The 54,289-nt window shown below is 54.6% G+C and carries 58 protein-coding genes and 3 pseudogenes; 33 read left to right on the top strand and 28 right to left on the bottom strand.

All coding sequences use genetic code 11. The annotated features are described in order from the left end of the window. Positions 1-323: 323 nt before the first annotated feature. Positions 324-788 (bottom strand): arsenic resistance N-acetyltransferase ArsN2, encoded by a 465-nt coding sequence (arsN2, locus tag F8N62_RS29220; protein ID WP_150713895.1) that lies wholly within the window; start codon positions 786-788, stop codon positions 324-326. A gap of 129 nt (positions 789-917) precedes the next feature. On the opposite strand from arsN2, the gene F8N62_RS29215 reads away from it, so the two are divergent. From F8N62_RS29215 to F8N62_RS29180, 8 genes are read left to right on the top strand one after another with little or no spacing between them, the layout of a single operon-like run. Then, positions 918-1,340 carry an arsenate reductase ArsC gene (locus tag F8N62_RS29215; RefSeq protein WP_150713894.1) on the top strand — a complete coding sequence of 141 codons (423 nt, stop codon included), beginning with the start codon at positions 918-920 and terminating at the stop codon, positions 1,338-1,340. Beyond that, positions 1,337-1,693, top strand: a complete 357-nt coding sequence (locus tag F8N62_RS29210; RefSeq protein WP_032894886.1) for a metalloregulator ArsR/SmtB family transcription factor — start codon at positions 1,337-1,339, stop codon at positions 1,691-1,693. The genes F8N62_RS29215 and F8N62_RS29210 overlap by 4 nt, the downstream gene beginning before the upstream one ends. A gap of 24 nt (positions 1,694-1,717) precedes the next feature. Beyond that, entirely contained in the window at positions 1,718-3,001 is a 1,284-nt protein-coding gene (locus F8N62_RS29205; protein ID WP_150713893.1) for an arsenic transporter, read from the top strand. A 16-nt stretch (positions 3,002-3,017) separates the two neighbouring features. Then, positions 3,018-3,488: an arsenate reductase ArsC gene (locus F8N62_RS29200; RefSeq protein ID WP_099455476.1), complete on the top strand. Its 471-nt coding sequence runs from the start codon at positions 3,018-3,020 to the stop codon at positions 3,486-3,488. A gap of 47 nt (positions 3,489-3,535) precedes the next feature. After that, a complete protein-coding gene (arsH, locus tag F8N62_RS29195; protein WP_150713892.1) occupies positions 3,536-4,249 on the top strand; it encodes an arsenical resistance protein ArsH in 714 nt (237 codons plus the stop codon). Positions 4,250-4,269: 20 nt separating this feature from the next. Then, positions 4,270-4,692 (top strand): arsenate reductase (glutaredoxin), encoded by a 423-nt coding sequence (arsC, locus tag F8N62_RS29190; protein WP_150580697.1) that lies wholly within the window; start codon positions 4,270-4,272, stop codon positions 4,690-4,692. A gap of 37 nt (positions 4,693-4,729) precedes the next feature. Next, on the top strand, positions 4,730-5,803 hold the full coding sequence (locus tag F8N62_RS29185; RefSeq protein WP_150713891.1) for an ArsO family NAD(P)H-dependent flavin-containing monooxygenase: 1,074 nt from the start codon (positions 4,730-4,732) through the stop codon (positions 5,801-5,803). Beyond that, positions 5,803-6,990, top strand: a complete 1,188-nt coding sequence (locus F8N62_RS29180) for an MFS transporter (protein WP_007247289.1) — start codon at positions 5,803-5,805, stop codon at positions 6,988-6,990. Before F8N62_RS29185 ends, F8N62_RS29180 begins: the two co-directional genes overlap by 1 nt. Here F8N62_RS29180 and F8N62_RS29175 read toward each other — a convergent pair. After that, positions 6,971-7,528, bottom strand: coding sequence for an arsinothricin resistance N-acetyltransferase ArsN1 family B (locus F8N62_RS29175; protein WP_150713890.1), 558 nt, complete (start codon positions 7,526-7,528; stop codon positions 6,971-6,973). The two genes, F8N62_RS29180 and F8N62_RS29175, sit on opposite strands and share 20 nt — an antisense overlap. 426 nt (positions 7,529-7,954) lie before the next feature. Between F8N62_RS29175 and F8N62_RS29170 the strand changes: the two genes are divergently transcribed. From F8N62_RS29170 to F8N62_RS29150, 5 genes are all read left to right on the top strand, one after another. After that, positions 7,955-8,296, top strand: coding sequence for a hypothetical protein (locus tag F8N62_RS29170; protein ID WP_008046395.1), 342 nt, complete (start codon positions 7,955-7,957; stop codon positions 8,294-8,296). Between the two features lie 98 nt (positions 8,297-8,394). Further along, a complete protein-coding gene (locus F8N62_RS29165; RefSeq protein ID WP_150580694.1) occupies positions 8,395-9,651 on the top strand; it encodes a TolC family protein in 1,257 nt (418 codons plus the stop codon). Further along, positions 9,648-11,132, top strand: a complete 1,485-nt coding sequence (locus F8N62_RS29160) for an efflux RND transporter periplasmic adaptor subunit (protein WP_099455470.1) — start codon at positions 9,648-9,650, stop codon at positions 11,130-11,132. Before F8N62_RS29165 ends, F8N62_RS29160 begins: the two co-directional genes overlap by 4 nt. Next, a complete protein-coding gene (locus tag F8N62_RS29155) occupies positions 11,129-14,287 on the top strand; it encodes an efflux RND transporter permease subunit (protein WP_099455469.1) in 3,159 nt (1,052 codons plus the stop codon). The genes F8N62_RS29160 and F8N62_RS29155 overlap by 4 nt, the downstream gene beginning before the upstream one ends. After that, positions 14,284-14,625, top strand: a complete 342-nt coding sequence (locus F8N62_RS29150; RefSeq protein WP_099455468.1) for a copper-binding protein — start codon at positions 14,284-14,286, stop codon at positions 14,623-14,625. The genes F8N62_RS29155 and F8N62_RS29150 overlap by 4 nt, the downstream gene beginning before the upstream one ends. A gap of 151 nt (positions 14,626-14,776) precedes the next feature. Here F8N62_RS29150 and F8N62_RS29145 read toward each other — a convergent pair whose 3' ends face one another. Next, the gene (locus F8N62_RS29145; protein WP_099455467.1) at positions 14,777-15,211 is read right to left on the bottom strand and encodes a MerR family transcriptional regulator; all 435 of its coding nucleotides are present in this window, start codon (positions 15,209-15,211) and stop codon (positions 14,777-14,779) included. 93 nt (positions 15,212-15,304) lie between these two features. Between F8N62_RS29145 and F8N62_RS29140 the strand changes: the two genes are divergently transcribed. Continuing rightward, on the top strand, positions 15,305-16,267 hold the full coding sequence (locus F8N62_RS29140; RefSeq protein ID WP_099455466.1) for an arsenic resistance protein: 963 nt from the start codon (positions 15,305-15,307) through the stop codon (positions 16,265-16,267). Between the two features lie 256 nt (positions 16,268-16,523). On the opposite strand, the gene F8N62_RS29135 is transcribed toward F8N62_RS29140, so the two are convergent. Continuing rightward, positions 16,524-16,859 carry a hypothetical protein gene (locus tag F8N62_RS29135; protein ID WP_099455465.1) on the bottom strand — a complete coding sequence of 112 codons (336 nt, stop codon included), beginning with the start codon at positions 16,857-16,859 and terminating at the stop codon, positions 16,524-16,526. A gap of 466 nt (positions 16,860-17,325) precedes the next feature. Between F8N62_RS29135 and F8N62_RS29125 the strand changes: the two genes are divergently transcribed. Then, positions 17,326-17,793, top strand: coding sequence for a 3'-5' exoribonuclease (locus tag F8N62_RS29125; protein WP_122257738.1), 468 nt, complete (start codon positions 17,326-17,328; stop codon positions 17,791-17,793). Positions 17,794-18,196: 403 nt separating this feature from the next. On the opposite strand, the gene F8N62_RS31610 is transcribed toward F8N62_RS29125, so the two are convergent. Next, a complete protein-coding gene (locus F8N62_RS31610; RefSeq protein WP_157767052.1) occupies positions 18,197-18,688 on the bottom strand; it encodes a helix-turn-helix domain-containing protein in 492 nt (163 codons plus the stop codon). 226 nt (positions 18,689-18,914) lie between these two features. Between F8N62_RS31610 and F8N62_RS29115 the strand changes: the two genes are divergently transcribed. From F8N62_RS29115 to F8N62_RS29100, 4 genes are all read left to right on the top strand, one after another. Beyond that, positions 18,915-19,307 (top strand): DUF6957 family protein, encoded by a 393-nt coding sequence (locus F8N62_RS29115; protein WP_224787153.1) that lies wholly within the window; start codon positions 18,915-18,917, stop codon positions 19,305-19,307. Between the two features lie 41 nt (positions 19,308-19,348). Continuing rightward, on the top strand, positions 19,349-19,795 hold the full coding sequence (locus F8N62_RS29110; RefSeq protein ID WP_099455462.1) for a hypothetical protein: 447 nt from the start codon (positions 19,349-19,351) through the stop codon (positions 19,793-19,795). Positions 19,796-19,885: 90 nt separating this feature from the next. Beyond that, on the top strand, positions 19,886-20,269 hold the full coding sequence (locus tag F8N62_RS29105) for a hypothetical protein (protein WP_099455461.1): 384 nt from the start codon (positions 19,886-19,888) through the stop codon (positions 20,267-20,269). A 55-nt stretch (positions 20,270-20,324) separates the two neighbouring features. Further along, positions 20,325-20,603, top strand: coding sequence for a hypothetical protein (locus F8N62_RS29100; RefSeq protein WP_099455460.1), 279 nt, complete (start codon positions 20,325-20,327; stop codon positions 20,601-20,603). A gap of 49 nt (positions 20,604-20,652) precedes the next feature. On the opposite strand, the pseudogene F8N62_RS29095 reads toward F8N62_RS29100, so the two are convergent. The 6 genes and pseudogenes from F8N62_RS29095 to F8N62_RS29070 all read right to left on the bottom strand — a co-directional run. After that, positions 20,653-20,736 (bottom strand): annotated as a pseudogene (locus F8N62_RS29095) (DUF411 domain-containing protein); the annotation flags it as partial. A 69-nt stretch (positions 20,737-20,805) separates the two neighbouring features. Beyond that, a complete protein-coding gene (locus tag F8N62_RS29090) occupies positions 20,806-21,078 on the bottom strand; it encodes a heavy-metal-associated domain-containing protein (RefSeq protein ID WP_099455459.1) in 273 nt (90 codons plus the stop codon). A gap of 114 nt (positions 21,079-21,192) precedes the next feature. After that, complete coding sequence (locus F8N62_RS29085) at positions 21,193-23,463, bottom strand: heavy metal translocating P-type ATPase (RefSeq protein ID WP_150580741.1); 2,271 nt, start codon at positions 23,461-23,463, stop codon at positions 21,193-21,195. A 90-nt stretch (positions 23,464-23,553) separates the two neighbouring features. Continuing rightward, entirely contained in the window at positions 23,554-23,805 is a 252-nt protein-coding gene (locus F8N62_RS29080; RefSeq protein ID WP_150580690.1) for a DUF2933 domain-containing protein, read from the bottom strand. A gap of 126 nt (positions 23,806-23,931) precedes the next feature. Further along, positions 23,932-24,330: a hypothetical protein gene (locus F8N62_RS29075; RefSeq protein WP_150580689.1), complete on the bottom strand. Its 399-nt coding sequence runs from the start codon at positions 24,328-24,330 to the stop codon at positions 23,932-23,934. A 99-nt stretch (positions 24,331-24,429) separates the two neighbouring features. Then, positions 24,430-24,825, bottom strand: a complete 396-nt coding sequence (locus F8N62_RS29070; RefSeq protein WP_150580688.1) for a hypothetical protein — start codon at positions 24,823-24,825, stop codon at positions 24,430-24,432. Between the two features lie 285 nt (positions 24,826-25,110). Here F8N62_RS29070 and F8N62_RS29065 point away from each other — a divergent pair, with 285 nt between their 5' ends. From F8N62_RS29065 to copD, 5 genes are all read left to right on the top strand, one after another. Further along, complete coding sequence (locus F8N62_RS29065) at positions 25,111-25,320, top strand: co-regulatory protein PtrA N-terminal domain-containing protein (RefSeq protein WP_150580687.1); 210 nt, start codon at positions 25,111-25,113, stop codon at positions 25,318-25,320. 148 nt (positions 25,321-25,468) lie between these two features. Next, on the top strand, positions 25,469-27,331 hold the full coding sequence (locus F8N62_RS29060; protein ID WP_150580686.1) for a copper resistance system multicopper oxidase: 1,863 nt from the start codon (positions 25,469-25,471) through the stop codon (positions 27,329-27,331). 10 nt (positions 27,332-27,341) lie between these two features. Then, on the top strand, positions 27,342-28,289 hold the full coding sequence (locus F8N62_RS29055; RefSeq protein ID WP_181004894.1) for a copper resistance protein B: 948 nt from the start codon (positions 27,342-27,344) through the stop codon (positions 28,287-28,289). Positions 28,290-28,358: 69 nt separating this feature from the next. Then, positions 28,359-28,742, top strand: a complete 384-nt coding sequence (copC, locus tag F8N62_RS29050; RefSeq protein ID WP_103451575.1) for a copper homeostasis periplasmic binding protein CopC — start codon at positions 28,359-28,361, stop codon at positions 28,740-28,742. A gap of 2 nt (positions 28,743-28,744) precedes the next feature. Continuing rightward, complete coding sequence (gene copD / locus F8N62_RS29045; protein ID WP_103451574.1) at positions 28,745-29,680, top strand: copper homeostasis membrane protein CopD; 936 nt, start codon at positions 28,745-28,747, stop codon at positions 29,678-29,680. Positions 29,681-29,730: 50 nt separating this feature from the next. Here the strand turns inward: copD and F8N62_RS29040 are convergent, their stop codons facing one another. Continuing rightward, positions 29,731-30,177, bottom strand: a complete 447-nt coding sequence (locus F8N62_RS29040; protein ID WP_103451573.1) for a DUF411 domain-containing protein — start codon at positions 30,175-30,177, stop codon at positions 29,731-29,733. Between the two features lie 257 nt (positions 30,178-30,434). On the opposite strand from F8N62_RS29040, the gene F8N62_RS29035 reads away from it, so the two are divergent. Then, positions 30,435-31,118 (top strand): heavy metal response regulator transcription factor, encoded by a 684-nt coding sequence (locus F8N62_RS29035; protein ID WP_096143229.1) that lies wholly within the window; start codon positions 30,435-30,437, stop codon positions 31,116-31,118. Continuing rightward, positions 31,115-32,497: a heavy metal sensor histidine kinase gene (locus tag F8N62_RS29030; protein WP_150580685.1), complete on the top strand. Its 1,383-nt coding sequence runs from the start codon at positions 31,115-31,117 to the stop codon at positions 32,495-32,497. The genes F8N62_RS29035 and F8N62_RS29030 overlap by 4 nt, the downstream gene beginning before the upstream one ends. A gap of 177 nt (positions 32,498-32,674) precedes the next feature. Here the strand turns inward: F8N62_RS29030 and F8N62_RS29025 are convergent, their stop codons facing one another. The 3 genes from F8N62_RS29025 to F8N62_RS32200 all read right to left on the bottom strand — a co-directional run bounded on the left by F8N62_RS29025 (position 32,675) and on the right by F8N62_RS32200 (position 34,084). Then, entirely contained in the window at positions 32,675-33,151 is a 477-nt protein-coding gene (locus tag F8N62_RS29025; RefSeq protein ID WP_150580684.1) for a hypothetical protein, read from the bottom strand. Beyond that, the gene (locus F8N62_RS32020) at positions 33,148-33,357 is read right to left on the bottom strand and encodes a hypothetical protein (RefSeq protein ID WP_150580683.1); all 210 of its coding nucleotides are present in this window, start codon (positions 33,355-33,357) and stop codon (positions 33,148-33,150) included. The genes F8N62_RS29025 and F8N62_RS32020 overlap by 4 nt, the downstream gene beginning before the upstream one ends. 211 nt (positions 33,358-33,568) lie before the next feature. Continuing rightward, positions 33,569-34,084: a hypothetical protein gene (locus tag F8N62_RS32200; protein ID WP_318181643.1), complete on the bottom strand. Its 516-nt coding sequence runs from the start codon at positions 34,082-34,084 to the stop codon at positions 33,569-33,571. 272 nt (positions 34,085-34,356) lie between these two features. Between F8N62_RS32200 and F8N62_RS29010 the strand changes: the two genes are divergently transcribed. Together F8N62_RS29010 and F8N62_RS32015 are read left to right on the top strand one after the other, a co-directional pair. Beyond that, on the top strand, positions 34,357-34,764 hold the full coding sequence (locus tag F8N62_RS29010) for a hypothetical protein (RefSeq protein WP_099455446.1): 408 nt from the start codon (positions 34,357-34,359) through the stop codon (positions 34,762-34,764). 18 nt (positions 34,765-34,782) lie between these two features. Then, complete coding sequence (locus tag F8N62_RS32015; RefSeq protein ID WP_150580682.1) at positions 34,783-34,980, top strand: hypothetical protein; 198 nt, start codon at positions 34,783-34,785, stop codon at positions 34,978-34,980. A gap of 229 nt (positions 34,981-35,209) precedes the next feature. On the opposite strand, the gene F8N62_RS29000 is transcribed toward F8N62_RS32015, so the two are convergent. After that, entirely contained in the window at positions 35,210-35,659 is a 450-nt protein-coding gene (locus tag F8N62_RS29000; RefSeq protein WP_177049235.1) for a hypothetical protein, read from the bottom strand. A gap of 477 nt (positions 35,660-36,136) precedes the next feature. Here F8N62_RS29000 and F8N62_RS28995 point away from each other — a divergent pair, with 477 nt between their 5' ends. Further along, on the top strand, positions 36,137-36,601 hold the full coding sequence (locus F8N62_RS28995) for a hypothetical protein (protein WP_050499462.1): 465 nt from the start codon (positions 36,137-36,139) through the stop codon (positions 36,599-36,601). A 249-nt stretch (positions 36,602-36,850) separates the two neighbouring features. Here the strand turns inward: F8N62_RS28995 and F8N62_RS28990 are convergent, their stop codons facing one another. From F8N62_RS28990 to F8N62_RS28970, 5 genes are all read right to left on the bottom strand, one after another. Further along, positions 36,851-37,402, bottom strand: a complete 552-nt coding sequence (locus tag F8N62_RS28990; RefSeq protein ID WP_150580680.1) for a hypothetical protein — start codon at positions 37,400-37,402, stop codon at positions 36,851-36,853. A gap of 150 nt (positions 37,403-37,552) precedes the next feature. Next, a complete protein-coding gene (locus F8N62_RS28985) occupies positions 37,553-38,779 on the bottom strand; it encodes a hypothetical protein (protein ID WP_150580679.1) in 1,227 nt (408 codons plus the stop codon). A gap of 269 nt (positions 38,780-39,048) precedes the next feature. Further along, on the bottom strand, positions 39,049-39,606 hold the full coding sequence (locus F8N62_RS28980; RefSeq protein WP_150580678.1) for a hypothetical protein: 558 nt from the start codon (positions 39,604-39,606) through the stop codon (positions 39,049-39,051). Beyond that, positions 39,587-41,722, bottom strand: a complete 2,136-nt coding sequence (locus F8N62_RS28975; RefSeq protein WP_150580677.1) for a hypothetical protein — start codon at positions 41,720-41,722, stop codon at positions 39,587-39,589. The genes F8N62_RS28980 and F8N62_RS28975 overlap by 20 nt, the downstream gene beginning before the upstream one ends. A 25-nt stretch (positions 41,723-41,747) precedes the next feature. Beyond that, positions 41,748-43,937 carry a hypothetical protein gene (locus F8N62_RS28970; RefSeq protein ID WP_150580676.1) on the bottom strand — a complete coding sequence of 730 codons (2,190 nt, stop codon included), beginning with the start codon at positions 43,935-43,937 and terminating at the stop codon, positions 41,748-41,750. A gap of 129 nt (positions 43,938-44,066) precedes the next feature. Here F8N62_RS28970 and F8N62_RS28965 point away from each other — a divergent pair. After that, positions 44,067-44,837 (top strand): annotated as a pseudogene (locus F8N62_RS28965) (calcium:proton antiporter); the annotation flags it as partial. Positions 44,838-44,852: 15 nt separating this feature from the next. Here F8N62_RS28965 and F8N62_RS32010 read toward each other — a convergent pair. The 4 genes and pseudogenes from F8N62_RS32010 to F8N62_RS28950 all read right to left on the bottom strand — a co-directional run. Further along, positions 44,853-44,972 (bottom strand): annotated as a pseudogene (locus tag F8N62_RS32010) (metal ABC transporter ATP-binding protein); the annotation flags it as partial. Further along, entirely contained in the window at positions 44,959-46,317 is a 1,359-nt protein-coding gene (locus F8N62_RS28960) for an 8-oxoguanine deaminase (RefSeq protein WP_150713889.1), read from the bottom strand. The gene F8N62_RS28960 and the pseudogene F8N62_RS32010, both read right to left, overlap by 14 nt. A 229-nt stretch (positions 46,318-46,546) precedes the next feature. Then, complete coding sequence (locus tag F8N62_RS28955; RefSeq protein WP_150713888.1) at positions 46,547-47,233, bottom strand: SDR family oxidoreductase; 687 nt, start codon at positions 47,231-47,233, stop codon at positions 46,547-46,549. A gap of 25 nt (positions 47,234-47,258) precedes the next feature. Continuing rightward, positions 47,259-47,609: a MerR family transcriptional regulator gene (locus F8N62_RS28950; RefSeq protein ID WP_150713887.1), complete on the bottom strand. Its 351-nt coding sequence runs from the start codon at positions 47,607-47,609 to the stop codon at positions 47,259-47,261. Between the two features lie 82 nt (positions 47,610-47,691). Between F8N62_RS28950 and F8N62_RS28945 the strand changes: the two genes are divergently transcribed. Next, a complete protein-coding gene (locus F8N62_RS28945) occupies positions 47,692-48,126 on the top strand; it encodes a hypothetical protein (protein ID WP_150713886.1) in 435 nt (144 codons plus the stop codon). A 532-nt stretch (positions 48,127-48,658) separates the two neighbouring features. Here F8N62_RS28945 and F8N62_RS28940 read toward each other — a convergent pair. From F8N62_RS28940 to F8N62_RS28930, 3 genes are all read right to left on the bottom strand, one after another. Beyond that, positions 48,659-49,240: an IMPACT family protein gene (locus F8N62_RS28940; protein WP_150713885.1), complete on the bottom strand. Its 582-nt coding sequence runs from the start codon at positions 49,238-49,240 to the stop codon at positions 48,659-48,661. A gap of 7 nt (positions 49,241-49,247) precedes the next feature. Then, a complete protein-coding gene (locus F8N62_RS28935; protein WP_150713884.1) occupies positions 49,248-49,898 on the bottom strand; it encodes a TetR/AcrR family transcriptional regulator in 651 nt (216 codons plus the stop codon). Positions 49,899-50,000: 102 nt separating this feature from the next. Further along, a complete protein-coding gene (locus F8N62_RS28930) occupies positions 50,001-50,921 on the bottom strand; it encodes a LysR family transcriptional regulator (RefSeq protein WP_150713883.1) in 921 nt (306 codons plus the stop codon). A gap of 124 nt (positions 50,922-51,045) precedes the next feature. Here F8N62_RS28930 and F8N62_RS28925 point away from each other — a divergent pair, with 124 nt between their 5' ends. Both F8N62_RS28925 and F8N62_RS28920 read left to right on the top strand, forming a co-directional pair. After that, the gene (locus F8N62_RS28925; protein WP_150713882.1) at positions 51,046-52,395 is read left to right on the top strand and encodes an aspartate aminotransferase family protein; all 1,350 of its coding nucleotides are present in this window, start codon (positions 51,046-51,048) and stop codon (positions 52,393-52,395) included. 64 nt (positions 52,396-52,459) lie between these two features. After that, entirely contained in the window at positions 52,460-53,953 is a 1,494-nt protein-coding gene (locus tag F8N62_RS28920; protein ID WP_010463762.1) for a CoA-acylating methylmalonate-semialdehyde dehydrogenase, read from the top strand. The last annotated feature ends 336 nt before the right edge of the window (positions 53,954-54,289 follow it).

Here is a 54,289-nt window from a genome sequence, read left to right as displayed (position 1 = left end):
GTGCCGTATTAGGGACATTAGCCTGGCTCGTCACATGGGGCATATCCACAGCACTCGGCGTCCAGACGGCGGTTAATACTCTTAGTCGTTAGGCTCATGACGAGCCCAGCGCAACGTAGCTATCGACATGAATTTGCCTTTGGTGATGCTCGCTACAATGACCGACGGAAGTCTCGTACTGCGGTGTAGTGGGACGTAGCCCAACCGCCAACTGCGACGCAGATCCCCATTACTGCGATGAGCGTTTTCATATCCTTCCTTGATCGTAGAAAGCTCCAAATCAAACTGGCATCGAGGCTAAAAGCCATCACCCAGGAGATCAGCTACTTTCGTGCATTCGCAGATAAGGCCTTGCACATGTAGCAAGCCGAGCTAGGACAAAGCCCCCTGAACTGCTCCGTCTGAGAAATCAGAGGCGGCGCAGAATCTCGTTGATTGACTGCATAGCCCTGCTGTTCAAAAAAGCCTGATGCAGTTGTTGTCAGCAAATGAAATCGAGCGATTCCCTGCTCGGCAGCTATTGCTTCGATGACTCGAAGCACTTCAGCCCCAACCCCTTTCGATCTGTATGCCGGCTCTACGACCATGGAGCGCAGCAATCCATCTGTCCCATGCGTTTCAAACCCTCCCCATCCAAAAATCTCACCATCCCGTGTGAACTCAAAAAAGGTTCGGCCTGGAAGATCAATGTCGTCTGATGGAAGATCAGCAGATTTCAGCGCATCGCGAAAGCGCTGCCACTGTCCTCCGGCTATTTCCTTTGCCTGGATCATCATCTCCTTGCCCATCCCCTTATCTCCTTTGTGCCGCTTTGTAGGAACTGTCGCGGCTCAAGCCGAAGCAGCAGCCATCATATTCGCTTTACCGAATATTCGCCAAAGCGTATATTCGAATTTCCATATGCGTCGAGTTTAACCATGAGCCCTGCTATCAAAGTGCTTTTCGTGTGCGTTGCCAACTCAGCCCGATCCCTGCTTGCAGAGGCTTTGCTGCGTCACACCGATCAGCGCTTCGAGGCCTTCAGCGCAGGGTCTGAACCATCTGAGGTTGATCCTCGCACGACTCAAGCATTGGAGGCGGTTGGAGTCGATGCAACGGGCCTGCGCAGCAAATCCATCAGCGAGTTTCAAGCTGGTCGATTCGATTACGTAATCACTCTTTGTGATAAATCCGCAAGCGAGCGCCTACCAATGCCCGGCGCAGGTGAAGTCATTGCTTGGGATTTTCCTGACCCAGTAACCAGCGATGATCCTGGCGCATTTCGCCACACGCTCCACGACATCCACGAGCGCATCAAGCTCTTCGTTTTGGTCAAGACCAAACACCTGGAGGATCTATGACAGAACCCTTGAACCCCACCACCTTATTCAAGTGCCTGGCGGATGACACCCGAGCAAAAATTTCGCTGCTTGTCGTGAGTGAAGGTGAGCTGTGTGTATGCGAGCTAACGGCAGCACTCGACCTGAGTCAGCCTAAGATTTCTCGTCATCTGGCCCTGCTGCGCTCTGCCGGTTTGCTTTTGGATCGTCGCCAAGGCCAGTGGGTGTATTACCGCCTGAATCCTGATTTACCCGCGTGGGTGACTGCTGTTTTGAAGGAAGTAGTAGACGCCAATCAGCAATGGCTGGAAACCGAGGCTAAGCGCCTCTGCGGCATGAACGACCGTCCGATCAACCAAGCCGTGTGTAGCTGATTCACGCCCAACCGGATTAATGAAATGCTGATTGCCGTATTGATCTTTATCGCCACCATCGTCCTTGTCATCTGGCAGCCCAAGGGGCTTGGGGTTGGCTGGAGTGCGATGTTCGGTGCCATCGTGGCGTTGCTGGCAGGTGTCGTTACCCTTGCCGACATACCAGAGGTTTGGCGCATTGTCTGGAATGCCACTGGGACTTTCATCGCGGTCATCATCATTAGTCTGCTGCTTGATGAGGCAGGTTTTTTCAAGTGGGCTGCGCTGCATGTGGCCCGATGGGGAGGCGGGAGCACCCGCAAGCTGTTCGCATTTATCGTCCTGCTGGGCGCAGCTGTGTCGGCCCTGTTCGCCAATGACGGAGCAGCATTGATCCTCACACCCATTGTGATCGCGATGTTGCTGGCGTTGCGTTTTTCTCCTGCTGCTACGTTGGCATTCGTCATGGCAGCCGGTTTTATCGCGGATACGGCGAGCTTACCGCTGGTGGTTTCCAACCTGGTCAACATCGTCTCTGCCGACTACTTCGATATCGGCTTCAACGAATATGCCTCGATCATGGTGCCGGTAAACATCGTCAGCGTGGCGGCGACGTTAGCCATGCTGCTGTGGTTTTTCCGCAAAGATTTACCAAAGATCTATGACCTCAACCAACTGGACAATCCGGACGAAGCAATCCACGACCGGGCCACTTTTGTAGCCGGCTGGTGGGTGTTGGCACTACTCCTGATCGGCTTCTTTGTCATTGAGCCATTGGGGGTGCCAATCAGCGCCATTGCAGCGGTCTGTGCATTCATTCTTTACGTCATCGCGGCTCGTGGTCACGCCATCAATACAAGCAAGGTGCTCAAAGAGGCGCCATGGCAGGTGGTGATTTTTTCTTTGGGTATGTACCTGGTTGTTTATGGCCTGAAGAACGCCGGTCTGACCGACCACATCGCGCAGATCCTGAACGTGTTCGCCGGTTATGGCGTTTGGGGCGCGTCCCTTGGTACAGGACTGCTTACAGCGTTGCTGTCTTCGATCATGAACAACATGCCCACCGTTTTGGTAGGCGCCTTATCCATTCATGCCGCCGAAGTCGATGGTGTTGTCCAGCAAGCGATGGTTTACGCCAACATCATCGGCTGCGACCTGGGCCCGAAGATCACCCCAATTGGGAGCTTGGCAACTCTGTTGTGGCTGCACGTGCTCGCCCGGAAAAATATAACGATCAGCTGGGGTTACTACTTCAAGACCGGGATCGTGCTGACCGTGCCCATCCTCGTCGCCACATTGTCCGCCCTGGCACTGCGCCTCAGTTTTTGAATCAAGGAATCGTCTGATGAAAGTCTTGTTCATGTGCACCCACAACAGCTGCCGCAGCATTCTGTCCGAAGCGCTTTTCAACCACTTGGCGCCCGAGGGTGTAGAAGCCGTCAGCTCAGGAAGCTTTCCCAGTGGCAGGGTGAATCAACGGGCATTGCAAACGCTGGAGGCGGCGGGTATCTCCACGGCGGGCTTGAGCAGCAAGGCTTCGGATGCTTTTGAAGCCTCACCTCCAGACATCGTGATCACTGTCTGTGACCGGGCAGCGGGTGAGGCATGCCCAATCTTCTTTGGGCCAGCTTTGAAGGCGCATTGGGGTCTGGCCGACCCGTCTGACGCTAGCGGTTCGGAAGCCGAGATCACCGCAGCTTTTGAAACCACACTCGCCAAAATTCACGAGCGCGTGAGCGCATTTCTTGCGCTGCCACTGAAGACCATCAGCGCTGAACAGTTGAAAGCTGAACTGAACCGCATCGGTTCGCTTTAAAGATCAACCGAGGCGGCACCCAACCAGGCGCCGCCGTAGGAGTTTATATGCAAGACACATTGCCGAACGTACACGCCGACCTGATCGACATTCCGTCGCTGGAGCAACTGTCGCCTCGCACGCCTTCGCTCCATAAACCTCGCATTCTTCTGCTGTATGGATCAACGCGAGAGTGCTCATTCAGCCGGTTAGTCACGCAAGAGGCGGCACGCCTGCTGAATGAGTTTGGCGCTGAAACCAAGATCTTTGACCCATCGGGTCTGCCGCTTCCGGATGACGCTGCCGATACACATCCCAAGGTCGCTGAGCTGCGCGAGCTGATGCAATGGTCTGAGGGGCAGGTGTGGTGCTCCCCTGAGCGTCACGGTTCTATGAGTGCAGTATTCAAAGCCCAAATTGACTGGGTTCCGCTGGCGATAGGTGCTGTACGACCTACGCAAGGAAAGACCCTTGCAGTGATGCAGGTCTGCGGTGGCTCGCAATCTTTCAACGTGGTCAATCAGCTGCGCGTACTGGGTCGATGGATGCGTATGTTCACCATCCCAAACCAATCTTCGGTGGCAAAGGCGTTCACCGAGTTCGACGAGGCAGGTCGTATGAAACCCTCCTCGTACTACGACCGTCTCGTGGACGTGATGGAAGAGCTGATGAAGTTCACCCTGCTGTTGCGGGATCGCCAGGATTATTTGGTTGATCGGTACTCCGAGCGTAAAGAGTCCGCCGAAGAGCTTTCCAAGCGCGTCAACCAGCGCTCCATCTAACGTCAGCACGAGGAAGCGATATGAGCCAGATCACGATTTACCACAACCCCGAATGCGGCACCTCTCGCAACACCTTGGAGTTGATCCGTAACAGCGGGGAAGAACCGACGGTTATCGAGTACCTGAAGAACCCGCCTGATCGCACCACACTTGTCAGACTCATTGAGGATATGGGTATCGGGGTGCGGGCTCTTTTGCGTATCAAAGGCACACCGTACGAAGAGCTGGGATTGGGCGATGCATCGCTGGCGAACGAACAGCTCATCGATGCCATGATGGCTCACCCTATCCTGATCAATCGCCCCATCGTCGTGACGCCTTTGGGGACGCGTTTGTGTCGTCCGTCAGAAGCTGTGCTCGATTTGTTACCGCAAGAGCAGCGTGGGAGTTTCGTCAAAGAGGACGGCCAAGTGGTCATTGATGAGCACGGTCGCAGAGTCTGATACGACGACAGTGAGGTGCCGCGATTGAGCCTGGAGGATGCTGGTGAGTCAGAATTCGAAAATTGATGTTGTGGTCATTGGCGGTGGTCAATCCGCGCTGACAGTCGCCTATTTTTTGAAGCGGTCAGGCTTGTCTTATGTGCTGCTCGATGCGGAGTCGGCACCAGGAGGAGCCTGGCGGCATGGCTGGGACTCGCTGCGACTCTTCTCTCCATCGGCATGGAGCTCGATTGCAGGCTGGCCGATGCCTGCCGTATCAGAAGAAACACCTCACCGTGATGATGTTATCGACTATCTGACTCTGTACGAGCGTCGATATGACTTCCCCATCATCCGATCCACCAGGGTGACCCGTGTCGAGAAAATCGAAGAAGGATTACGGGTTGTCTCCGGGGATAGAAACTGGGATGCCAAAGCGGTTATCAGTGCAACAGGCACCTGGAGCCGCCCATTTACTCCGAGCTATCCCGGACAGGAGTTGTTCGTAGGGCAGCATCTTCATTCCGCTCATTACGTTGGGCCGGATGAGTTTCAGGGGAAAATCGTCCTTGTCGTGGGTGGTGGCAACTCGGGAGCCCAGATTTACGCCGAGGTTTCTAAAGTGGCTCAGGCAACCTGGGTGACTCAAGAGGCTCCAAAGTTTCTACCTGATGAGGTTGATGGGCGCGCCCTGTTCGAACGAGCTACTGCTCGATTGAAGGCGCAACAGGAAGGTGTGGAGCCTGAACAACCCGCTGGGGGGCTGGGCGACATCGTAATGGTGCCATCGGTGAAGGACGCTCGTGAACGCGGTGTATTGAGCGCAGTACGGCCATTCACGCACTTCACTTCAACAGGCGTTGTTTGGTCATCAGGAGACGAAACAGCGGTGGATGTCGTCATCTGGTGCACTGGGTTTTCTCCAGCGCTCGACCACCTAAACAGCCTGGGCATTGTAGGCCAGGATGGCAAAGTGGCTGTGGACGAAAACCGGAGTGTTGCTTCACCCAATCTGTGGCTGGTGGGTTACGGCGATTGGACGGGGCTCGCTTCCGCGACATTGATCGGAGTAACCCGCACCGCTCGAGATGTAGTCAAGCAAGTGCAAAGCTATCTCGCTGAGTTTGACTGATGTCTACCGCAGCCCCTACGACAAGGCAGCATGCGACCCTGATTGGCTCAATGGGTTGTAACCAAATTCTTGCGTGGGGCTCCACGTTTTATCTGCCGGCAGTTCTAGCTGAACCCGTTTCGCACTCACTAAATACATCCGTTCCCGCTGTAGTGGGCGCCTTATCGTGGTCTCTGCTTGTCGCTGGAATATGCGCGCCTGTAGTCGGCAGGACTATTGATAAGCATGGCGGAAAATGGGTGCTCGCCAGCAGTTCGCTTTTGCTGGCCCTTGGTTTAATCACCATGTCTTTCGCATCAGGGCTGTTCGTCTACTACATCGCATGGACAGTTTTGGGTTTGGGCATGGCCGCAGGCCTGTATGACGCTGGATTCGCGACACTGGGCCGACTGATGGGGGCAAGGGCGAGAGGCTCGATGACCGGACTGACACTCATAGCGGGCTTCGCAAGCACGGTCGCTTGGCCTTTCCTGGCGTCGATGGATGCGAGCCATGGATGGCAAACCACCTGCAGGGTGCTCGCCTTAATCCATCTTGCTGTAGGTTTGCCCCTTCACCTGCTAACGGTTCCATTGCCTACGCCGCGAGCAACTGAGTCCGCCAAGATCGCCAAAGCATCGTACGCGCCTGCTGATCCACGCTTAGCGTGGATCGCCTTGCTGTTCACATTACATGCGTTCGTAATGTCAGCTTTGGCGGTCAATCTAATAGCGCTCCTGCGTAGCCATGAAATTTCCGCCGCCATGGCAGTAACGCTCGGAGCGCTGATGGGGCCGTCTCAAGTTGTCGCTCGACTTTTGGAATATGCGTTTGGCCGCAGCGCTCATCCGGTATGGATAGCAAGGCTAGGGATTCTGGCTTGCATCGTCGGACTGTTGGCCTTGGGGCCGGGGATGGTGATGCTGTCCCTTATCGCAGTGATTACCTTCGGCGGTGGAAATGGGATCATGACCATCGCCAGAGGAACAGTCCCACTTACACTGTTGGGCAGCACCAACCTAGGCATGCACCTTGGCCTGATCGCTCGCCCAGTGTTGGTTGCACAAGCGGTAGCGCCCATGGCATGCGCATACATCCTGGTGCAGCTTGGCCCAAACTGGCTAATTTGGATCATGGCCGGGATATTGGGCATCGGCGCTTTGGTCGCATTCACCAAACTACCAGCCTTCACCCCATCACTGGCTTGATTTCAACCTGGGGGAAGAGAATAGGTTCCAGTGGAGGGGTTGCCTGGCACAGCCCGAGCCGCCAATAGCCGACGTCGTGCCATTTCCCAAGCTTGAAGCCTACCTCTGGATACGTCCCTATATGGGTGAATCCTAGCGACTCGTGCAGGCCCACGCTGCCTTCATTGGGCTGCGCAATTCCAGCGTAAGCGGCGCGAAAACGCTGTTTCTCAAGAATCGGAAGCAACGTCTCATAGAGTTCACGGCCAACACCCTGGCGGCGAGCTGATTCAGCTATGTACACCGTCACGTCAACAGCCCATCGGTAGGCTGCACGTGCACGATGCTGGCTTGCGTATGCATATCCCTTGATCTCACCACCTTCTTCAGCCACAAGGTAGGGATATGTCTGAAGTGTCGTCGCTATCCGCTGAGCAATCTCCTCAACGCTTGGTGGGGTTTCTTCGAATGAGATCGCCGTGTTCGAAACTATGGGGGCATAAATGCGCTGGATCGCTTCTGCATCTGTTACTGCCGCCGTACGGATTTTCAAAGCCATGTAGGTCGTCCCTGAATTGAAAATCGAACGTTAGCTGTTTTAAACCCATTTTGACCACTAGCCTATTCGAGATGTGAGGCCACCGTGCTCGAACCCCAATTGCGCCGTCGCGCTCTGGGCGTCGAGCAGAAATCCGTCAGCCGAAATCTCGCTAAGCGAGGAGCAAGACCGAAATCGGGCGAAGCCTTGGTGAGCAAACTCTGAGAAGCCCAGATCAAGTACAAAAAAAGCCTCCGCAAGGGTTCTTGTAATCCCGAACATTGGCTGCGCGACGTCAGGCAGCTGGCTGGCAAGGTAATGTTGGCTTAATACTGAAACCGTTATATCACGCGTGTTCGGCGCTTTTCGGAAAGCTGTCTTTCGGAAGCTTGAGGTATGTGCTCCATTCATTGTTAGCGCCGTTTCGGGCGGCTACACTCCATCACTATGAAACGCTACCTGCGGTTTTGCCTCATTTTCGTGATTAGCCTGGCGCTTCCCCTTAGCGGGATGGCGGGTGTTCAGGCGCCAACAGAACCTTGCCCAATGAAGACGATGGGCATGGCGATGATGGACGACATGGGAATGGACTGCTGTAACGACATGAAAAGCCCGACGGAGCATGGCAAACCCTGCAAGCCGGGCCAGGAATGCAAGACGGGCGGCATGCTGCAAGTTTCGATCCTCAAGCCTCCTGTAACCGTATTCAGCCCCGTAGTGGTTTCCTTCTTCAGCGATTCCCTGCCCGTACAAACCCCATCCGGGGTATGGCGACCGCCTCGCGTTTGATTCCTGTCCAACATTGAGCCTCATTCCGCATTAGCGGATGGACTAGCTGCGCGCATGTCTTTTGACGCGTGCAGTGGATGATTACAGGAATCGTAAACATGAACTCCAAGTGCAATTGCACAGGCTGGTCTCTCGTGGCCGGGCTAGCGGCAAGCGTGCTGGCGTTGCCGAGTTTCGCTGCCGCATTGACGCTCGATGAAGCGTTGCGGCTGGCAGAAAACAATGCGCCGTCGCTGACCGCACAAGACGCGAAAATTCAGGCTGCCAACAGTGCAGCCATCCCTGCTGGTGAATTACCTGATCCCAAACTCTTGGTGGGCGTGCAGAACTACCCCATTGGCGGCCCGGATCGTTGGAGTATCAACCAGGACTTCATGACCATGCAGATGGTCGGGGTCAGGCAGGAGATGCCCAATAGCGACAAGCGCAAAGCGCGTATCGAAGTCGCCGATGCAGCTATTGATCGTGCCTCTGCGGAGCGTCGAGTCGAACGTCTGAAAGTGCGCCAGTCCACGGCGTTGGCCTGGATCAGCAGCTACTCGGTTGAGCGCAAAGATGTGTTGTTCCAGGACTTCTACAAAGAAAACCGCCTGCTGAGCGATACCGTCCGGGCTCAAATTGCCGGTGGCCGCGCTCAACCCGCCGATGCGGTGACACCCAAGCAGGAAGCAGCTCAACTGGCGGAGCAGCAGGACGATCTGATTCTCCAGAGAGCGCAGGCTCGTGCGGCCCTCAAACGCTGGATTGGCTCCGCCGCCAACGACAAGCCTGTAGGCAGCTTGCCTGAATGGCCCGTCGACACCTCAAGTTACTCTCATAAGCTGCAACACCACCCCGAGTTGGCAGCGTTTGCGCCGATGACCCGCGAAGCGCAAGCCAAAGTTCGTGAAGCCGAAGCGGAAAAGCAGTCGGACTGGAGTTGGGAGCTTGATTATCAGCATCGTGACCGTCAGTTCGGCGACATGGTCAGCGTTCAACTTTCCTGGGATTTACCGCTATTTCCCGACTCTCGCCAAAACCCCAGGATTGCGGCTAAGCAGGCTGAACTCAACCAATTGGAGGCCGAGCGCGAAGCGCTGTCACGCGAGCACACCCAGCAGCTGGAAAATGAACTGGCTGACTATGAGCGTCTGGATCGTGCCGTGCGTAGAAATCAGGACAGCCTGGTGCCGCTGGCCAAGGAAAAGGTCGAACTTAGCATGGCCAGTTACCGGGCAGGCAAGGGCAATTTAAACGCGGTGGTTGCCGCCCGACGTGAACTCATCGAAGCCCGCCTCAAACAGATCGACGTAGAAGAGCAGCGAGCGCTGACCAGTGCGCGTCTGTACTTCGCTTATGGGGAGGCCAGCCAATGATCCTAAAAAAATGGAACGGGGCATTGTTGGTAGGCGTCTCGCTGGCATTCGGTATTGCCGGTGGTTACTGGTTCGCACATCAACGCCTGAGCGGAGTACCTGGTGCCAGCCCGGAGCAGAGTCCCAACTCATCAGAGGAACGCAAGGCTCTGTATTGGTACGACCCCATGTACCCGCAGCAAAAGTTCGATAAGCCGGGTAAATCCCCTTTTATGGACATGCAACTGGTTCCTCAGTACGCCGGTGGCGCAGGAGATCGTGCGACCGTCAGTATCGATCCGAGTCTGACTCAAAATCTCGGTCTGCGTTTTGCGACAGTCACCCGTGGAATCTTTAACTCCAGTCTCAACGTCACAGGAGTATTGGGATTCAACGAGCGTGATGTCGCTGTGATTCAGCCCCGCACCACTGGCTTTGTGGAGCGGGTCTATGCACATGCTCCCGGCGATGTACTCAAAGCCAACGCGGCGTTGGCGGATATCTTGGTTCCAGAGTGGGCGGCGGCTCAGACAGAGTTTCTTGCTCTCAAGCGCAGCGGAGATGCTGAGTTGCTAGCGGCGGCCCGTCAGCGGCTGCGACTCACAGGGATGCCGGCTGCATTGATATCCCAGGTAGAGCACAGTGGGATAGTCCAGCCGAACCTGAAGCTAACCACCCCCATCAGCGGCGTTCTGCAAGAGCTAAATGTGCGAGCGGGTATGACCGTGACGACTGGCGAGACCCTGGCTCGCGTCAATGGTTTGGACACGGTCTGGCTAGCTGTAGCCGTTCCAGAGTCAGATACCGGAGCTATCACTGTTGGGCAGACAGTGGAAGCGCGTCTGCCAGCCTTCCCAGGAACAACACTCAGTGGCAAGGTCAGCGCGATCTTGCCCGAGACCAATCCGGACAGCCGCACACTTCGGGTACGTGTTGAGTTACCCAATCCGGATGGGCGCCTCAGACCGGGTTTGACGGCGCAGGTACGCCTGAATCGTTCGACTGAGCAAAGTGTATTGTGGGTGCCGAGTGAGGCGGTGATTCGCACTGGCCGACGAGCCTTGGTGATGCTCGCCGAAGACGCTGGCCGCTACCGTCCCGTGGAGGTGCTCCTTGGGCAGGAAAGCGATGGCAAAACGGCGATAGTGAAAGGTCTGGAAGCAGGCCAGAAGGTGGTTACATCTGGCCAGTTCCTGCTCGACTCGGAGGCCAGTCTTAAAGGCATTGTTGCTCGCACGGAGGAAGAGTCGCCACCCAGTGAAACAGCCTCCAGTTTTCATGAGGCTGATGGTCAGATCGTTGAGATCAACGACAAAGAAGTCACGCTCGCCCACGGCCCTTTCAAGACGCTCGGTATGCCTGGCATGACGATGACTTTCCCTCTTGCTAGTCCGGCGCTGATGCAGGGCCTCAAGGCTGGTGACAAGGTTCGGGTCGCGGTTAGCCAGACCGATGATGGCTTGCGTGTTGAACGCCTGGATAAATCGGGGGGTCAGCCATGATTGCTGCCCTGATTCGTTGGTCAGTGGCCAACCGATTCCTAGTGCTACTCGCGACACTGTTTGTCACCGCGTGGGGCATCTGGTCGGTGCAAAGCACGCCCATTGATGCGTTGCCAGACCTCTCCGATGTGCAGGTGATTATCCGCACCCCTTATGCAGGACAAGCGCCGCAGATCGTCGAGAACCAGGTCACCTATCCGTTGGCCACCACCATGCTCTCGGTGCCGGGGGCCAAGACCGTGCGTGGTTATTCCTTCTTTGGCGATAGTTTTGTCTACGTGCTGTTCGAAGACGGCACTGACTTGTATTGGGCTCGCTCGCGGGTGTTGGAGTACCTGAGTCAGATACAAAGCCGCTTGCCGGCCAGCGCCAAACCGGCGTTGGGGCCGGATGCGACGGGGGTGGGTTGGATCTATCAGTACGCACTGGTGGATCGCAGTGGCGGGCACGATTTGGCACAACTTCGAGCTCTTCAGGACTGGTTCCTCAAGTTTGAACTCAAGACCCTACCGAACGTTGCGGAAGTGGCCACCGTGGGAGGCATGGTTAAGCAATACCAGGTGCAGCTTGATCCGCTCAAACTGGCCAGCCTCGGCATCACTCAATCTGAGGTGACCGATGCTATCGGCAAGGCCAATCAGGAAACCGGTGGTGCGGTGCTGGAGATGGCAGAGACCGAGTTCATCGTGCGTGCTTCCGGCTACTTAAAGACACTCAATGACTTTCGGGCGATCCCACTGAAGCTGGGCTCGGGCGGTGTGCCGGTGAGCCTTGGCGATGTCGCCACGATCCAGCTGGGGCCGGAAATGCGGCGTGGCATCACCGAACTCGACGGTGAGGGCGAGACCGTCGGCGGCGTGGTGATTTTGCGCAGCGGCAAGAATGCTCGCGAGACCATTGCTGCGGTCAAGACCAAACTCGACGAGCTGAAAAAAAGTTTGCCGTCTGGGGTGGAAATCGTCACCACCTACGACCGCAGTAAGCTGATCGACCGCGCTGTGGAAAATCTCAGCCACAAGCTCATCGAAGAGTTCATCGTTGTCGCGTTGGTTTGTGGGATCTTCCTCTGGCACTTACGCTCGTCGCTGGTGGCGATCATCTCCCTGCCGGTGGGGATTTTGATTGCCTTCATCGTCATGCGCTACCAAGGCATCAACGCCAACATCATGTCCTTGGGTGGGATTGCCATCGCCATCGGCGCCATGGTGGATGCTGCCGTGGTAATGATCGAGAACGCCCACAAGAAGGTTGAGGCGTGGCATGTAGCAAACCCAGGAGAAGAACTGAATGGGGAACGTCATTGGCACGTGATGACCGAAGCGGCGGCAGAGGTCGGCCCGGCGCTGTTCTTCTGTTTGTTGATAATCACCCTTTCGTTCATTCCTGTGTTCACCCTAGAAGCTCAGGAAGGGCGTTTGTTCGGCCCACTGGCTTTCACCAAGACCTACGCCATGGCCGCAGCGGCGGGATTGTCAGTGACCTTGGTGCCAGTGCTGATGGGTTACTGGATTCGAGGACGAATCCCCAGTGAGCAACAGAACCCGTTGAACCGGTGGTTGATTCGGATCTATCAGCCAGCTCTGGACGCAGTCTTGCGTCGACCAAAGATCACGCTGCTGGTGGCGCTATTGGTTTTCGTCAGCGCGCTATGGCCAATGTCGCGCTTGGGTGGAGAATTTCTTCCGCCGTTGGATGAGGGCGACCTGCTCTATATGCCTTCTGCTCTGCCGGGATTGTCGGCGCAGAAAGCGGCGCAGTTGCTGCAACAGACCGACCGCCTGATCAAGAGCGTTCCAGAGGTTGAACACGTCTTCGGTAAAGCAGGCCGTGCCGAAACCGCTACCGACCCGGCACCGCTGGAGATGTTCGAAACTACTATCCAGTTCAAGCCACACGAGCAATGGCGCCCAGGCATGACCCAGGAGAAACTGGTGGAGGAACTGGATCGAGTGGTACGAGTTCCAGGGTTGACCAATATCTGGATACCGCCGATTCGCAACCGTATCGACATGCTGGCCACCGGGATCAAAAGCCCCATCGGAGTAAAGGTTGCCGGCACAAACCTGACGGAGATCGATGCGGCAACTCAGGCGGTCGAGCGGGTGGCCAAGGATGTGCCCGGTGTCAGCTCGGCTCTGGCCGAGCGACTGACCGGTGGCCGCTACATCGATATAGATATCGACCGCAAGGCCGCCGCCCGTTACGGACTGAATATCGCTGATGTGCAGTCCATTGTGGCTGGTGCTATCGGCGGTGAAAACGTCGGGGAGACCATTGAAGGGCTTGCACGCTTCCCGATAAACGTCCGTTACCCTCGTGAGTGGCGAGACTCGCTCGGCGCCTTGGAGCAGTTGCCAATCTACACCCCGCTAGGCACTCAGATCACCCTTGGTACGGTGGCGAAGATCAAGGTCAGCGAAGGGCCGCCGATGCTCAAGAGCGAGAACGCACGGCCTTCAGGCTGGGTGTACATCGATGTGCGTGGTCGAGACATTGCCTCGGTGGTCGCCGATCTACGCCGGGTCGTCAATGAGCAGGTCAAGTTGCAGCCCGGTATGAGTCTGAGTTACTCAGGGCAGTTCGAATTTCTGGAACGGGCCAACGCACGACTCAAGTTGGTGGTGCCTGCCACCCTGTTGATCATCTTCGTGCTGCTCTACCTGACTTTCGCCCGCTTCGATGAGGCCTTACTGATCATGGCCACTCTGCCGTTCGCACTAACGGGCGGAGCATGGTTCCTCTATCTGCTGGGATTTAACCTGTCGGTCGCCACCGGAGTCGGCTTTATCGCCTTGGCCGGGGTTTCTGCCGAGTTCGGTGTGATTATGCTGCTCTACCTGAAAAACGCCTGGGCCGAGCGTGAAGACCTCGGCGACAGCACTGAGCGCGGGCTGGTGGCGGCGATTCGTGAAGGCGCTGTGCAGCGCGTTCGACCCAAGGCCATGACCGTGGCCGTGATCATTGCCGGTCTGTTACCCATCCTGCTGGGGAGCGGCACCGGCAGCGAAGTCATGAGCCGCATTGCCGCACCCATGGTCGGCGGCATGGTCACGGCACCCTTGCTGTCCCTGTTTGTCATTCCGGCAGCGTATCGCCTGATGCGTCGCCGTCACCTCCAAGATGAACCCAACCTCCCTCAAGGAAAAGTCGTATGAAACTGACCCTGATTGCAGCTGCTAGCACCGTACTTACGCTGTCCTTTTCTGCCCTAGCAGAGGACATGCCGGGCATGAAAATGGAGGGTATGGAAATGAAGCAAGAAACAAAGCAGGCTTCAGTAGCCACCTCCGACGGAACGATCAAGGCTATCGATCCTACGAAGCATACCGTGACCATTGCCCATGGCGCTGTTCCATCAGTGCAATGGCCACCGATGACTATGGCGTTTTCCGCGACAGAGGATCAGTTGAAAGGGCTGGCAGCCGGAGACCGTGTCTCGTTTACCTTTCGTCTAGAGGGTGGCAAAGCCACAATCGTTTCTATAAGAAAATGAGCCTGCGATGATAAAAAAACCGGCACGGTTCATCGTGTCGGTTTATCTCTTCAGAATCCCTCTTTGCTATGCGGACGCTCGATATACCTTTGAGACTTTCGCGTTATTCGGTCTCGATGGCAGCTTTCTTCCCCCACGCGTCTTGATTCGCCTATGAGCAGCAACCGGAGCGCGTCCCGGCAGCGGGTTCGAACAAGGACTCTACAATCGTGCAATCTGGGGTGTTTGAACCCAAGCAGGTTGATTCACACGTGCCAGCCATGGAAAGCAGTTCTCCCCGGATCTGCTGCAGCTTAGCGACCTTAGACTCTACTTCAGCCAAGTGTTTCTTGACCACCGACAGTGCTTCAGCACACGGACGATCAGCATCTGCTGCGAGCGCGATGAGTTCTCGTATATCGTCGAGGGGAAAGCCTAACTCACGATTCTGACGGATGAACACGAGTCTTGAACGGTGCTTCTCTGTGTAGATTCGGTGCCTGCCGGTCGACCGCAGGGCCGGAGGTAAAAGGCCTATTTTCTCGTAGTAGCGAATCGTCTCAATGTGGCAACCCGTTGATTTAGACAACGCCCCGATTCCTGACATGCGGATTCCCCAAGCATTTTCTTGAACCTGTAGTAGCTACAGATATTACCCTGCTCAATCGAAAATTGATTTCACGCGTTTTAAGGGCATTTCGTGGTCAGAGAACAGCTAGAGAAGAACCAGATTCCGGTCTACTTCGTCGCGGTCATTGTCGCGGCTATCGGAGGTCTGCTCGCACCTAATGCTTCTCAAGCGTTAGGTGCGTTGGTGACACCAGCCATCGCTGTGCTGATGTATGCCATGTTTCTACAGATCCCATTCCTGGATCTCCGTGAAGGGCTCGCAAACAAGCGTTTCATGACGGCGCTGCTCACAGCCAACTTCGTCGCCATCCCCCTGTTGGTTTGGGCGTTGACCATGGGCCTAACGGATCACCCCGCGATTCTGGTGGGTGCACTGTTGGTCTTGCTGACGCCTTGTATCGACTATGTGGTGGTGTTTACCCATATCGGTAAGGGCGACTCCAAACTGACTCTGGCGGCAACGCCATTATTACTCTTGCTACAGCTTGTTCTACTGCCCCTGTATCTGGCCTTCATGCTGGGTAATGACTCGGCGGTGGTTATATCGGTGGGCCCATTTGTTGAGGCTTTCGTAGTGCTGATCGCTTTGCCCTTGGTCTTGGCGGTAGCAACAGCTGCCGGTGCAAAAAGGTCACGCGTCGTTGAGGGTTGGAACAATGCTTGGGCTTGGATGCCTGTGCCGGCTATGGCGGTTGTACTGGTCGTAGTGATCGGCTCTCAGATTTCAGGGGTGGTCAGAGACATGGACAAGCTGCTGCCCGTCATTCCTGTCTACATTGGTTTCATGCTCTTGGCACCATTGGTTGGTGCGCTGGTTGCGCGAGCATTCAAATTGCCGGCCATCACTGCAAGATCAGTAGCGTTCAGTAGCTCGACACGGAACTCGTTGGTGGTTCTGCCCTTGGCACTTGCTCTACCCGAAGAAATCAGAGGGCTAGCTGCGGCAGCAGTCATCACCCAAACGCTGATTGAATTGGTCAGCGAGCTAATTTACATCCGGGTAATTCCTGCATTGGTTTGGCGAAAAGCGTAGCGTCAACCACCACTTGGTGGGGGCGAAGTGGGCCGAGATACCGCCGATTAGCGCCCCAAGAAGCCCTCCTGTGCCATTTTTTAGACAGCCACTGATCATTAAAAAATCACGGCTGTTCGGGTTTGGTGGTTTTCAAATACCAAAGAACAGTCGCTTCAGAAAGTTTTAACCTTCTACCCCTCGGGTTCTACGGTGACTTGTCGGCGGACGATCTGAAAATACATTGCACTTGTCCGACCTAAACTTGAGGCGTTTGCTACATCGATTTAACGGATTCCACTTCCACGTACTTGTACTTTTTCCTAGCAGCCTTTACAGCCTCCTGCTCAGCAAGCAACGAGCTCAACGTGTCGGCCTCGTGAATCAACTCGACCATTTTTCCTTCAAACTCGTTTCCAACGCGTAACGTGACCCTCAGCCTAGGCGTGAATGCTTTCGCCACTTTCTTCTTGGCTATTGGAGCCTCTGCTGGCTTTGTTAAAACAATTGCTGGCACAGGCTCCTGCACTAGCGGAGTAGAAACTTGCTCCTCTGGCTGAGGCGTACCAAAAAGGGCACGACGCATTTCTTCTTCAGTTAAATCAGAGTTCATAGAACATCTCAAAGGGACGCATTTCGCTGGGCAAGTTTTAATAAGATTGTTGCTGACTGGTGTTCGAGAAGCCTGCGCGGACGTCAAATCCCCAGTTCGATTTCAAGACAAGAGCCTCGTAAGGCTTGCGAAAGCTTCACCTTTGGCAGCAGTGTAATGAGCCCGTCAACTAAGTTGCTAGCGTGACGTGTGTACAGCGTGACTGTGCCTGCATCAGGCGTTCGACCTGGCACGATGGCGCCTACCCGCTGCTGGGCAATTTTCAGTATGCTCAAGACGTCCTGACTCACCTCATTGGTGGACAAGTGTTCAACCAATGGTCTGGGTGGAGGGGCGGCGCGGCTCCACATTTCTATGACCGCTTGGAGGAGTCCGTCTGAGCCAAGATGCTCGAGGGCCATTTCCCATAGCTGCCCCTCCTGCGCCATATTCAAGCGAGCCCTAGTCATTACGGAGTTCTAACAAGGTGAGGGTCTTTCTTGATTGCGAGTTTACCAAGCTTTCAGCGGCTGCGAAGCTGATATCACTCGCATTGGTGGCTGAGGATGGGCGCGAATTCTACGTGGAATTGCTCGATGCTTGGAAAGAAGAAGACTGCAGTGATTTCGTAAAGGAAATCGTGCTTCCGCAGCTGTGGGGCGGCGGCAATGCGCAACCCATTACTGGGGCAAGAACTGCATTGCTCGATTTCCTAGCCTCGTTCGACGAAGTCCTGGAGATTGTCACAGACGCTCCACAGTACGATTGGGAGCTTTTCTGCGAACTCGCATATGACGATGGTAAATGGCCAAGGAACGTTCGGAATTACCCCACCGACGCAACCACTTTAGATGCCTCAAGTGACGGGGATCCGCTTCCGCATCACGCTCTCCTTGATGCCCGTATCATCGCTAGCATGTTCACCAAAAGCAATCCAGGGAAAGGGTTACCCTGAGAAGGGGCAGTGAATCAGTAGTCTGGATGGGCCAATCGAGTGGAGCGAAATATGAAATGAAAAGCGCGCACGACAGAGCAAGTCTCCGAGTTGATTTGTGGGGACAACACGGAAGGTTATCTCCGCTACCTTATCCGTGCATGCAGTAGAGGCCATCGTCATTATTCGCTCAGCTTAATGTGCCCGGATAGGGCCATTGAGCCAAAAAATGACGGTTAATGTGCCGTATTGGGGACATTAGCCTTGCACATCTTACGGAGACGTCCGTTGCATTCGGCTTCAAGACGGCAGTTAATTCTCTGAGACGCTAGGCTCTTGGCGAGCCCAGTGCAACGTAGCTACCGCAGCTCTCCACAGCAGTCCTTCCTGTGACATTTTTAGCCGGGAGCTGGTCATTGGAAAATCATACGGAATCAGTTTGATTGGACGTGATTGTTTTCAGATATCTGCGCACAGTCGATCTCGACAGCTCCAGTCTCTCTGCGATTTCTGACACAGACACGCCCGCGCTGCTCAAACGATTAGCTTCCGCTGCCTTTCGCGCCGCATCGGATCGGACGGGTCGACCAGGCGGTAGTTTTCCGGCTCGTGCCATTGACTCCATTTCCTGATCAACACTTTCTTTTCTAATTCTGTTCATCTGTTTGGAAACGCGTTTGAGGCCCTCCCCGAACGGCTCATTAGATTGCAGCGACGTCGCCATGAGAACGAGTGAGGCCGGCTCAACTTCCATTAGCGCTGCAAGACGAATGAGCACATCAATCGTGATGTTAACTTCACCACGCTCTATCCGGCCCCAGTAGGAACGGTCAATTGTGATCAGGTTTTCCTGCGCAAAACCCTTTCTTCTACGCAGTGCTCGTACTACTACAGCAAGGGCTTCTGCGGCCTCCATGACATTTCCCCAGGCAAATCGAGGATGAGGCCATATTGCGTCGCACCATAACACGGACTATCATCCGTATTATGGTGCTAGCAGCACTTTCAGGCTGGCTTCCCGTGATCCGATTGACGTCTCCAAGCCAACGCAACTGGCATGCGGAGAGACTCTTTGCGAGGGGCGAGCGCAAACAAGCGGGATTGAATTGTCAATTTCCGGGTTATTAATTGAGGTGAACCCTATGGCTAGCGTCCAAGAGCCCGACTTTATGAAAGGGTCAAGAACGCCCCTTGAAGGCCTGGAGGGTACTTCTGAAGCTCGAGCTTTAGCAGTTGAACGATTCCCTAAAAAGCCTTACTGCCTAGTTCGCGACTGGACAATATTTCGCATTGAAGTCACTCGCGACGAACTCTTCAAATGCCATGCAGCTGGCCAGCTCCCGATGATCCTGTTTGCTCACAACGTGGCCGAGGACAGCCAAGGCCGTTTCGAACGGGGCGACTGGGTTCGTTCAAGCATGTGTACCGGATTCCACGACGGTGTTGCGTTCGAAACCAGGAACTCTGTTTACGTGTTGATTGGCCCTGGTCATGAACAGCTCGCAAGCCTGAAAGACGTTTTCTCCCTCTTCTAACTGCGCTCTGTATCGGAGCCCATTCAGGCTAAGGACATACGATGTTTAAAACACACGACGCCGACATGCTAGGCCTACCGGGCATGTTCGGTGAGGGTCAGTACCAATGGCATCAGGTATCCAAAGTGCTTCGTAATCACTGGTATCACGTAACTGTCCAGGCCATGTACGAGGACAGAATTTCAGAGGCGGTTCTGATGATCGACAGCGAACCACGGCTTCAGCAACTGCTGATTGCCCAGGACGCGGAGACGGTCATCACAGAGGTGCAAGTAGTCACACCTGCCCACATGAATGGCACGGGAGTTTGGCGCATGGAGAAACTGACCAAAGTGACGCTTGGTGAAGACCAAAACGAGTGTGCTGTGTGCCTGCTGGAGGTGGAGACCGGCTCCAAATACCACAGCTCTCACCAACCTGGCTTCAGCAGTGATGTGCTAAGCAACCTCCGTCCGGTCTATCACGTGAACATGATCCGTACAGCCTGAAATTTACCAAAAATCCCGCACGATATCAGCGCAGATGGTTCCGTGTGGATTTCCTGGTAACGCCATACGGGCTGCGAAAGGAGTGCAATTTTGCTGAATACTTTGGATGTAAATTTTCATGGAAAACGACATACAGATTTCGATCTCGCACGAATCCTAAAAGCACAAGCGCAAGGCTTCGACAAACCTATAACAGCCTATCTCTGCGGAGTATCCATAAAGGCTCGTGCTGGATTAGGCGTCGTGTTTGGTCACAACCGTAAAGACCAATATGGACGGTTCGGCGACGGTCACGCGATCCGGACTTCTGACGTCATTAAGGCGGAGCGCGAGGGCCGATTTTGGGTGCTGACCACAGTGAACTCTAGGTACGTCATCGCCACGTTCCAGAGGGGCAATGGACGTGCAAGTCTGCGTGAGTTTCTGCGGCTTTCACAGGGGATGCACCACTTCACCCCGCGAGGGTTGCAGTAATAGTCGTGGTCTTCTTCAACTGGCGAAGCCTCCTGAATGGCTTCGAGGTGGCGTCATGATCGTCAAGGCAGGCGAAGTCATCTGCATTGCCTCGGGCATTTTTGAGAGTTACGACCGCGCTGGGCCCTTTGTTGCAACACAGGACTTCGACCTCGATTCATTCATAGCAGAGGCAATGAAGCCGCTCACAGAGAAATGGGAAGTGTCGAGCTTGTTCGGGGATATTCCCAGGGTGCTTTTCGAAAACGGGCTCATCACCAAGCTTCCTTGTCGCAAGATTTACCTAGGAGCGATGGGCGAAGTCGACATTCGGGAAGAGCAGGATGACCTTTGATGACGACGTTTCAAGCATTTGACTAAAGCGTCATGATGGTAGCGATAGAGCGGAGATGGTTTGCCTTGCAGCAGCCGCAGTTAGGATCGCGGTAAACGTCGATGACTTCAGCGGCTTGTGCCGCTCCGGTCATGAGTAGTGTCGTGAACGCAGCAATTCGCAGACTGGCATTAATGGGAGTTCTCCTGTTTATAAATAATGCTTACCGGCAGCAGCAACCGCCGCCGTTCCCGCCACAGCCCGAGGTTTTCTTACTCGCTACGCTTTCCACTGTCGCCAGCTGTGCTGGATAGCCCGCGTTCTCCAGGGCCGCAAGCAGCGCTTGACTGTCCGAATCGCCGCTGACCTCCACCCGTCCGGCTTGTAGATCCACTGTTACGTCACTGACTCCTTCAAGTGGGCGCAGCGCTTCGGTGACATGTTTGACACACGAACCACAGCTCATGCCTTGGACTTGCAGTTCAACAGTTTTCATTGGTGACTCCTCACAACTAAATTGATCATGGAAAGACTGACGCACGAGGCTTTTCTGCGGCGTTGGCTTATCCTCAACCTTGCTGCCATGGCAAGGTCAAGCGGTCGTTTTCACTCAATCAATGGAAGCCTGGCGCAGACGCAAGGCGTTGAATACTACCGACGCCGAGCTCACGCTCATGGCCAGTGCGGCAATGAGCGGTGACAGAAGGTGACCGGTAAGTGGAAAGAACAAGCCGGCAGCCAGTGGGATACCCATGGCGTTGTAAAGGAAGGCGAAGGTCAGGTTCTGGTGCATATTTCTCACCGTTGCGACTGACAGGCTGCGAGCACGCAGGATACCGAGCAGATCCCCCTTGACCAGGGTGACCTGAGCGCTGTTCATTGCCACGTCAGTGCCAGTGCCCATGGCGATACCTACATCAGCGCGAGCCAGTGCGGGGGCATCATTAATACCGTCGCCGGCCATCGCCACCCGGTGTCCGGCTTGTTGCAGAGATGCCACCAGACGCTCTTTATCTTGCGGTTTGACCTCGCCGTGAACCTCCTCGATGCCCAACTGGCGAGCTACCGAGCGAGCAGTCGTAAGGCCGTCGCCAGTGGCCATGATGACCTTGACGCCATCCGCCTGCAGACGCTCGACGGCCAGCTTCGTGGTGGGTTTGATGGGGTCGGCAACAGCCAGCAAACCCGCCAGGGCGCCATCGACTGCCAGGTACATGATGCTCGTACCGTCGCCGCGTAGCTTCTCGGCATGTTCTTGCAAGCTCTCTGTGGAAACGCCGGCCTCCTGCATCAACGCGGTATTGCCTAGCATCAGGCGGCGACCCTCGACCTGCCCGCTTACACCAATACCTGAGGCTGACTCGAAGGTTTCAGGTGTCACCAGTTTTAGCCCTGCGGCACGAGCCTGCTCGACGATGGCGTGGGCCAATGGATGCTCACTGCCCTGATCGAGACTTGCGGCCAGGCGCAACACTTCATCCTGAGTAAATCCGGGTACGGCCCCGACGCTATGGAACGCTGGTCGACCTTCAGTGAGGGTGCCAGTTTTGTCGACTATCAAGATGTCTATCTTGCGCAGGTTTTCGATGGCGGCGGCATCGCGAAACAATACGCCGCTGCCAGCAGCCTTGCCGGTGGCAACCATGACTGACATCGGTGTCGCTAGGCCAAGGGCACAGGGACAGGCAATGATCATGACCGCGACAGCGTTGATCAGTCCAAACACCCAACTTGGCTCGGGCCCCCACAGCCCCCAGCCGAGTAGAGTTAGCGCGGCGATAGCAATCACAACGATCACGAAGTAACTGGCAATCACATCTGCCAGCCGTTGCATCGGCGCTTTTGAGCGTTGTGCCTGCACAACCATCTGCACAATCTGTGCGAGCAGGGTCGCCGACCCTATCTTCTGCGCCTGCATCACCAGACTGCCGTGAATGTTGAGAGTGGCGCCAATCAGCGCGTCGCCGGCTCTCTTCATGATCGGTATCGGTTCGCCGGTGAGCATCGACTCATCTACAGCGCTTTCGCCTTGCAACACCTGACCGTCGACAGGCACTTTTTCGCCCGGTCGCACACGTAACGTGTCGCCGCTGTGTACGTGTGTCAGAGGGATGTCTTCTTCCGTGCCATCGGCATTGATCCGACGGGCAGTTTTTGGGGCCAGTCCAAGCAGCGACTTGATGGCAGCCGAGGTTTGCGAGCGAGCCTTGAGCTCGAGCATCTGGCCGAGAAGGGTCAGTGAGATGATCACAGCCGCCGCTTCGAAGTACACACCGATGCGGCCCTCCATCATGAAGTTGCTGGGGAATACATCGGGGGCCAGGGTGGCCACGACGCTGTAAAGGTAGGCCGCCGCCGTGCCAAGCCCGATCAACGTCCACATGTTCGGACTACGCTGAATCACCGAGCGCACGCCGCGCACATAAAACGGCCAGCCAGCCCAAAGCACGACGGGTGTAGCCAATCCCAGCTCGACCCAATTTTGCGTGGTGCCATGGAACAGCTCCAGGGCATGCCCACCCATAGCCAGCACGGTGACGATCACTGTCAGTGGCAATGTCCACCAGAAGCGCTGGGAGAAGTCCTTGAGTTCTAAGTTCTCCTCTTCCTCCAATTCGGGAATCACCGGCTCTAAGGTCATGCCGCACTTAGGGCAGACGCCGGGGCCGATCTGGCGAATTTCCGGATGCATGGGACATGTGTATTCAGCGGCACCCGTTAACGGTTCTGCTGTTGTCTGAGGGACTGGTTCGATTTTCAGTTGAGATATTCGATAACGCTCCGGCGCTGCCCTGAAGGTCGTTTGGCATTTCTGGCTGCAGAACCGGTAGTTTTGCCCCTCATATTCCGTGCTGAACTGGCTGTCGTTACTCACGGTCATGCCGCACACGGGATCGTGAGCTCCGGTGGGTTGGGGTTCAGCGTTCTGTATTGGGCCGTGCTCTTGACGAACCTCAGGGGTGTTCATGAGCTAACTCCTGTTCGCATCTTTGGTTGAGACTGAGGTGTCGCCGTGATGACTGTGACCACCGTGGTGGTGCCCGAAAAAATGCATCAGCGGGCACAACAGCAAAATCATGTAAGGCAGTAATCCCAACATATGGCCGTAGTGTTCTCTTGCTAGATAGAACAGCACGATCACCAGCAGCATGCCCAGCGCTATACCGGGTTTGCTCCTCAAAAATGTTGGAGCGGTGTTAGCGGAATGTGGTGAATTCATCATGGTTCTGTACTCCTGAGGGAAGTGCTGTTCAGTGGTACGGCGTATAGGTTCAACGGGCGGCAGTTTTACCCTTGGCATATTGGCTAAGGTAAAACCGTCGCTGCATTGCCTACAGGCTTGTGCACGTCACTTGCTCATCGGCATGTTCATCATGCTCGATTGCTGATCCATCATTTTCATCATCATGTTCATCATTCCCATCTCCATGCCGTCTTTGTTGCCGCCCATGCCCATGCCATGACAGTTCTTATGCATCATGGCCATGCTGTCCTTCATCGTCTTCATGCTCTCCTGCATGGCGGCGTGTCGCTCGGCAGGGGTCTTGGCGGCGGCTGCCTTGTCGTGTGCAGCCTGCATTTTTTGCATTTGCTCGGTCATGACATTGTTTTGCATCGGCGTAGCTGATTCGCTGGTCTGGCCGGGTGCGGTCGGAGTCTGCTCCGGGTGATGCTCATCGACTGCCGAGGCCATGAGTGGGCTGCTCACGAGCAAGGTGGCGAGGATAAATTTCAATGAGGTATGCATGGCAATCTCCAAAGGGTCAGGACAACTCAGGTAATACCGAGCCGCACCAGATAGGCGCAGTCAGACAGTGCGCCGAAGATGGGCGCGCAGAAGGTCGGATTAATCGTTGAAACGGACGAAAATCAGGCGGGCAGGAGGTCTGGCAGGTACAGGGCTCCGTAATGCAAGAAAGGCAAAAGCGGAGGGATTGGCGGGATACAAAATCAGCAACGCTGGGATAAGGAGCAGAAGCGTCCAACTGAACAGATCAAATGTTTGAAGATGGAGCGAAGGACTTACAGCTATCGCCGCATCGGCGCAGTGCTGAAGGCAGCCGAGGGCATGGGCGTCGTGGCTTTCGTTATCTTGCGGAGTGTTCAGCGAGACATGCGTTGTAGCCGGATTGTGGCTGGGCTGTACCAGACATCCCTGGGTCGCTGCCAGACCAAACGCTAACACCCACAGCACGACGGCGAGGCGTATGAACGTTGGTTGACGATGGCGAAACCAGAACATGGAGAATCTCCGGTACTGATTAGCGGATTTTGATTTTTCAACATACGCCACATTGAAGTGCCACGGTTGATCTATATCAATTTATGCAGCCGGCTGTCGGTTCTGTGGTGCGGTCAAATTTCATGACGCCAGTCGATTTTTCAGATGTTGAGTTTCTCCGTATGCTGTCAAAAGTGTAATCACTGGCTAAGCGTGCTGACAGGTGCGTCCCTTCATCATCCTCATCGAGCTGACGCTCAAACTCTCTGGTTTCAACGAGAGTCAATTCCTTGAAGGAGATGCACTATGAGAGCAACTAACGTTGTGATTCTTACACTCAGTTTGGCTATATCGTCCCTGGCCCTTGCCGAAGGTGGCGGCGACCGTGCGGTTGAGCGCATGGAACAAGCTCGCCAGACGGCAATGGCCACCGGAAAGTCTGCCCCCGGAGCTGAGGCGCAAGAAAATATTGCACAAGAGAAGCTCAAGGCTGAAAAGCAGCCTCACCATTGCTGAGCCAACCAGCTTACTGAAATGTAATCACCCCGTTTGCTGGCTTATGGCATCTTCCGATACATCAAGCGCACTAGCTCGTCTAGCGTTAGCCCTTAGGGGCACGCCCAGTGCGCACATCTAACATCCGACTGACGGGACATGAATCGGTATGCAAGCCAAAACCTCTCGGCGCACCTTTGTGAAAGGACTCACCGCAGGCGGGATTCTCGGTGGTTTAGGCCTCTGGCATACCCCTATCTGGGCCGCCCCTAGAGTGGGCGATGCCAATGTCTTGTCAGGTACAGAGTTTGACCTCTTCATCGGAGAAACACCGGTAAATATCACTGGGAACTCCCGGACGGCCATGACCATAAATGGCGGGATTCCTGGGCCCCAGCTGCGCTGGCGTGAGGGCGATACCGTGACCTTGCGGGTCAAGAACCGCCTCAAGGATATGACTTCTATCCACTGGCACGGAATTATCCTTCCGGCAAACATGGACGGTGTGCCAGGCCTTAGTTTCCATGGAATTGAGCCTGATGGCACGTACGTCTATCAGTTCAAGGTCAAGCAGAACGGAACGTACTGGTATCACAGTCACTCCGGCTTCCAAGAACAGGTAGGTGTATACGGCCCATTGGTAATCGACGCGAAAGAGCCCGAGCCATTTGAGTATGACCGTGACCTCGTGGTGATGCTTAGCGACTGGACGGATGAAAATCCGGCTTCGCTGATGAAAACACTGAAGAAACAGGCGGACTACTACAACACCCATAAGCGAACAGTGGGTGACTTCATCAATGACGTGGCTGACAAAGGTTGGTCAGCAACCGTCGCTGATCGCAAGATGTGGGCCGAGATGAAGATGAACCCTACTGACATTGCGGACGTCAGTGGCGCGACGTACACCTACTTGATGAACGGACAGGCTCCAGACTCCAACTGGACTGGCACCTTCAAACCTGGCGAAAAGCTTAGGTTAAGGTTCATCAATGGTTCAGCCATGTCCTACTTCGATGTACGTATCCCAGGTTTGAAGATGACTGTTGTGGCCGCTGATGGCCAGTACGTCAAACCTGTAATCGTGGATGAGTTCAGAATCGCTACTGCCGAGACGTTTGACGTGATCGTCGAACCCACCCAAGAGGCCTACACACTGTTTGCGCAGTCGATGGATCGGTCGGGTTACGCCCGAGGCACCTTGGCCGTCCGGTCTGGCATGACTGCTCCAGTACCTGCGCTAGACCCTCGACCTCTAGTAACCATGGCCGACATGGGTATGGCCGGTATGGATCACGGTGCGATGGCCGGTATGGGCGATATGGCTGGAATGGATCACAGCAAAATGGGCGGTATGGGAGACGACTCGATGCAGGGTATGTCAGGTATGGACGGTGGAGCCATGAAAGATAGCTCTGGCGCTGTGCAAGGCATGTCCGGTATGGACAGCATGCAGGGAATGGATCACAGCAATATGTCCATGGATGGCATGAGTGGTATGGGAGAAATGCAGTCGCACCCAGCCACAGAGTCCAACAATCCTCTCGTCGACATGCAAGCAATGTCGACATCGCCGAAGCTTGATGATCCCGGTATGGGCCTTCGCGAAAATGGCCGAAAGGTACTGACGTACTCTGACCTAAAGAGCACGTTTGAAGATCCAGATGGACGTGAGCCAAGTCGAACCATCGAACTGCACTTGACTGGTCACATGGAAAAGTTTTCCTGGTCTTTCAACGGCGTGAAGTTTTCGGACGCCGAGCCGTTAAAACTGAAGTACGGCGAGCGAGTTCGGTTCGTTCTCGTGAACGACACCATGATGACTCACCCCATCCACCTGCATGGGATGTGGAGCGACCTTGAAGATGAAAACGGGCAATTCCTTGTCCGCAAACACACCATCGATATGCCGCCAGGATCAAAGCGTAGCTACCGAGTGACTGCTGATGCGTTGGGACGCTGGGCCTATCACTGCCATCTCCTGTACCACATGGAAATGGGCATGTTCCGTGAAGTGCGCGTGGAGGAATAAGGAGATGGCTATGAGTAATTTCTTAAGCGGGACTCGCATGCACTCAGCTGTGCTCACGGTCGCTCTCACTGCTGGTGTTGCCTTGCCGGCAGCTGCTGAGTCTACTGGGCAGATGCAGGGCATGGATCACAGCCAAATGCAGGGTATGGATCAGGGCCAGATGCAGGGCATGGATCACAGCCAGATGAAGGGCATGGATCACAGCAAAATGGAGGGTATGCAGCCCGCCAAGCAGCCACAAACTCAAAGTCGGACTCCGATACCACCACTTACCGATGCTGACAGAGCCGCAGTTTATAACGCCCCTGGTGGTCACGAAGTCCATGACAGTGCTCTCAACTCATTTTTTATATTTGAGAAGCTGGAATGGCAGGATGCTGACGATGGAAGCGCGCTGAACTGGGAAGCCCAAGGTTGGATAGGGGGAGATGTTGATCGCCTTTGGTTGCGCACCGAAGGTGAGCGCACCAATGGAAAGACTGAAGAAGCTGAGGTTCACGCTTTATGGGGACACGCCATTAGCCCTTGGTGGGATTTAGTCGGTGGGGTTCGTCAAGACTTCAAACCAGGCGACCCACAAACGTGGGCTGCTTTCGGTATTCAGGGCCTTGCGCTCTACAATTTCGAGGCCCAGGCTACTGCTTATCTGGGTGAAGGTGGCCAGACCGCTGCTCGGTTGGAGGGTGACTACGACATTCTCCTTACCAATAAGCTGATTCTGCAACCGACGGCAGAATTCAATTTCTATGGCAAAAACGATCCCCAACGTGGAGTTGGATCAGGGCTGTCTGAAAGTGAGATTGGTTTGCGGCTCCGGTACGAATTCCGTCCGCAATTCGCACCTTACGTCGGTGTAACTTGGAATCGGGCTTACGGCAAAACCGCAGACTATGCCCGCGATGAAGGCGAAGATAATAACGAAGCACGCCTAGTGCTCGGCGTCCGAGTGTGGTTCTAAATCGAAGTTAGCGGCACCAAATAATTACCTAACCTCATTACAACAGCTAAGCGCTGTGAGGAGCCTTGCATGTCTGTTTTCAAATCCTGTGTTGTGGCCGTTGCTCTTTCATCCAGCTTACTGCTCAGTGCAGTTGCCCAAGCCCACCCGAAGCTGCTGTCTTCAACTCCTGCTGAAGGTGAGAACGGCCAAGCCCCGGCAAAGATTGAGCTGCACTTTTCTGAAAACCTGGTCACTCAGTTTTCCGGAGCCAAGTTGATCATGACCGACATGCCTGGCATGCCCAATTCACCTATGGGTGTGAAAGCCAGCGTGGCCGGTGGCGGTGATCCCAAAACGATGGTCGTAACTCCTGCCTCCCCTCTCACAACTGGCACCTATAAAGTGGAATGGCGAGCAGTCTCATCCGACACCCACCCGATCACCGGCGCCGTAACTTTCAAAGTGAAATAAGCATGAGCGACTCATTAAATGTGGTACTGCGATTCGCGCTCTACTTAGACCTGATGCTCCTGTTCGGCCTAGCAGTCTTCGGGCTTTACAGCTTTCGGGGAAAAGAGCGCGTATCAGGCGCGGTGTTGCATTTTGGGTCGCTACTACCTGGCATCGCTGCTGTTGGTGTGTTTTTGTCGATAGCCACCTTCATCGTCATGGCAAAAAATATGAGCGGCGCATCCGACTGGGCGGAGCTGCGACCTCATCTGGAAATGATGTTGTACGAGACTGAGATTGGATATAGCTGGGTGACGCGCATGATCTCGCTGGCAGCGGTGATTTTTGTCGCAAGTCAGAGCGCAAGATGGCCAACATGGAGCCTCGGGGTTGCGACCTTGGCAGGCGGCATCGCTTTGTCTACGCTCGCGTGGACAGGTCATGGGGCGATGGACGAAGGTACTCAGCGATTCTGGCACTTTACGGCTGATATTCTGCACCTTCTCGCCGCTGGCGGCTGGATCGGAGCTCTCGCGGCGTTTGGCTTGATGTTGAGCATTAGGAGGTCTAATTCGGAGCAACTCGTACGAGTGCTGTCACGAGCGCTCAAGGGCTTCGAAACAGCAGGCGCGTTCATTGTCGGTACGATCATAGTCACGGGCATCGCTAACTATCTCTTCATTGTCGGGCCGACGTTGCTAGAAGTTTTAACCAGCACCTATGGCGTCCTTCTGCTTTTAAAAATCCTGCTTTTTGGGTGCATGATCGGGCTGGCTACCCTCAATCGTTTTTACCTGAGTCCTTCACTCGAGCGCTCTGTGGAGGCCGGTGAGTATTCCCTGGCAGCGACTGCTTTGAGAAAAAGCGTACTTATTGAGTCAACCTGTGCTGTGGTTATCGTCTGCTTGGTGGCGTGGCTAGGAACATTGAGCCCTTCAATCGATATGGCTCAAGGGTGAGCTAGCAGCTAGATCTGAGCAACCCCGAAGCCGCCCAGATCCGAGCCTGATTATCGGCTGACGGGGTAATCAGCAACCACTTCTTGCGCTCCCGCCTTGGTAACCCCCAGGACTTGATAGGGTTGATGGTTCTGGTCGTAGTCCATGCCGGGAGAACCTGCGGGCATACCTGGCACTGCGATTCCCGCGAGTTCGGAGCGACCACTCAGCTTCTTGATTTCATCAGCTGGGACATGCCCCTCAACAAACTTGCCGTCGATAACAGCCGTATGGCATGACGCGAGTTCCTGCGGCACCCCTAAGCTTTGCTTAATAGCGCTCATATTGCTTTCTACGTGGTCGACTACCTTGAATCCATTCGATTCAAGGTGCTTGACCCATTCCTTGCAGCAACCGCAATTCGCGTCACGATGCACGTCAATTGTGAGCGGCTCAGCGGCCTGCGCGATGCCACACATCACCAACCCCATAGCGACCAAAAGCTTTCGTTTGGACATTCGATGCACCTCATCACGTTTTAGTGCGGTCACTCTTTATGCCTTTGGCATCCGCACCCTCTGCCACGTAGGTTAAGCGCAAAAAATCAGATCGCGATTACATTTCTGTAAGCCGCCCGCTAGCTGGTGTCATCGGAAGCCGGCCTGTCGTAACTGGGAGTTAACCGTTGGCTGTTGAGGCAATTACATTTACGTAAGCTTGCGCACAGTTGTCAGATTGGTAGCACACTAGAACACCGCAAAACCGGAGCCCGCTCATGAAACTCTTGGTCGCAGAAGACGAACCCAAAATCGGAATATACCTACAGCAGGGTCTGGTGGAGGCTGGCTTCACTGTCGACCGGGTTGTGACGGGAACGGAGGCGCTACATCAAGCGCTGAGCGAGACCTACGATCTCCTGATTCTGGACGTGATGATGCCGGGCGTTGATGGCTGGGAAGTCATCCGGGGTGTACGTGCATCCGGGAGCTCAGTCCCTGTGCTTTTTCTAACGGCCAGGGATGGAGTCGATGATCGGGTCAAAGGTTTGGAGTTGGGCGCGGACGACTATCTCGTTAAACCCTTCGCATTTTCCGAGTTACTAGCTCGCGTCAGAAGCTTGCTTCGACGTGGATCCGCCGTGCCCAACCAGACATCTATCAAGATCGGGGATTTGGAGGTCGACCTACTAAAGCGCCGTGCCTCACGCTCAGGTCGACGTATTGACCTCACCGCAAAGGAATTCTCCCTCTTAGAACTCCTTATGCGCCGTAGAGGGGAAGTCCTGCCAAAATCACTGATCGCATCGCAGGTTTGGGATATGAACTTCGACAGTGATACCAACGTGATCGAAGTAGCAATTCGCCGGCTCCGGGCCAAAATCGATGATGATTTCGACACCAAGCTGATTCAGACGACGAGGGGAATGGGCTACATGCTAGACGCTCCTGACACAGAATGAAGCGAGCATCTCTTACCCTTCGTTTGAGCATGATGTTCGTCTGTGCAGTCGTTGCCGTGCTGGTTGTAGCTGGCTTTACCTTCGATGCGTTCAGTCGTCACCACTTCAAAGGCCTCGACCGTCAACTCATGATGGAAAAGCTCGAATCCATTCGGCAAATCATGGATGGCGAAGCTGGCTCCGTAGACACTTCAGAGGTGGTGTTGCAACTGCAAGCCCTGCTAGGTGCCCATCAGGAGCTTTCAGCATCGATTGTCACCAAAGGTGGAAGGACGATCTTCGCTACCCCCAACGGCGCTGCACAACCTCCTGCTGCCGCTCATGAGGCAGTGGAGGACATGTCGGAGTGGACTGCTGGCGGCCATATGTACAGAGGCATGAGGGCACAAGTTCATTTAGTGAATGAAACTGAGCCACTAACTGCCTGGTTGAGTATGGATATCACCAGTCACATGCACTTCGTTGAAACTTTGCGTTGGTGGCTGGTCATTGGGCTGGCTATCAGCGCTCTAGTCAGCGCAGCCTTAGGGTGGCTGGTGGCGCGGAGCGGGTTGAAGCCGGTCGCACAAGTGACGCAAGTCGCGGCCTCAATGTCAGCCGGTTCGCTGAAAGAGCGCATCCCGATGGACTCGGTGCCTCGTGAGCTTGAGAGCCTTGTCTCTTCGTTCAACGCCATGCTTGCTCGCCTTGAAGAGTCTTTTGTTCGGCTGTCCAACTTTTCAGCCGATATTGCGCACGAGCTACGAACCCCTATCAGCAATCTGCGCACGCACACCGAAGTCATCCTCTCAAAGAAGCGTGCGCCGGACACTTATGAAGAGAATCTCTATTCCAACCTGGAGGATCTCAACCGGCTCTCCAGCATTATTGACGGCATGCTTTTCTTGGCAAAATCGGACAACGGTCTGGTTCTACCTGCCAAAGAGAAAGTCGAGTTGCGTTCGGTGGTCGAAAAACTCTTCGAGTATTACCAGTTGCTGGCAGAGGACACCGGAGTAAAGCTACAAGTCTCCGGACACGGCGCGGTCTATGGTGACGGTACGATGTTGGATAGGATGATCTCGAATTTACTTTCTAATGCGCTTAGGTATACCCCTCCTGACTGCACTGTCTCCGTAAAAATCGAGTCGTTGGGTAGCATGATCAGCGTGTCAGTGACGAACCCCGGAGAGGAGATAGCAGCAGAGCATCTGCCCCGCCTGTTTGACCGCTTTTACAGAGCTGATCCCGCACGTAGAGATGGTGCTACAAACAATGCCGGGCTAGGTTTGGCAATCGTCAAATCATTGGTAGACGCCCATGACGGCACCGTCGGATGCGTCTCCAGAGAAGGCCATACGACCTTTGTGATCCGCTTAGCTGCGTGGCCTGCAGACTAAGAGTAAAAGCAACGAGGAGGGATGTGCTTTTCGCAATGACAACAGTTTTTGGCTCCTAGTAAGCAACCATGACGCGAAAAACTCCAGCGCGTTCGTTGGGCAAACCTAATTTAAGTTCGACAGCACATTCCCTCGATTGGCTAGGGTGGCCTTGATGCCGCAGATGCTGAGGTAGCGTTACTGCGAGTGAAGCCAGGCTTCTACCTTTTTGAGTCTGCCCATCTCAAGAAGCTGCGGCTCCCCGGTATCCAGGAGATCGAGCAATCTTTGCTTATCGGTAGGGGATGGAAACCACTCATCAATCTCGACATTGCAGTGATCTGAGTCACTAAGAGCCCACCTGACAACCATATCTGCAGCAGCTCTGTAGTGATCCGCCATGTAAAACTTTCGACTTTCTACAGACCAGCCACGCTTCGCCATTTGCTCAGTGACATCAACGATGCCTTCGTCGCCAAAAAAACTGGTGGTGTCAGGATAGTGGATACCTGCCAGCGACACCTTCAACACCTCGGTCTCGCGGTCGAAGTACGACAGAAAATGCCACCCACCAGTAGTGCTCCCAGCGTGCGGAAAATTGATCGCAGCTTTGCCGGTTATATAGTGCTCGCGTGAGACGCGTTTGAGATCAAAATCAAAGAGCGGCTGCCTCATGGGAGCTTGCTGAGACGCGCCAAGCCCTGTTTTATGTGGCCCGAGTTCTCGCCGATTGTCTCGAGGGCACCTCGGACATTATTCCCAACATCTGCATGACCGTGAGCCTCGACGTGGAGGGTCAACTCCATCAGGGCTGCCTCTAGGGCGAGCTGGTTTTCGTACATCCTTTCCAGCACATCTGATAGCGAATATTCACTCTGCACTTGATCACCTCCATGGTCAGAGTCGGCAGAATAGCAGGAGCAAAAGCATCGCGTTATCCACTCAAGAATGATCAAAGCAAGCGGAGCGCGCAGGCGACAGCCGAAGGCGTGAGGATGGAAGCCCGCAGGGCCAAGACGCTGGCGTTTACGACAAGGCTTGGTTCACGACAGCCGTTCCTCCAGGGACACGCAACGATACGGCAATTCGGACTTACAACTCCTTCAACATCCGCTCAAGTGTCTGATGTTCCCATGTGCTGAGCAGTGCAACTGGATCAGTGCCAAAGCGATCCCCGGAGTCAAACGACCAGTGTCGCCCATCTGGACTGACGCATTGTTCGCAGTAGTCGAGCTGATCGCAGTCGTTGTAAATCGATATCTCCCAACCATCTACATTGATCTGGAAGTGGCCGGCATAAATTTCGTCCCACGATTCATGACCCACCCTACCCATAACGCTTCGACCGAAAATCGCCTCCCTTAGAACCTGGCATACCTCTCTTGCGGAGAGCTCAGCCGCAGTGCTTTCGCTAATGCTACCTACCTGGGATGAACGCGCTGCCGCTCTGGCCTCCTTCAGCCTTCGCTCGGCGTACATGGCCGGGTCATCAGCTGGCAGCGGGTAGCCGGCAGCGGATAGAGCTTCGGCGCGCTCTTCAATGAGCAGCCGTTCGGGATCGCGAACCTTTTGGTAGGCTCTGCCTGGTACACGTCGAGTTGTGTCCATTCCCGGCTCCCCAGAAGGCTGATGACTAAGAGCGACTAAATTACTTTTAGAACGATAACAGAACGCTTCGAATAGCGATGCCGAGCTCCGAATCATGAGGGTAGGATGCGTTGCGATCTATGCTTCACAGAGGCTCAGACACCAAGCAAGCGGAGCGCGCAGGCGTGAGGGATGCGAGCCCGCAGGGGCGAGACCCGCCTTGGCGGGGCTCGATTCACGGCAGCCTGACGCCGCAGGCGGCACGCCATCAACGCCAACAAGAGGTAACTCAAATGCCCGACGATGAACTCCGCGAACTGGAGGCCAAGAGACGAAAGGCTTTGTGGGTACTTGCGAACATATCTCCAGGCGATTCGAAGGCGTTCGATCCCTTATCCATTCTTGATGACCTTGAACTTCAAGAGCGAAAAGACTCCCCTCATGCTGACAAGCCACTTGAGCTCAACCAGCTTCGGGATTGTGTCACCGTGCAGTATCACCACTCCGGAATCGACATCATTTTGGAGCAGACTATCCCCCAGCCCTGGAGGGAGCGCTTCAATCAGGCGAGTATCGGGTCGACCAGATTGTTAGATGGGCCTTACGCTGCGGACTGGTATAAATTCCTGGCTTGTTGGGAATCAGAGATGCAGCACCTCGAGGCACACAGAGCTGCCAGCAGTAAGCCCAAGCTGGATTGATGCAGACGGAGAAAAGACGTGGAACGAGACAGCGATGACACCGTGTATTGCGATATCCAAATGCCGGTGGCTCATGGGCGGGAGCTATTGAGGTTAGTGAATGCCCTGCGAGAATCGAAAGCTCATCCAAGTCTCGACAGAGTTTTTGAGCACATGCAGTACGAGCTAAGTACGTCTATCGATTTCATATATTGCTTGCCAGCGCGGAGGCTTTGATGTCAGTGGAAACTCTTTATCGAAGTGCGGAAGCTTGCGGTCATATCCGATGGGCCTGTTAGATAGAGCGGTCAGATAGCTCTGAGAGGTGTTTTTTTAGACTAACGCTTCCGTGCTCGCCATATTTCTTCGATGTCCAGATTGGCTAAGGCATCGCGCATCAGCGTAAAGGCGTTGTCTTTCCAAAAGAACCATGCCATCGCCGGCCTCGCCTCTGATTGATTCGAGATCAGAATGGGTGGGCTGCTGGCAATGTGCACTCGTCAATGAATCCTTTGCCGACATACTCCCTGTGAAGCAGCTCAGCTCGCTCAACTGCATGCCTATGAGAGTCTGCAGGTATCTCGCCAGGCTCAGCAGGAAAATCGCTTGGCTGCATCGCTCGGAGGAGATACAGCTCCTCTAGATTCTCTTGAGCTTGCCTGGTGTACCTATCTTGAAGTGCCTCGGCGACGTCTTTGAAGCCAGCGCTTGATGGGCCGTTGTCCCAGTACCACTGCTTCATATCCTGATAGATCTGAAGATGGACGCTGTCGAACCCTCCGCGATGCTCATCAATGTCGAATGTGTACCTACCGGGATCAAGCTGATAGAGGACGAGCTCTTGCAGCAGATAGGCTGTTCCATACATGCCGTTGAGGAGGATTTCGCGATGTATTACGTATGGTGACTGTTGCATCAGTGACCTCTCGCGGAGCTATGGCAACTCCTGTTTGGGGGCACTTCTGATTTGTTATGCAACTAGGCAGGCGGAGCGCGCAGGCTTGAGGATAGAAGTCCGAAGGGCCAGGACGGCGAAGCGCTGCTTGGCTGCTATTGTCATCACCTAGAGGTCGGCGTCGTTCCAATGGAGAGAGCTCAACATGAGGTAGTTGAAGGTGTCATCGAGTGTTACGGGGGCGCTATCGGGGCGAAACGAGGATGAAAAGGTCATGCCAGCATCTCTCTTGGGTGATTGCGAGAAATGAAGACCATGGGGTGCAGTTGGTCAAGGTTATGAAGGGGCAGTTTTTTGGTTTTCCGACGAGAAATCAGTATCTTGCGAGCATACCCTTACGACTTACCCGCCGTTTGTTAGGGACGACTTCATGCTTATCAAAACCGTCTTTCCCCGGCTGTGCAGGGACAGTCGCAACCTTCAAACAGGAGCAGCAAGGTGGAACGGCCTTCTTTTTTTATCGATTTCGAGGCATCAGGGATAGCCCCAGATAGCTATCCCATTGAGGTGGCTGTCGTGTCGAATGAAACCTGGTTCAGTTCGTTGATAAAGCCAGCCCGCTATTGGACGCATTGGTCGTTCGATGCGCAAGACATGCATGGTCTTACTCAGGATCATTTACTTCAGGAAGGTGATGCCCCACCCACCGTGGCGGAACGAATGAATCAGCTGTTTTCAGGGCAGGTGCTTTGCAGCGACTCACCTCAAGATGTTTTTTGGCTCGATGTCCTCTACGAAGCAGCAGACCTGATGCCGACCTTCGAGTTGAAGCCTTTGGAAGTGTTTGTGGGTCGGGAGGCTGCCAGTGACATTTATCGCCTACTGCCCACGACTAGGCACCACCGAGCTCTCCATGACGCAACCGCTTTGATGAACGCATGCCGTGCTTTGTTCGAAGCTTGAACTACCGGAGGGGTGGATACCTACCCTCACCTATGCGAAAGCGATGAGTCCATTGAAGTATGGATGTAGCACAGCGTGTGCGACCGCTCGAACCGAAGACAGGTGATCACGTGCCTGGTAGGCATGGCAAGCGGAGCGCGCAGGCGTGTGGGATGGAAGCCCGAAGGGCCGAGACCTTGGCATCGCAAGGGCTCGGTGCACGACAGCCGCTCCCTGCAGGGGAGCGCCCCAACTGAAAGCTCAGGGTCATCAAAGCTCCGCATCCCAAGCATCCATAGCCTCGCTCATAGTCGCGTACCACTGGAGGTCACCGAGCTGTAGGGCATTCGCAATTTGCCTGTTGGTATTGCCGTCGACCCAAGTCGGGAGACTCTCTATGGCCTCTGTGAACAGACTGGCTGTAGCGACAACGAATCGCCCCGTACTTGTAGACTGGAGGCACACGTAGCGCGCGGCAGCGCCACTGGGCAACCGACGCCAAGCCACCACCTCAATACAGTCCATGGCGCTCACCTGAGCCTCTAAGGTGGGACTCACTAACTGTTCCACCTGGGCATCTGCCGCTGCTCTGAATGATCGGCTAGGCGCTTCTGGCCTGTGGACAAGATGCTTCAACTGCTCACGCGAGGCGACTATCTGGTCGCGCAGCTCTTCGGGGTCGATAGACATGCCGCCCCGGTCGGTGACCGAAAGGGTCTTCAAGCTGTTCGCTGCCAGGATGAACTCGCGTTCACGCTTTTTCTCAAAGTCAGGGCGCTTGTCGTGGAAAAGCCACGCTGTGAGACGATTGAAGACCACCACATTATCCTCTCAATGGAGCATGATTTGAGGCAATGGCAGTCCACCATCGACCGTTGTTGCGAGCTAATCAACTCACTATAAGGGGAGCAGGCCCTTCCGGTCGACAATGCCCATGCTAGGTGAAAACCGGCCACGCCCTCACCCGACACATCAAGGCGTAACGGGTGGTAAACCACTCATTAACTCCGCCTGAAGTGCGTAAATTACGTCTTCAAGCTCCCGTATCCTGTCCGTGATAGGCGCATTTGAGAGAAGAATACTATCGTGCTTCAGGTTTAACAGCGACTCTTGCGCTGATTCCAGTCTGTCTCGGTTCTCAATACTTTTAGTATAACCAATAGTTTGAGTCATTAAGTCGTATTCATAATGAAAGTAGTGCCATAGCGATTTCTCCTTGGCTTGGCCTGTTTTGGGAAGGACTTGTGCGCATATCGAATCTCTTAGAGCTTCCGTCCAATGTGTTTTAAATTTGGCATCCTTAGCGAATGCGACGTCTAAAAGATAGTGGATTTCCCTGGTGATAAATCTGTGACGAAACATAGACAAACAGGTTCTTACAGCCCCCAAGCCTGCGTCAATACAGATTCTATCGAATTCTTTCGTCAAACTTTGTTTCTGGAGTGGTTGGCCATCGATTCCAAGTAGTAGTGCATCATTGAGTGTCAGCAGGTTAGGATGTTTTCTAAGGGGACGAGCTGATTCAAAATCCTTAAGCTGTTGGAGGAAGGTCAGTCGAGCCTTTAGATATCTGTTGAAGTCCAACGCTGCGCGCAAGGTTACCGTGAAATATCTAATCGGGGCAGGCTTACCTCTTTTTTTGGTGGGAACAGCAATGGATTTTCGGCTGAGCACGGATTGGTTTAAATCAAGCGGGATGTCGACAAGTTCTTCGGGGCGAAGACCCATTAACTTCATTAGGCGAATAGAAAACATCCGTCGTTCATACAGATACGTGTTTTGTGCCATAAATAGATCAGGGAAAATTTTAAGCTTGCGTTTGGAGGAGGTCGGTAAGTTTGCAATGTCGTGTTTTCTGAAAATCTCATTTTGAATACTGCTTATGAAGTTCTCAGGAATAGGTGCTTTGTCGAATTTTTCGGAAACGCTTTCCATCAGATGTCGATGCCACATGTAGCGTTTGCCCGTGTAGCGATTTAAGCGCCACTCGACAATTATCCGCGAGTGGGACGTCTCGCCAACCAAACCTTTTCCGAGGGAATCGGGGAAAGATCGAGTGATCCACTCCATCAAATCTAACGCCCTGCTTTGTATTTGGATTGAAGTATTGTTAATTCGCTTGCTTTCAGTGCCAAACTTCCCTAATCGTTTCTCCCATTTTAACTGCTGGGTGAATTCATAGAAAAGTTCATCATTCATTTCATGGAAACTTATCTTTTTCGAGTAGCAGTAGCGTATGAGTGGGGTTATCTGAGCCGAATATGTATTAGGTGTGTCCCTTCCGCCGGAGCGCTGAAGCTTAGACTGCATCCAGAGTGTAGCTAGATGGCAAGGCCGGCCATCTGGCCATCTTAATACTGCGAAGCTCTCATAGTTTCTTCGTATTATGCGGTAATCCTTTGAGCCGGCAATTGGCATCGCGTGATCAGGTAGTTTCACGTTTTTGAATAGCACGTATAGCTGTATGCTCATGGCGCTTTACCTCCGATAATCAGCTCAAAATTTCTCCCTTCTGACGTCATTAGCCCTGGTGAGACAATATTCGAAAATTTAGCTGAGCATATTTTAAGTTGGTTGGATATTAGTTCTGATAAGTCAGAGTTTTCATCAGTTGTCCTGAAAACTAAGTCCTCTAGAAAACGATATATTTCAAGATAGGCCAGTGAGCAAAGATGGGCCTCAAGCAGCGCGGTGGAATAAAGCTCAGGTAAGTCTGGGTTATTAAATTTAGGCGAAGGCGCTTCCGATTTAGGAACGGTTTCTGCCGCCTCTTGTCGAAGGAGTTTAACATAGTCCCATTGGTTCGCTCCTGGTACATTAAGCTCCTGTATTTTTCCACTTGTTGTTCTTGATTTTAGAGTGTTGTATGCGATTTTGGTGAAATGATCAGGCACTTCGAGATGACAGAATTCTTTCATTGAAGATATAGCTTGTGCTTGTTTTTTTGTCACAGATATTGACCTGGACTTTATCGCTTCAAGCCAGCGGAATCGCGCGATTATATTGTTATTTATTAAATCTCTCATCAGTCATTGCTCCGAAGCGGATTGCGAAGTCTATTGCAGTGACATTTTCGGCGTAGCCGGTGAGCTTGATGGTAAATGTAGTAACTTCAAAATCACCCGACTCACGGATTTCCATAATGAGATCGAGGTAATCTTTGGGTATGATGGACGATATGCTCGATACCCCGAAGTGGGTAAGGGTATGTTGGTAGAGTGCCAACAACCCTTGTCGTTGAGTAGGGTCGAGTGCTCCTGCCTCCAATGAAAGGAGGCGGTCTTCAATACACTCAGACTCGTATCGGACATAGGTGTCATAGCTCTCGTCAGGAGCCACATATGAATCTACGTGTGACTTATCTTTGTGTGCGGCGCCGTAACCTAGTAGCGGCTTTATTGCGTTTCCTTCATGCCTATGCATAGTCAGCATGAAAAATTTTCGCATTTCATGTACGCGTGGATACCAGCGGCGACCGAGTTCGTCTACAGGTGTTTTTATGTAGTCGCAAAATGTGTTTATGCAGTTATTTACGGCATCCTCCAGAACCTCACCCGATGGCACTGTAAATGACCTTGAGGGAAAGTAGAATAAATGCTCGGAGTGCGTGGAAGTGTCATCAAACACTTCAGTGAGACGATGCCCCATTAGCTGGAGAAGCTGGATGGCTCGAGCAGATATTGACGGAATAGGGCGATCTACAATGTTATGCTCCCCCTTAGGGCCACTTTTACCTTGCTCATGCTGTAAAAAACTCCCGTCACCATCGTTTTCGTTGCCTAGGCAGGCTCTTTGTAAGTAAGCGAGTTCAGAGAGTCTTAGGGGCTTCATCATTCCGATGATGATCGCACAAGCTCCTACGAAAGCTTTGACAACTGAGCGCATGTTATGGATGCGCTCGGAGCCGCTCATATTTACTTTTACATCGTAGTGAGTTATATCCAATATTGAATGAATGGACACGGGTGGTGTCCCATCTAGCGGAGTGGTAAGCCACTGATCTCTGGTTATGAGGAAACTCTGTTGTTTGGCGGTTCCAGAGGCGTAGATGTCATGTGTTGAGGAGATGTCGACGCTTTCCTTGCTATAATAAATGGCTGCCTCAACGATGCTTTTTCCATACACAAGAATCCATTCGCATGCAGCGTTTATAACTTGGAGCCCAATGCTCAATGGTATAAGTGGAGTATGGCTAGGGCGTCTTAACATGTGTCTGAATTGAGCAACAACGGATTTTTTGTCTATTGTTACTGCCGGGATGTCCGACGGAATGGCAGAATGGCCGCTGAAGAAATTTGCTAGATGTTCAAGTTGGTCAGTGAAGTTTCCTTGGCTGACTGGCTTTTCTCTGGCTTTGGTAAGTTCAATAATGTTCTGTGAAGGGTATTCTGATATGGAACTTGATGGTAAAAGCAGGTGGGGGTGGTAAAGCCCCGGCTCGAATTGTCTAATAAAGCTTCTAAAATTATCGTCGCTTGATGTTGCACTAAGCTTCATTCCGAGTATAGAACCCAAATAGACCCGAGACAGAGTCCATTTGGAGGTTACTCCTGATTTACGATTTGTTATGTATTTGTCGTGCTGACGTAACCATTCGACCATGTCATTGACGAATTGTTTATCTAGGTCATGGGGCGAGTCAAGCAAGCAGTCCAGCGGGATCGGGTGTTCGAGAAGCGAATGAAAATGACAGATAATCCGCTCCTTGTATTGAAGTGCCCCACTCAGACCACATTCACTCAGTTCAGAAACGAGTGCTTTAAAGGCATTTGTATCAAATAGCCTAAATCCGTGAATACGAGGGCGATAAACCTTCTCATGCAAAACCAACCAGCTAGCAATATTCTTAATGAATAAAAGGTTATAGGCCCAGCGGGGGGTAGCCATTGTGTACTCGGTGATTTGACCCTTGCGCAGATAGAATGCCCATTTCTGAATCGTTTCCAACAGCATCCTATTTTCTTGGTCGCTGAGTAGGGTTCCGTCTGGGAGCGGATCCATAAAGCTGACAGTAAGCGGAGTTCCATTTGGTGAAATGGTTTCCCATACGGAACTTCCAATTCCTCCACCGACCAACCAGTGGGCTTCGAAGTCCAACGTTGATGCATAACGAGCCTTTGACCGTGCTAACAACATTTTCATATGAAGCTCGTCGTTGTTAAAGCTCTTAAACCTCGGCATCATCCCCTCCGAGTTGCGCACGGATAGAATAAGCAAAGGTCACCTTATCCTTATGCTGATCGAGCAGAGCCATTGCTCCGATGTGAGTTGCGGCCAATTGCGACTGCACGTCGCCGGATAACTTATCGATTATGATTTTTTCCGAAAGTTGTAGATCTGCTTTCGACATGGTTGCTGACGCACGAATTAGTCGCGCCAAAGCGGGAATTGCCTCAGCAGGTATGTTGGCGTATTTTGAGCCATCATCACCATTTGAAAGGGAGGGCAATGTTGGCGAATGCGTGTTTGGCTGTTCGCTGGTTTGTTCTGTGGCACCTTTATTAAGAATAGAGGCCTCATGTGCGTACAGGGCTGCTAGACTTTCAGGTGATAAGATAATCAAGAGCTCACGATCTTCAATAGCTTTTATTAATTCGTCACCACTACGTAGATGCCCTTTAAATCTTTGCCTGATGATTTCACTGAAGGCATCTCCGTTTACGGCATCCCTCAGCATTTTTTGGATAAATATTACCCGCGTTTCCGGCGATGTGAAGTCTGTAGCCTCATCTTCCCAAGGCGTACCATCGGTGGCGACTATTATCAGCTTTTGCTGCATCATTCTCAGGCCTCTTGTCGCCCATTTGAGCCTCAAAAAGTCTGGTATGTAATTTGATTTTACGACGGCCACACTGTTGCCTAGCAGGTCGGCGACGGCCCTTAAGTTTCCAGTTTCGAGAAACCTGATTATTCCTTCGGTCGCTCTAATCTTTTTGAGAGTGAATCCATCTTTATGAATTCCTCCTATTGCGAGTTCGTCTATCAAGACCTTAAATAACGAAACTCCAGAGCCAGTGTGAAGCGATTGGGGTATTTCGCCCGATGTACCAATTTTGTTTCTCGTCGATATTATGAACATTTTGCGCCATCCAGGATGGCCGCTGGCTATCAGCCGCGAACGCAACTCCTTGGTGCATGCCATGACGTCCATCACGATCTTCGCACTGAGAGGAGGTAGTCCTGATACCTTCCGTTTACCGGCACGTGGCTTGTCTACACTGAAAATTATTCTTTCGAGATCAGCTTCAGTTCTGATGTAAGGCTTGCCGCCCCGAGTATATAATGTGCTGTTTCCGATAGCTTCGGCAGTAAACTTAGGGTTTTCACTCATTAAAATTGAGCAAGCTGCACCGCAATCACGAGGGCATAGAAAACCCAATAAGCGATTTAGGGTTTCGTTTTTCGTTTTTTTGCGTATCGCATAATCTCCAGCAGCTTCCACCATCTTTGCAACTAATTTCTTGCGAACGCCATCAATGCTGAAAAGCCGCCGAAAAAAAGCGCGACCCCGCAGTGCGTCAATTGTAACCGTGTTGAGTTGTAGATCATTCACTGCATAGTGCCTAGCTACCGCAAGGAACCAGTTGAGACCTTTAGGGTTGTCAGGATGTGCAATGTGCACTCCATCTACGAAAAAATCTCCCCCGTTAATAATCCGCTGAACTTCATCGACCGGAATTTCATCAATTAACTCTCTGCCTTTTTCGTGGCATTTGAGCATTGTGTCCCAATACTGTGTGCAGGCTGAAACTACGGTTCTGCTTGCTAATTCCATCCTTGTCTTGAGCTTTAGCAGGTATTGATCAGCCTCAAGGTGCAAACTGTCGTTGCAGAGATAGATCTTAGGTAAAAGCTCATCAGGAGTGGTGGGAATGCCAACCATTGAGGGTTCGTGTCCTAAGGGAGTGTCAATTCCGTCTAGAACACCTGACATCGCTCCACCTGAAGGCAAAATTACAGTGAGCGGCAACAAACCTTCAGATCGTGATTGTTTAAATAAGCTTTCCACACTTTGCCAATAAACAAGCGTGGACTTCAGTGCTCTCTTTTTTGATGAGTGAAGATGGGACTCGAAAAAGTGGTCAAAGAATTCGTCCCAGTCTTGAGGTGGTAGGTGGCACTCTGGTGAGCGCTCCAGGAATTTAAAGGTCTGTTTGAGGCCTTCAATAAACCACCCGTAGGATTTAGCAGCGACTCTTACACACTGCACTACGACGGCATTTGCAAGGATTTGAACAGCGTCAACTGCCACATTCGAAGGCACCAACAAAGTGCAGGTGCGCTCCCCAGACGAAGTGTCTACGGCGGGCCAGAAAAACTGGAGCTTGCCGGTGGCGGTAAATCGGTAGCTGAGCATCGCTAGCCCTCCTTGATTGGAGCCTAGACTCGATGCGGGAGGTGTCAAATCATGAGTGTCATTAATCCTGATAAGTTATTGAAATAAATGTGTTTATTGTTTGCATCACAGTTAAGTGTCTAGAAAATCATGATGCTCGACATCAACGGTATCCTCGGCCTCGCCGCGTTAATGGGCGGGATCAAGCACGGCGAGCAGTCCTACAACGACGATTCGGCGCGCAGCTACAGCGTGATGATCCTCACGGCGATGGGCGTTTCCATGGTGGTTCCGGAGTTTATACCCGAGGCGAACTGGAAGATTTATTCGGGCTTCACCATCGGCGCGATGGTTGTGCTGTACGCGTTGTTTCTGCGGATGCAGGTCGGCCCGCACAGTTATTTCTTCAGTTACAGCTACCCGGAAAAACGCCGCCGGAAAGTCCCGGAGGAAGAACCTGCGCCGGTCAATCTGGCGTTGAGCATCGGCACCCTGGTGTTCGGCGTGGTGGTGATCGGCGCCTTGGCCGAAGTGATGTCGAAAACCCTCGACCTGGGGCTGGAAGGCACGGGTGCGCCGCCGGTGATCACGGCGATTCTGGTGGCGGCGATCTCGGCGGCCCCGGAGATCCTGACCGCGTTGCGCGCGGCGCTGGCCAATCGCATGCAGTCGGTGGTCAACATCGCCATGGGTGCGTCGCTGTCGACCGTGATCCTGACGGTGCCGGTGATGGAAGCGATGGCGCTCTACACCGGGCAGCCGTTTCAGATGGCGATGACGCCGGTGCAAACGGTGATGATCTTCCTCACGCTGATCGTCAGCGCGATCAACCTTAACGATGGCGAAACCAATGCCATCGAAGGCATGACCCATTTTGTGCTGTTTGCGACGTTTATCATGTTGTCGCTACTCGGCCTCTGACGGTGCCACAAAACCCTGTGGGAGCGGGCTTGCCCGCGAATGCGGTATGTCATTCAGCGTTGATATCGACTGATCCACCGCTTTCGCGAGCAGGCTCGCTCCCACATTTTTCGGGGTTGTGTCAGGTACCGGCAATCAGCTGCCGGGCCGCCTGGCTGTGATCGGCAATCAGACCTTTGAGGTCTAGCCCCTCAACCTGCCCGTCGATCACTCGCCACTTTCCGCCCACCATCACCCGGTCTGCCCGATCCGCGCCACACAGCAGCAACGCCGACACCGGATCATGACTGCCGGAAAAACGCAGTTCATCCAATTTGAACAGCGCCAGATCCGCCTGTTTGCCCACCGCCAGCTCACCGATATCGGTGCGCCCGAGCAAGCTCGCCGAGCCCTTGGTGGCCCAACCCAATACCCGCTCCGGGGTGATCTTTTCCGCGCCATAACGCAGGCGCTGGATGTACAGCGCCTGACGGGTTTCGAGCATCATGTTCGACGCATCGTTGGAGGCCGAACCGTCCACGCCCAGGCCCAGCAGCGCGCCCGCCGCCGTCAGGTCCAGCGTTGGGCAGATGCCGGACGCCAGGCGCATGTTCGAGCTCGGGCAATGGCAAATCCCGGTGCCAGCAGCGCCGAGGCGGGCGATTTCGTCCGGGTTGAAATGGATGCCGTGCGCCAGCCAGGTGCGCGGGCCGAGCCAGCCGACGCTGTCCAGGTAATCCACGGTGCGCAGGCCGAAGCGTTGCAGGCAGAAGTCTTCTTCGTCGAGGGTTTCCGCCAGGTGAGTGTGCAGGCGCACGTCGAGTTTGTTCGCCAGTTCGGCGCTGGCCGACATGATTTCCGGGGTCACCGAGAAGGGTGAACACGGTGCCAGGGCGATCTGGATTTGCGCGCCTTCGCCACGCTCGTGGTACGCGGCGATCAGGCGTTGACTGTCGTCGAGAATCACCTCGCCTTGCTGCACAGTCTGCTGCGGTGGCAGGCCGCCGTCCTTTTCGCCAAGGCTCATGGAGCCGCGCGTCAGCATGGCGCGCATGCCCAATTCGCGAACGCTCTCGACCTGCACGTCGATCGCATTTTCCAGGCCTTCGGGAAACAGGTAATGGTGATCGGCCGCCGTGGTGCAGCCAGACAGCAGCAACTCAGCCAGTGCAACTTTGGTGGCGAGGGCGAGTTTTTCCGGCGTGAGGCGTGCCCAGACCGGGTACAAGGTTTTCAGCCACGGGAACAGCGGCTGATTGACCACCGGCGCCCAGGCGCGGGTCAGGGTTTGATAGAAATGGTGGTGGGTGTTGATCAGCCCCGGCAGGATCACATGCTCGCGGGCATCGAAGACTTGTTCACAGGGCGCGGACGGTTGCTGGCCGTCGGCGAGCAGTTCGACGATCACACCGTCTTGCACAACCAGGCCGCCACGGGCATCGAGGCCATTGGCAGTAAAGATCGCGAGGGGGTTTTTTAACCAGGTACGGGTCGCAGGCATGTTGGCCGGCTCCTCTGAAAGTGGGTTCAGGTTAGCCAGCTCAGTGATTACCCTGTCTGCTGATCCAGGGTCGCCGCGGGGGACGAGGTGCGGAGTTTACTCAGTTTGTGCGCCGCAGATCTACTGTGGGAGCGAGCTTGCTCGCGATGGCGGACTAATGGTCAACATTGATGTTGAATGTGTAATCGCCTTCGCGAGCAGGCTCGCTCCCACAATTGGATTTGTGGTGTTACCAGGGAATGGTCTCGCCTTTGTAATTCACAAAATGATGCCCGCCCTTGCCGGTATAAGCATTCACCTGATCAACCAACCCACGTGTACTGGTTTGCACATCAATGTCAGCACCTTCACCGCCCATGTCCGTCTTGACCCAGCCCGGATGCAACGACAGCACCGTGAGTTTTTGATCACCCAATTGCGTCACAAAACTGTTGGTCATCGAGTTCAACGCCGCCTTGCTCGCCTTGTACAGCGCCAGCTCCGGCGCGTCCGGCATGGTCACGCTGCCGAGCACCGAACTCATGAACGCCAGCACGCCGGTCTGCGGACGAATCTGCCCGGCGAATCGTTGAGCCAGATTGATCGGCGCCACCGCATTGGTGAAAAACAACTGGCCGACTTCGGCCAGCGTCGCGCCGCCCGGTGTCTGAATATCAGGCCCTTTTACCCCGGCATTCACGAACAGCAGATCAAACACGTCGCCCTTGAGCTGCAGACTCAAAGCGATGACTGCCTGCTGATCATCCATGTCGAGTTTTTCAATCCGCACATTCCCCAGTGCCTGCAAGGCCTCGGCCTTTTGCGGGTTGCGCACGGTGGCGGTGACTTGCCAGCCGTCGGCCAGCAGGGTTTTCACCAGCCCGAGGCCCAAGCCCCGGGAGGCACCGATGATCAGTGCGGTTTTTGCCGTAGACATGCGTGGCTTCCTTGATAAATGAGAATCACGGATTTAATGGACAACGTTGCCCGAGCCGTTGTTGCAACTCGTGACGCAGCGCGCCGAGTTCATCGATTCGGGTTTCGATCAGTTTGAGTTTGTCTTGCAGCAATTGCGTGACGGCCGTGTCCGGATCGGGCGACTGCGCCAACGCGGCGACACTGTTGCCGATCTCGCCCAGGGTAAAGCCCAGCCGCTGCGCAGTCTTGATGTACGACACCAGTTGCACCATGTCCGCGGGGTAATCGCGATAGCCGTTGGCGCTGCGCTGCGCCGCGATCAGTCCGCGTTGCTCATAAAAGCGCAGCGTGTCGCGGCTGACGGCGCTGGCCAGGGCTAATTCACCGATGCGCATCCTGACGTCTCGAGAGGGGCTTGACCCTGGAGCATACTCCAGGCTTTAGCCTTGTTGCTCCCTGAATGTCTGGAGCAGTGCGATGTGGACTTCAATGCAATACCGCCGACTGGTGCGGGGCAGCGCCTGGTATGACTTGATCGTGACGGCCGCGTTTATCACCCCGTGGAGTTTTGCCGCGTTACAAGGGGGTTTATTGAGCGTGAGTCAGTTCTTCGACTTGCCGGGTGAACTGCCGGCGTTTGAGCCGATGCACATGTTGATGGCGAATCTGTTGGGGTCGATTGTGTGCGTGTGGGCAGTGCTGCGCATTGGTGATCCGCAACCGATTTATGGCCGTTATGACGCGGTGGGGCGGTTTCTGTTTGCGGCCTGGCAGTTGTACGCCTTGCTGCAGGGCGCCAGTTCGCTATTGGTGATTTTCCTGGTCTTTGAATTGGCGTGGGGCGTGGCTCAGGTGTTGCCCGTGCGGACGCCTTCGCGAGCAGGCTCGCTCCCACAGGGAGCTGCGCTTTGATAGGGGACCGAGCTTGTATTGCGTTGGCCGCTTCGCCACCTTTCGATTCCGAACCGGGCACTACAGGTGGGGCAATGCCGTTGATCACGCTCCGTTTTTGCACATGCATATTTGATCAAAAAACGAGCAACTCACTGCGAGCCATACCGGGCATGGGGCCGCGACGGTCATAAACGGGTTATCCACAGATTGCTCCACAGTATTTGTGCGCAAGCTTAAAACTCGGGCATAAGCACTGACCGGCTTTCTTCTAAAGGTGATAAACCAAGGTAACTGATTGTTTTTGCGTGAATTTGATCGCCATGCGAGGAAATTGGACGAAAAGTGAGCAGCGCCCGCAAAGCCGCATGACAGAAGGGTTACAGCTGAATGTGCTCAGGTTATCCACAGCCGGGTGCACAGCGGATGTGGGCAACTGGCGGGTAGATGGGGGATGGGTGATGCTCCAAAAGATCGCAGCCTTCGGCAGCTCCTACGATGCGATCGCGATGCAACTGAAGGAGCTGCCGAAGGCTGCGATCTTTTTAATCTTTCAGCGCTGCAACAAGATGCGCCCGCGACTCAAATCAGCGAGCTGGGTTTGCAATGTCTCGATCTGCGCTTCTCCCACCGCCAATTGCAGCTCCACGCCATTGGCGGTAAACGTTTCATCGACCACCAGCCCTCCGAGCTCCGCCACACGAAGCTTTACCAACGTCAGTTCGCCAAAACCGCAGGCGCAACTCAACGGAACCCGGTTGATCAGCTCAATCTTCGGCGCCGCTTGCAGGCACTTGTTGGCGCCGCCGCCATACGCGCGGGCGAGGCCGCCGGTGCCCAGTTGAATGCCGCCGTACCAGCGAATCACCAGTACCGCGACCTGATCGCAATCCTGGGCCTCGATCGCCGCCAGAATCGGCCGGCCAGCGGTGCCTCCAGGCTCCCCGTCATCGGTGCTGCGGTACTGACCGCCGAGTTTCCAGGCCCAGCAATTGTGCGTGGCGTTCAAGTCGCTGTGTTGTTCGATAAACGCCTGCGCGTCAGCAGGGCTGCTGATCGGCGCGGCGTAGGTGATGAAGCGGCTTTTGCGAATCTCTTCGCGGTATTCGCAAAAGTCGCTGAGGGTAAAAGGCATAAGTGTCTTAGATAGCTGGAGTCAGGCCGCAGCCCTTGAGGATGATGCGGATCAGGTTGTTGCCGGCGTCTTCCATGTCTTGTCTGGTCAATTTGGTGCGGCCGCTGACCCGGCAGATCTGCGTGGCGAAATCGGCATAGTGTTGAGTGCTGCCCCACAACAAAAAGATCAGGTTGACCGGATCGACCGGGTCCATTTTACCGGCGTCGATCCACGCCTGAAACACCGCCGCCCGGCCCTGGAACCAGGCGCGGTAGTCCTGATTGAAATATTCGGTCAGGCACTCACCGCCGCTGATCACCTCCATCGCAAAGATCCGCGAGGCTTGCGGCTGGCGGCGCGAGAATTCCATTTTGGCGCGGATGTAACGCGTCAGCGCTTCCGCTGGATCATCCTCAGCCGTGAGGGTGTTGAACGTGCTGTCCCACAACTGCAGGATGTTGCTCAACACCGCCACATACAGACCGAGTTTGTTGGTGAAGTAGTAATGCAGGTTCGCTTTGGGCAACCCGGCATTCAGGGCGATGGTGTTCATGCTCGTGCCTTTGAACCCGTGACGGGCAAACTCGTCTTCGGCAGCTTTGATGATGGTCTCTTCGTTCTTCTGACGAATGCGGCTGGCGGGTTTGCTGCCGTGAGCAGGGACTTCAAAGGTCATAGGCACTTCCGAAAAGGTGGGTGGGTGCAGCCAGTGCGTTGATAGCGCACCCACGGTTTTCAGACAAGTCCTGCAGCAATAATACCGCCGCTCCCACAGAGTTCAGCGCGTTGCGGCCAGGCTCTCCAAAAAGCTTTCCAGCACCAGATGCGGGCGACGGCCCTTGCGCGTGACCGAGGCGAGGCTCAAGTCGTAGAAGCGCGCTTGGGGTTTCAATGCACGCAAGCGACCCTGTTGCACCCAGAGGCTGGCGTAGTGATCCGGCAGGTAGCCGATGTAGCGCCCGGTCAGAATGAGAAACGCCATGCCCTCGCGGTCGGACGCACTCGCGGTGCAATTGAGTGCCTGGTAATGCGCTTGAATCTCGGCCGGTAAACGGAAGGTCGGGGCGATGGCGTCCTGACTGTTGAGACGCTCATCGTCGAGTTGTTTGTCGTCCGCATAGAACAACGGATGACCGACCGCGCAGTACAGCAGCGAACGCTCGCTGTAGAGCGGTTGATATTCCAGGCCTGACAGCGCGCTCGCCTGCGGTACCACGCCGACATGCAGGCGACCATCGAGCACACCTTGTTCGACTTCATTGGGCGCGATCATGCGGATCTGAATCTGCACGTCCGGCCCGCGCTCCTTCAATTGCGCCAAGGCGTGGGTGATGCGCATGTGGGGGAGGGTGACCAGGTTGTCGGTCAGGCCGATGGTCAGTTCGCCACGCAGGTGCTGGTGCAGGCCGTTGACCTCGGTGCGAAAACTTTCGAGCGCACTTAATAGTTGCAACGACGATTGATAAACCTCACGACCTTCTTCAGTCAGGGAAAAACCGGCGCGACCGCGTTGGCACAGGCGCAGGCCGAGGCGCTGTTCCAGATCGCTCATCTGCTGACTGATCGCCGAACGACCAATCCCCAGCACCGATTCGGCTGCTGAGAAGCCGCCGCATTCCACTACGCTGCGAAAAATCCGCAGCAGGCGGATATCAAAGTCGCTGACTTGTGCCAGCGGATCGGGGCGACGAGTGCTCATAGTTTAGTGATGGCCTGACTGAAGGTTTGAAATATTGAATTTCACCGACTTTATCTCCGTGGCAATTTAGCTGCAAGAACGCTCTTCATCTCCACGCCGCTTATTGCTTTGCGAGGTTTTGCTCATGAACTTGCCTGAAAACGCCCCGACTTCCCTGGCCAGCCAGCTCAAGCTCGATGCTCACTGGATGCCCTACACCGCCAACCGGAATTTCCAGCGCGATCCGCGCCTGATCGTGGCGGCTGAAGGCAGTTGGCTGACGGATGACAAGGGGCGCAAGGTCTACGATTCGCTGTCCGGTCTGTGGACCTGCGGCGCCGGGCATACCCGCAAGGAAATCCAGGAAGCGGTGGCCAGGCAGTTGGGCACACTCGATTACTCGCCAGGCTTCCAGTACGGTCACCCGCTGTCGTTTCAACTGGCGGAAAAAATCACTGACCTGACGCCGGGCGATCTCAATCACGTGTTCTTCACCGACTCGGGTTCCGAGTGCGCGGATACCGCGGTGAAGATGGTCCGCGCCTACTGGCGTCTCAAAGGCCAGTCGACCAAAACCAAAATGATCGGCCGTGCCCGTGGCTACCACGGTGTGAACATCGCCGGCACCAGCCTTGGCGGCGTGAACGGCAACCGCAAAATGTTTGGTCAGGCGATGATGGACGTCGATCACCTGCCGCACACATTGCTTGCCAGCAATGCCTACTCGCGGGGCATGCCGAAAGAGGGCGGTATTGCGCTGGCGGACGAATTGCTCAAGCTAATCGAATTGCACGATGCGTCGAATATCGCCGCGGTGTTTGTCGAGCCAATGGCCGGTTCCGCTGGCGTACTGGTTCCGCCAGAGGGTTACCTCAAGCGTCTGCGCGATATTTGCGATCAGCACAATATCCTGCTGGTGTTCGACGAAGTGATCACCGGTTTCGGCCGTACCGGTTCGATGTTCGGCGCTGACAGCTTTGGCGTCACCCCGGACCTGATGTGCATCGCCAAGCAAGTCACCAATGGCGCGATCCCAATGGGCGCTGTGATTGCCAGCTCCGAGATCTATCAGACCTTCATGAACCAGGCGACGCCGGAATACGCGGTGGAATTCCCGCACGGTTACACCTATTCGGCACACCCGGTGGCTTGCGCTGCTGGCCTGGCAGCACTCGACCTGCTGCAAAAGGAAAACCTGGTGCAGAGCGTGGCCGAAGTCGCACCGCATTTCGAAAATGCGCTGCACGGCCTGAAGGGCTCGAAAAACATTATCGACATTCGTAACTACGGTCTGGCCGGCGCGATCCAGATTGCTCCGCGTGACGGCGACGCCATCGTGCGTCCGTTCGAAGCGGGCATGGCGCTGTGGAAAGCCGGGTTCTACGTGCGCTTCGGCGGCGACACCCTGCAATTCGGGCCAACCTTCAACAGCAAGCCGCAAGACCTTGATCGTCTGTTCGACGCGGTCGGCGAAGTGCTGAACAAGATCGACTGATTTTCTCTTCTATATAGAGGCTCCCGATGAAGGGCGCCTTTGAACAACTTTTCAGGAGCCCCGCATGAGCCTTATCCCGCATTTGATCAATGGCGAACTGGTGACCGAAGACGGTCGCACCGCCGACGTGTTCAACCCGTCGACCGGTCAGGCGATCCACAAGCTGCCGTTAGCCAGCCGCGAAACCATTCAGAAAGCCATCGATTCGGCCAAGGCTGCATTCCCGGCCTGGCGTAATACGCCGCCGGCCAAGCGGGCGCAGGTGATGTTCCGCTTCAAGCAACTGCTGGAGCAGAACGAAGCGCGTATCGCACAGTTGATCAGCGAAGAACACGGCAAAACCCTGGAAGATGCCGCGGGTGAATTGAAGCGCGGGATCGAGAACGTCGAATTCGCTTGCGCGGCCCCGGAAATCCTCAAGGGTGAATACAGTCGCAATGTCGGCCCGAACATTGATGCCTGGTCGGACTTCCAGCCGTTGGGTGTGGTCGCCGGTATCACGCCATTCAACTTCCCGGCCATGGTGCCGCTGTGGATGTATCCGCTGGCGATCGTTTGCGGCAACTGCTTCATCCTCAAGCCATCCGAGCGTGATCCGAGCTCCACACTGTTGATCGCTCAGTTGTTGATCGAAGCCGGGTTGCCCAAAGGTGTGCTGAGCGTCGTGCACGGTGACAAGGCAGCAGTGGATGCGCTGATCGAAGCGCCGGAAGTCAAAGCGCTGAGCTTTGTGGGTTCGACGCCGATTGCCGAATACATTTATGCCGAAGGTACCAAGCGCGGCAAACGCGTTCAGGCATTGGGCGGGGCGAAGAACCATGCAGTGCTGATGCCGGATGCGGACCTGGATAACGCCGTCAGCGCGCTGATGGGTGCGGCTTACGGTTCTTGCGGTGAGCGTTGCATGGCGATCTCGGTGGCCGTGTGTGTTGGCGACCAGGTAGCGGATGCGCTGGTGGCCAAGTTGGTACCGCAAATCAAGGCACTGAAAATCGGCGCGGGGACTTCTTGTGGGCTGGACATGGGGCCGCTGGTTTCCGGTCAGGCTCGCGACAAGGTCAGCGGCTATATAGAAGACGGCGTTTCTTCCGGTGCTTCGTTGGTGGTGGATGGTCGTGGCCTGAGCGTGGCCGGTCATGAGGAAGGGTTTTTCCTTGGTGGCTGCCTGTTCGATAACGTCACGCCAGAGATGCGCATCTATAAAGAAGAGATCTTCGGGCCAGTGCTGTGCGTTGTCCGGGTCAACAGCCTGGAAGAGGCGATGCAACTGATCAACGATCACGAGTATGGCAACGGTACCTGCATCTTCACCCGTGATGGGGAAGCGGCGCGGTTGTTCTGCGATGAGATCGAAGTCGGCATGGTCGGCGTCAACGTGCCATTGCCGGTGCCGGTGGCGTATCACAGCTTCGGCGGCTGGAAGCGTTCGCTGTTTGGCGATCTGCACGCGTATGGCCCCGATGGTGTGCGCTTCTATACGCGTCGCAAGGCCATTACCCAGCGCTGGCCGCAGCGAGCGAGCCATGAAGCGTCGCAATTCGCATTCCCTAGCTTGTAAGTAGATGGGAGAAGGCCGAGCCCCCGGGGCTCGGCCTTCGTGTTTCCGGGGTTTTTGAGCCTATATGACAGAATTGTGAAAATAGGGGTTGACGGCAGATTCTGGAAGTCTATAATTCGCCCCACTTCCGGCGCAGTCGAAACGGAAAACTCCTTGGTAAACAAAGAGTTACGCGGTTTTCGGCAGCGAGTTGCTTCAGATCATCGAAGCCCAGAAGGAGTTGATCAGGCAGTGTGTGTTCGCCTTATTAACGATTCGATCTTCTCGGTCGAAAGCGGAGAAAAAGAGGTGTTGACAGCAGCGAGTAACGCTGTAGAATTCGCCTCCCGCTAACGA

Source organism: Pseudomonas fluorescens (assembly GCF_902497785.1).
GTDB lineage: Bacteria > Pseudomonadota > Gammaproteobacteria > Pseudomonadales > Pseudomonadaceae > Aquipseudomonas > Aquipseudomonas fluorescens_BO.
The sequence above is the reverse complement of the archived record's forward strand: the minus strand, read 5'-3'. Positions and strand labels throughout refer to the sequence as shown.

What these genes read in the sequence shown, in the direction of transcription:
- F8N62_RS29110 (WP_099455462.1), top strand. Translation starts at nt 19,349, where the DNA reads ATGTTTAAAACACACGACGCCGACATGCTAGGCCTACCGGGCATGTTC.
- F8N62_RS29070 (WP_150580688.1), bottom strand. Translation starts at nt 24,825, where the DNA reads ATGTTCTGGTTTCGCCATCGTCAACCAACGTTCATACGCCTCGCCGTC.
- F8N62_RS29090 (WP_099455459.1), bottom strand. Translation starts at nt 21,078, where the DNA reads ATGAAAACTGTTGAACTGCAAGTCCAAGGCATGAGCTGTGGTTCGTGT.
- arsN2 (WP_150713895.1), bottom strand. Translation starts at nt 788, where the DNA reads ATGGGCAAGGAGATGATGATCCAGGCAAAGGAAATAGCCGGAGGACAG.
- F8N62_RS29025 (WP_150580684.1), bottom strand. Translation starts at nt 33,151, where the DNA reads ATGAGGCAGCCGCTCTTTGATTTTGATCTCAAACGCGTCTCACGCGAG.
- F8N62_RS29200 (WP_099455476.1), top strand. Translation starts at nt 3,018, where the DNA reads ATGAAAGTCTTGTTCATGTGCACCCACAACAGCTGCCGCAGCATTCTG.
- F8N62_RS29175 (WP_150713890.1), bottom strand. Translation starts at nt 7,528, where the DNA reads ATGGCTTTGAAAATCCGTACGGCGGCAGTAACAGATGCAGAAGCGATC.
- F8N62_RS29055 (WP_181004894.1), top strand. Translation starts at nt 27,342, where the DNA reads ATGAGTAATTTCTTAAGCGGGACTCGCATGCACTCAGCTGTGCTCACG.
- F8N62_RS29145 (WP_099455467.1), bottom strand. Translation starts at nt 15,211, where the DNA reads ATGTCAGGAATCGGGGCGTTGTCTAAATCAACGGGTTGCCACATTGAG.
- F8N62_RS28920 (WP_010463762.1), top strand. Translation starts at nt 52,460, where the DNA reads ATGAGCCTTATCCCGCATTTGATCAATGGCGAACTGGTGACCGAAGAC.
- F8N62_RS29180 (WP_007247289.1), top strand. Translation starts at nt 5,803, where the DNA reads ATGTCTACCGCAGCCCCTACGACAAGGCAGCATGCGACCCTGATTGGC.
- F8N62_RS29040 (WP_103451573.1), bottom strand. Translation starts at nt 30,177, where the DNA reads ATGTCCAAACGAAAGCTTTTGGTCGCTATGGGGTTGGTGATGTGTGGC.
- F8N62_RS29060 (WP_150580686.1), top strand. Translation starts at nt 25,469, where the DNA reads ATGCAAGCCAAAACCTCTCGGCGCACCTTTGTGAAAGGACTCACCGCA.
- F8N62_RS29215 (WP_150713894.1), top strand. Translation starts at nt 918, where the DNA reads ATGAGCCCTGCTATCAAAGTGCTTTTCGTGTGCGTTGCCAACTCAGCC.
- arsC (WP_150580697.1), top strand. Translation starts at nt 4,270, where the DNA reads ATGAGCCAGATCACGATTTACCACAACCCCGAATGCGGCACCTCTCGC.
- F8N62_RS28940 (WP_150713885.1), bottom strand. Translation starts at nt 49,240, where the DNA reads ATGCCTTTTACCCTCAGCGACTTTTGCGAATACCGCGAAGAGATTCGC.
- F8N62_RS29205 (WP_150713893.1), top strand. Translation starts at nt 1,718, where the DNA reads ATGCTGATTGCCGTATTGATCTTTATCGCCACCATCGTCCTTGTCATC.
- F8N62_RS29160 (WP_099455470.1), top strand. Translation starts at nt 9,648, where the DNA reads ATGATCCTAAAAAAATGGAACGGGGCATTGTTGGTAGGCGTCTCGCTG.
- F8N62_RS28955 (WP_150713888.1), bottom strand. Translation starts at nt 47,233, where the DNA reads ATGTCTACGGCAAAAACCGCACTGATCATCGGTGCCTCCCGGGGCTTG.
- F8N62_RS28935 (WP_150713884.1), bottom strand. Translation starts at nt 49,898, where the DNA reads ATGACCTTTGAAGTCCCTGCTCACGGCAGCAAACCCGCCAGCCGCATT.
- F8N62_RS28975 (WP_150580677.1), bottom strand. Translation starts at nt 41,722, where the DNA reads ATGAAAATGTTGTTAGCACGGTCAAAGGCTCGTTATGCATCAACGTTG.
- F8N62_RS29010 (WP_099455446.1), top strand. Translation starts at nt 34,357, where the DNA reads ATGCCCGACGATGAACTCCGCGAACTGGAGGCCAAGAGACGAAAGGCT.
- F8N62_RS29000 (WP_177049235.1), bottom strand. Translation starts at nt 35,659, where the DNA reads ATGCAACAGTCACCATACGTAATACATCGCGAAATCCTCCTCAACGGC.
- F8N62_RS29135 (WP_099455465.1), bottom strand. Translation starts at nt 16,859, where the DNA reads ATGAACTCTGATTTAACTGAAGAAGAAATGCGTCGTGCCCTTTTTGGT.
- F8N62_RS32200 (WP_318181643.1), bottom strand. Translation starts at nt 34,084, where the DNA reads ATGGACACAACTCGACGTGTACCAGGCAGAGCCTACCAAAAGGTTCGC.
- F8N62_RS28930 (WP_150713883.1), bottom strand. Translation starts at nt 50,921, where the DNA reads ATGAGCACTCGTCGCCCCGATCCGCTGGCACAAGTCAGCGACTTTGAT.
- F8N62_RS29080 (WP_150580690.1), bottom strand. Translation starts at nt 23,805, where the DNA reads ATGATGAATTCACCACATTCCGCTAACACCGCTCCAACATTTTTGAGG.
- F8N62_RS29115 (WP_224787153.1), top strand. Translation starts at nt 18,915, where the DNA reads ATGGCTAGCGTCCAAGAGCCCGACTTTATGAAAGGGTCAAGAACGCCC.
- F8N62_RS29165 (WP_150580694.1), top strand. Translation starts at nt 8,395, where the DNA reads ATGAACTCCAAGTGCAATTGCACAGGCTGGTCTCTCGTGGCCGGGCTA.
- F8N62_RS29035 (WP_096143229.1), top strand. Translation starts at nt 30,435, where the DNA reads ATGAAACTCTTGGTCGCAGAAGACGAACCCAAAATCGGAATATACCTA.
- F8N62_RS28950 (WP_150713887.1), bottom strand. Translation starts at nt 47,609, where the DNA reads ATGCGCATCGGTGAATTAGCCCTGGCCAGCGCCGTCAGCCGCGACACG.
- F8N62_RS29185 (WP_150713891.1), top strand. Translation starts at nt 4,730, where the DNA reads ATGCTGGTGAGTCAGAATTCGAAAATTGATGTTGTGGTCATTGGCGGT.
- copD (WP_103451574.1), top strand. Translation starts at nt 28,745, where the DNA reads ATGAGCGACTCATTAAATGTGGTACTGCGATTCGCGCTCTACTTAGAC.
- copC (WP_103451575.1), top strand. Translation starts at nt 28,359, where the DNA reads ATGTCTGTTTTCAAATCCTGTGTTGTGGCCGTTGCTCTTTCATCCAGC.
- F8N62_RS28925 (WP_150713882.1), top strand. Translation starts at nt 51,046, where the DNA reads ATGAACTTGCCTGAAAACGCCCCGACTTCCCTGGCCAGCCAGCTCAAG.
- F8N62_RS29030 (WP_150580685.1), top strand. Translation starts at nt 31,115, where the DNA reads ATGAAGCGAGCATCTCTTACCCTTCGTTTGAGCATGATGTTCGTCTGT.
- F8N62_RS29075 (WP_150580689.1), bottom strand. Translation starts at nt 24,330, where the DNA reads ATGCATACCTCATTGAAATTTATCCTCGCCACCTTGCTCGTGAGCAGC.
- F8N62_RS31610 (WP_157767052.1), bottom strand. Translation starts at nt 18,688, where the DNA reads ATGGAGGCCGCAGAAGCCCTTGCTGTAGTAGTACGAGCACTGCGTAGA.
- F8N62_RS29210 (WP_032894886.1), top strand. Translation starts at nt 1,337, where the DNA reads ATGACAGAACCCTTGAACCCCACCACCTTATTCAAGTGCCTGGCGGAT.
- F8N62_RS28960 (WP_150713889.1), bottom strand. Translation starts at nt 46,317, where the DNA reads ATGCCTGCGACCCGTACCTGGTTAAAAAACCCCCTCGCGATCTTTACT.
- F8N62_RS29170 (WP_008046395.1), top strand. Translation starts at nt 7,955, where the DNA reads ATGAAACGCTACCTGCGGTTTTGCCTCATTTTCGTGATTAGCCTGGCG.
- F8N62_RS29100 (WP_099455460.1), top strand. Translation starts at nt 20,325, where the DNA reads ATGATCGTCAAGGCAGGCGAAGTCATCTGCATTGCCTCGGGCATTTTT.
- F8N62_RS28970 (WP_150580676.1), bottom strand. Translation starts at nt 43,937, where the DNA reads ATGCTCAGCTACCGATTTACCGCCACCGGCAAGCTCCAGTTTTTCTGG.
- F8N62_RS29155 (WP_099455469.1), top strand. Translation starts at nt 11,129, where the DNA reads ATGATTGCTGCCCTGATTCGTTGGTCAGTGGCCAACCGATTCCTAGTG.
- F8N62_RS28945 (WP_150713886.1), top strand. Translation starts at nt 47,692, where the DNA reads ATGTGGACTTCAATGCAATACCGCCGACTGGTGCGGGGCAGCGCCTGG.
- F8N62_RS29150 (WP_099455468.1), top strand. Translation starts at nt 14,284, where the DNA reads ATGAAACTGACCCTGATTGCAGCTGCTAGCACCGTACTTACGCTGTCC.
- F8N62_RS29065 (WP_150580687.1), top strand. Translation starts at nt 25,111, where the DNA reads ATGAGAGCAACTAACGTTGTGATTCTTACACTCAGTTTGGCTATATCG.
- F8N62_RS28980 (WP_150580678.1), bottom strand. Translation starts at nt 39,606, where the DNA reads ATGAGAGATTTAATAAATAACAATATAATCGCGCGATTCCGCTGGCTT.
- F8N62_RS28985 (WP_150580679.1), bottom strand. Translation starts at nt 38,779, where the DNA reads ATGAATGATGAACTTTTCTATGAATTCACCCAGCAGTTAAAATGGGAG.
- arsH (WP_150713892.1), top strand. Translation starts at nt 3,536, where the DNA reads ATGCAAGACACATTGCCGAACGTACACGCCGACCTGATCGACATTCCG.
- F8N62_RS29085 (WP_150580741.1), bottom strand. Translation starts at nt 23,463, where the DNA reads ATGACCGTGAGTAACGACAGCCAGTTCAGCACGGAATATGAGGGGCAA.